This is a genomic window from Rheinheimera mangrovi, from assembly GCF_003990335.1.
Lineage (GTDB): Bacteria > Pseudomonadota > Gammaproteobacteria > Enterobacterales > Alteromonadaceae > Pararheinheimera > Pararheinheimera mangrovi.
This window is the reverse complement of sequence record NZ_CP034683.1, coordinates 1,703,301-1,760,971: the sequence shown is the minus strand read 5'-3', so window position 1 is coordinate 1,760,971 and position 57,671 is coordinate 1,703,301. Positions and strand designations below refer to the sequence as shown.

Sequence of the window (57,671 nt, the reverse complement as noted above, 5' to 3'; positions counted from 1 at the left end):
TTCTAAGCTTAAAGCAGCAGACTTAAGACTGTGCGGGGTGGCAACTGCACAGAATAAGGCTGTAACGCGCCTTTTAATTGCAGGTTAAAACCTTTGGCATCCTGCGTTATGTTTTGCAGGATCAGCGCATAGCGGCCATCAGGGCGCAGATAAGCCACATGACGAATATCCTGCATTGATGCTGACTCAATACGGACTGAGCCGGGTGGTACGATTTTAGTGGCGTGAGCGATAATGTAATAGGCCACATTGCGCTTCACCTTCTGACCATCAATAGTCAAAGCCCCCAGACACAAACTGCAGCCACCTTTGGTATGAGGTTGCAGCTTGGCGTCAGAACTTAAGTTCCATTGCAGTACATTGCGGGCCCAATGCCGCGGTGCACCAATCATTAAATGCTCGATATGCCACATCAGTGAGTCATCAAAATCTGAATTGGCACCCACCCACTGCTCGGTAAAATAAATATTTTTATCCGGGTGCGCTTGTTTGAGCTGGTCCAGTGCTGCAATAGGACCGTTGTACAAATGAAAAGCCGCACCATCAATATAAGCTCTGGCCTCCTTATCATTCAGCACCGAAATGGGGTATTCCATGTGGTCAGTATTGTGATCATAAATAATGATTTTGGTGCTCAGCCCGGCTTTTCTAAAGGCTGGCCCTAAATGGTTTTTTATAAACTCGGCCTGGTCCTCAGCGCGCATCAATAAGCTTGGGTTATTGCCAGGATGCAGCGGCTCGTTTTGTACAGTCACAGCATCCAAACGAATACCCTGCTGCTGCATCGCCTGAATATACTTGACGAAATACAGCGCATAACTGCCAAAATGCTGCTCCAGCAGCTCGCCGCCTATAGTGGAGTTATTGCTTTTCATCCAGGCTGGGGGTGACCAGGGACTGCCAAGCAATTTAATATTCGGATTAATCGCCAGTATTTGTTTTAATACAGGTAGCAGGTATTTCTCGTCCGCTTTTATTGAAAACTGCTTGAGTTCAGGGTCCTGTTGGCCTTGGGGTAAGTCGTTGTAACTAAAAGGTTCAGGGTCCAGATCCGAAGCACCGATGCTGATGCGTAAATAACTCACCGCCAGCCCATCAGCAGCAAATAACTCCTGCAATAATTGCTGGCGATTCTCTGCGCTTAAGCCCATCAAATGCATAGCACTGCCACCAGTCAGGGTGTAACCAAAGCCGTCCATCTGCTGAAATTGCTGCTCTGCATTAAGCTGCAGCAGGGGCAGTTTTTTATCAAGCGGCTGCTGCCATAAGGCGGTTTCTGTACTCAATAACTGCTTTTGATCAGCGCTGGATAAATAGCTTTTTGTTGCGGCACTGGTAGTGAAAGGCAAAATACATGCCCATACCAGAGCAATCAGCCCCAGCTGTGTTTGAAACAATCTCATAAAAAACCTCTGTTAATGCGCGGCAATTCCGGCAATAAAATCTGTATGTGTTGGCATTTTGTCCACACAAGCGGTAATCACATGGGCTGTGGACGCGGCAAAATCGCTGATTTGAGCCAGGGTTTTATTATCCACCATAGGGTCGTAATGCTGTGGCATCAGACGCTGACCTAATAACACCTGCACCCAACTATCTTCTCGAAACAGCTCGTCAGCCACTCGATGCACCCGGCCATAGGCCTGAAAAATATCCAGCTTTTGTTGCAGTGAGTCCGGCACACTCATCTGCTTTAAGTAGCGCCAGTACTCGCTGTCATCGCGCTCTGTCACCTTGTAATGCGCAATAATAAAATCGCGGATCTGAGCCATTTCCTCCGCGGCCAGTAAGTTGTAATGATCGGTATTCGCCTGAGCAAAACTGCGATCAGGAAACAAATTCACCAGACGGGTAATAGCGGTTTGCACCAGATGTAAACTGGTCGACTCCAGCGGTTCAAGGAAGCCACTGGACAAGCCAATAGCCACACAATTACCAACCCACATCTGTTTGCGTTTGCCCGTGGTAAAGCGGATAAGCCGTGGATCTGCACTTTGTTGCTGCTCCAGCGTCTGCAACAAGCGTTGTTGCGCCAGCTCATCACTGACATAAGCCGAACTGAACACCAAACCATTACCGGTTCGATGCTGCAGCGGAATACGCCACTGCCAGCCAAACTCATGAGCAGTAGACCTGGTATAAGGCGGTAATTGTGCAAGCCTTGCCGAAGGCACAGCCCATGCACTGTCATTCGGTAACCAATGGCTCCAGTCGTCATAGCCAACACCCATAGTCTGGCCAATCAATAAAGCCCGCAACCCTGAGCAGTCGATAAACAAATCACCGGCCACTTGTCTGCCATCCTCCAGCACCAAATGCCGGATATGGCCACTGACCGCATCCCGCTCCACATGCTTGATCATACCTTCATGCCGAATTACACCACGCTGCTCACTTAAGGTGCGCAGGTAACGGGCGTACAGGCTGGCGTCAAAATGATAGGCGTAGGCAATTTCACTGACGGGTGACTTCGGCTTAGTGGGGTCTGCTGGCATAAACTTATGCTGCTGCGCCATCTGACTGGCGATACAGTAGTGCTCAAAAGGCAAAGCCAAACCCTCCTGCTTTAACTTCAGCCAGTACTGATAAAAGCTTAGCCATTCCCACTGGCGACCCAAGGCGCCAAAGGCATGAAAATAGCTATCGCCTTTTTGACCCCAATTGACAAACTCAATACCTAATTTAAAGGTGGCCCCTGTAACGCGAATAAACTCCTGCTCATCAACGCCACATAAATGGTTGTATAACTTAATGGCAGGAATAGTGGCTTCTCCAACCCCTACAGTGCCAATCTGTTCAGATTCAACCAGTTCAATCCGATAACATTGCCCAGTCAGTTTCGCCAGTAAGGCCGCGCTCATCCAACCGGATGAGCCGCCTCCGACGATCACAATGGTCTGAATAGGTTCAAGCATTGTGTCGTCCTTCTGCTAGAGCTTGTAACTCACGCCCAGCAGGAACTGCCGGCCATATTCTTCATAAACTTCAGGGAAGTAACTACCACCGCCCTGCAGTGTATTCAGACGAGTGGTATAAGGTGAGTTGGTCAGGTTGTTCACCTGCATCAATAAAGTCACGCCATCAAAACGGCCTTCATCAAAGCTGTAACTCAACTGAGCATCTACTTGTTTGTCCGCCAGCACTTCGGTGTAACCCCGCGTCGCAAACAGCTGCACCACTTCACCACGGAATTCAGAGCGGTAACGTTGACTCACCCTGGCTGAAAAACCGTTTTGTTCGAAGTACAGCGTTAAATCACGCACCCGGTCTGACAAGCCCGGCAGCTTGCTTGAAGTGCCAGGGCCATCAGGCTGAATACTTGAATCCGACCAGGATTGACTACCAATAAAACCAAAACCTTCCAACGGCGCGTAGTAATTGCCAAAATCAATCGACATACTCAGCTCCAGCCCTTTGATATTACCGCCCTGGCCGTTGGCAGGCCGGCTCATATTGCCAATAGGACTGATAGGTTCAATGGTGGAATTATTCGGTGCGTTGGAAAAATCAAAGTCAAAATTCTGGGTGTAGATATAGCTGTCCAGCTTTTTATAAAAAGCACCAGCTGCAATATAAGTACTGCCATCAAAATAAGCTTCGTAGGTTAAATCCAAAGCTTTAGCACGCCATGGTTCCAGTTCAGGGTTACCACTGCTGCCGCTCCAGCGCCGTGAATCCACGCCAACACCAGCGGTAATACTGGCGCGCATTTCATCCATACGCGGTCGTGCCATGGTTTTACCCGCAGCAAAACGGACAAACTGATCGTCCAGTACTTCCAGACTCAGGTTCAGCGCCGGCAATACATCGGTATAAGAAGCGCCGGTTTCCACCTGAACCAAAGTGGCCGGATTGTCCGGATCATAATCGCTGGCAAGGAAACCGCTGGACAGCTGATCGGTTTGCACCACCTGAGTACCAAAGTTACCTTTGAGTGGCAATCCAAAGACTTCAGTATCCAGATTCATCCGCAGATAGCTGGTCAAGACTTCTTCATCCACACCCCAGGCTTTATTCCATCTGTTGGTATCCAGAATTGGCTTCACATCATAATAGCGGTCGACCGTTGGTAAAATGTCGTATGAAATCACGCCAGGTATACCGGCAAAATCCAGCGAGGTTGGGCTCACCAGCAACGAAGGGTCTATAGAGACAGGCGCTCTGTCGTTTTTCAAAAACAGGTCGTTATCGTCCACCACTTTATCTTTGGTGCGTTTAGTGAAATTCATACCAAAATCAATGGAGCTAAAATTAGTGCCAAGGCTTGTGTCAGTTAAATCATAACGGGCGCTTGCTTCGGCTTCGCGGATTTGCTCTTTGACATGAGGATAACGAATAGAACCGTCATGGCCCCAACCGCCCCAGGGTGCAGGGTCACTTAGCTGCACCTGATTGACATCAGTGTAATCTGTCGCAGGGGTGTAGGTGGGGAAGCCATGAGGCGTCAGGTCAAAACCAATGGAGTCAAAACCGCTATTGTTTAAACCAGCGTAAGTTTCAAGTACCTGCTCTTCACGCTCAGAGCCTGAATAGGATAAATCCAGCTCCAGAGTCCAGCGATCCACTGTATAAATAGTATTCCAGCCTATGGCTTTGAGTTCATCGTCGCGCGTGTTGTTGTCATTACGCAACACAGGACGCAGGTTGGTTGCTGTGCCACTTTGAACCACTTTAGTACCACCAAACTCAGTAAAAGTCGGATTTTCAAACTGCATGCCGTCGCCTGTCCACTGGTTAGTGAACCACATCACGCCACGCATAATTTCATCTTGTTCGAATTTGGAGTAGTAGGTATCAATAGTACTGTGCAGCTGATCGTTGGGCTTAAATTCAAATACAGCCATCACGCCATCACGCACCTGACTACGAGCTACAGCTGTTACTTCCTGACCGACTAAACCCAGCGCATCGTCATTGTCTGTGCCTTCCAGAGCTGTTTCGACCGTGTTCCATTCCCAGGCTTTGTAATGTTTGACCTGAGTGGGTGTATCCATATGAGCAAAACCGACAGCGACACCTATAGTATCGTCGGCAAATTGGTCGATATAAGAGACACTGCCACGCCAGCCATTAGCTGACACTTCAGGGTGCATTTGATCAAAGGAGCTTTTTTCACCCCGAAGGTTCATCATCAGGGTTTGCTCGCCATGAGCCAAAGGCCGGATGGTGCGCATATCGACAGTACCTGATAAGCCCATACCTGCTATAGCTAAATCTGAGGTTTTATAAACAACAGCACCATTAATCAGCTCGGAAGGATACTGATCGTATTCCACGGCTCTGTTATCACCGGCACTGGCTTGTTGGCGGCCATTTAACGTCGTCGTAGAGAAATCCGGAGCCAGACCACGAATAGAGATCACCTGCACCCGGCCATTCACCCGCTGTCCGGCTAAGCCAGGTAAACGGGTCAGGGATTCGGCAATACTCTGATCCGGCAATTTGCCAATGTCTTCTGCCGACACAGCTTCAACAATAGAAGCTTCATTCTTTTTAATATCAATGGTGGTTTCCATACTACGACGGATGCCCATCACCGAAATGACTTCAATTTTGTCATCTGCCTTCTGCTTTGTCTGAGCATCAGTTTCAGCTTGCTGAGCCATCGCCAGCGATGGCAACAATGTAACGCCAACAGCCAGACCTAAGATCTGTTGAATGGCACTGCCTAACTTGGTTTTTTTCATTTTGATGTCTTCCTTACCCTGTTGATGCCGGCTTTGCACCTTATTATGTTGTTATGCCAATTTGACCCTAACCCAAGGCTCCCTACTTGTCGTTTGAAACAGGTCGAACGCGTTAAAAAAATTCACTTATCGGGGTTCGAATAAAGTCGAACCTCGATTAGTACTATTAAATAATTGAAAATACTACACTTAATCTCTGGCACCTGCAGAACCCGAACCCTTAAGTTTGTAGAATAAATCAGCAAAATCCGGCTCTAAATCTTTGTGGTTGTCAGCTTCAGCGACTTCAGTGTTCAATCCAGTCAGCGGAAAAGTGGTCATTACTAAAGTATCAGTGGTTTCTTATACAAAGTCCTTGCTGATAAAGGAGGACGGAGGCATAGTAAAGATCTGCTTGCACCATCAAGTGCAAAACCGTAACGAAAACAAAGACAAACGCTGACGACACCCGCTATGGATACCATTCTGTTTAACTTCCATGACCTGCTTATGGTGGTCACGGCTTTTGAATCTCTGCTATTGGCTTTACTGCTGGCGGCCTCTTCACCACGATCGTCTTTAAGCAATTGGCTTTTAGCTGCGTTTTTGTTTTGCCACTTTTTGATCCCGCTGCATGAGCTGACGTTCTGGGGCAAATTGTTCCGTATCTGGCTGCTGGATATCTCGCCCAATATTTTTTTCCTGTTCAGCTACGCCTACTTTTTAGATGGCCCTTTGCTGTACTTTTTTGTCAGAGCTTTGTTGTATAAAGATGTACGGTTACAACGAAAACATCTGTGGCATCTGACACCTTTGCTGCTCTATACGCTGCATATGCTGTGGAATTTTTATTCGTTGGATCATGCAACACGCCTCGATCTGATTGAAAGTCAGCACATAGCCTACTCTTCTCCGCATTTGTATTTTGAAGCTATGGGACGTTTTGTCCGGGTGGGTTATGTGATTTGCTGTTTCCTGCTGGTCTGGAATTACCGTAAGCAATTGCGGCACGAACAAGCCGATCTGAAAACCTCAGATGTGGCCTGGTTAAAACTGATGTTGCTGTCTTTTCTGGTGATTTTTGGCTGGGACAGCGCTTTACACTGCATCAAACTGTATGGCCTACTCACCGACAACTTTAATTTAGAACTGCTAAATGTAGTCGGATTATCCAGTTATTATCTAAACTTTATCGCGCTGAACATTCTGATTTTCTTACGTTTTACTGCATTTTCCAGCGTAGAACCAGTCAGCGAACAGCCTCTGTATGAAGCCAAAGAAGAACAAAACCCGCTGTCTGATCCGCTGATAGTGCAAAAACTGGAGCAACTCATGCTGCAACAGAAGTTTTATGCTCATCCGGATATCACCCTGGACAAGCTGGCCGAAGCTGCAGGCTATCCAGCGAAAAAAGTGTCGCTGACTATAAAGCAAGCCTATCAGCTGAATTTCTATGAGTATGTAAACAGTCATAGGATCACCGCCGCTAAAAAACTGCTGGCCGACAAAGGCCCAGATGCCAAAACCATTACCGACATCTATTACGAAGTGGGTTTTAATAGTAAATCCGTGTTTAATACTTTTTTTAAACGGCTCGAAGGGGTTACGCCCAGTCAGTACAGAGAAAAAGTGATTTCCGGATAACAACAAGCCTTGCGGTACGTAAATGGACTGGCCTTAAAAACCGGCTGAAACCTATACGATACAAAGGAATGAAACCGACATAACAAGAGCTCGCAATGAAAAAACTCAATTTCATCTTTTTATATATGTTGTCAGGCGTTGCGCTTTGGCTTACGACACTGGTATTTCCATTTCAGTCGACAGAGGAACTGATTTTAAAACTGCGCCTGAATTATAAATCGGTCGAATTGTATTTTTTTTCCGACAAAAAACAGCATGAACAATTGCTGGCCATTTACAGAGCTGCTCTTTACGGGCAACTGAGCATTCAAACAGAGCAGCAACTGGAGCGACAATTAGATGCATATTTAGCAGTTTTGGGATTCGTGAACACTGCTGATCAGCTAGAAGTCCAACGCTATCTCAAAAAAGCTCTCTTACTAGAGCAAAGTTCATCGATTCAGCCTTTGTCAGCGCCATTAATGGTCTCACAAGCGCAACTCAGGCTATATGCTCATCAGGACGCCGAAGCTATGCGCATATTTCAGCTTGCGCTTCAACGCTTTGAACATCAGGATGCTGCACACAGCAAACGTGGTATCGCGCTGGAAGAGTTGTGTAATTTACATTGGCAAAAAGCAGAATTTACTCTAGCGATGGAGCGCTGCAAACAAAGTTTGAAATGGAGCCAGAGCTCAAAACTGGCAACAACAGCCGATAAGGCGACATCTTTACATAATCTTGCACTAGTTGAATTGCAACTTAGTAATGCCGAAACTGCAAAACAATTGTTTCTGCAGGCAATTGAGCAACGAAAGTCCTCGCCCACAGCTGTTAGTTTGGAACAAGCCAATCATTTGCAAGGGCTAGCCTCCGCTTACGCCGACCTCACAGAGTTTAAACAAGCTGAACAAGCTTTAATCCAAGCTTTGGAAATCACTGAGCAAGTGCTGCCCCCAAATGACAGCCGTTTGACTCAAATAATCCAAAATATCTCAGAAAATATGGCAGAACAGGGTCAATACAGCACAGCCTACAAATACAGCGAGTATGCGCTAAAGTTAGCATCAACTGACCCAAACTATGCCGAAGCAGACTTAGCTTCTATTTACCACCAACTAGCGTCCAGGGCTCAGGATCTTTCTCTGCTGAGTGAAGCAGAGGAGCATTACCAATCAGCTTTAACACTGCTGCGTTCAGCCCACAATGGGGATCATCAGGAGGTCGCAACATTATTAAACAATATAGGGTCTCTGTATTCAGACAAAAACGATACTGAAAAATCAAAACACTACCATCAGCAATCCTTAACTATGCGTTTAAAACTTTTTGGAGAAAGACATCCAGACGTAGCCATGTCGCAGAACAATCTGGCGTTAGTTCTGGACGACCTAGGAGATACCGCTGCTGCGCAAAAACTGTTAGAGCAAGCAGTAGAAACATTAAGACCAATCTTGGGCCCTACCCACCTGAGTGTCAGCACAATGGAGGTTAATTTAGGCCGCATGTATAAGGAGTTAGGTGATAGCCGGGCAGAACACTTGCTGAAAACAGCCTTGGTTAATCAGCAGAATACTTTAGGCTCTAAACATCCTAAACTACTGCCCACTCTGGTTGGTTTAGCTGATTATTACAAAGACCAGAATAAACTGCTGGATGCTGAACAGCTTTACCACCGGGCACTGACTATAGCTGAAACCTCACTCCCTCCAGAGCATCCTGATTTGGCAAGCTGCCTGTATAGACTGGCACGCATTTATCAGCTCAAACAAGAATACGCCAAAGCCGAACTCTTTTACCTAAAAGAGCTTCGCATACTGCGACATAATAAAAGTCCGGCCGAAGAAATTCAGGGGACGCTCAAACGGTTAGTTCAGGTACTGAAGGCATCAGGCAAAACCGCTGAGGCCAGAAAATTACAACAAGAAATTTAGCCATCTATCCGCTTATATGGTTTTTTTTGGACTTATAACCAAACAGCGCTTGACGGCCATTTGATTTCAGGGTTTTATAGAGGCGTTTTCAGAGCGACTTACTAACAGCGGGTTTATAGCCAATGCAATTTCAAACAACAACTCAAACTCACATTTGGTGGTGGCATACTCCTTAACGGGTGTGTGGAGGCGTTGTATTCGCTATAAAACCAGGCCCGTTTCGAAAGATGCGGGCTTTTTTGTTTCTGGACTGATGAAAATTTAACTACAGGAAAAACAATGATGAATTCTCAAGTAACACGTTGGCACTGGTGGCGACTTCCTGTTTAGCGGGCCGGACAACTATTGTCCGAATACAGCCAAAAAGCCCGCTTGATGCGGGCTTTATTGTTTTAGGAATTTAGGAAAACCATGAACTTACAGCAAATAACTACCACCACAGGACAAGTGGCCAGCTTCAGTCAGACCCTGAGCATTCAGCCCGATCCGCTGCAAAGCTTCAGAGCCTTAACCAGCCAGGGCCAAATGGCGTTGTTACTTGAATCGGCAGAAATAGACAGTAAGAACAGTTTAAAAAGCCTGATGTTAATTGACGCGGCTTTGCGTATTGAATGCAATGGCTTGCAGGTTCAGGTGGAAGCCTTAACCGACAACGGCAAAACCTTACTGCCTTATCTGGCGTCTTTGCTGCAAGGCAAAGCAGAACTTGATTTGTCATCCAACCAACTCAGAGTACAGTTTGCCAAAGCCGACCCACTGCTTGACGAAGAAAGCCGCTTATTGCTACCGAACTCACTGACTGTTTTGCGTTTACTGCAACAACAACTGCAGAACAACAGCGACGAGCCTTTGGCGATCTTTTTAGGCGGTGTGATTGGTTACGATTTAGTCGCCATGGTCGAAGACTTACCTCAAGTGCCGACCGCAGAAAACCAATGCCCTGACTACCTGTTTTATCTGGCTGAAACCTTATTAGTGGTGGATCATCAGGCCAACAACAGCCGCCTTATTGGTAATGTATTTTGTGGCGCGGCAGCCCAGCAGCAGTATTTTGTCATTGGCCAGCGCTTGTCTGAACTACAGCAGTTGTTGCAGCATGCAGCTGAGACCACAACTCAGGCAGCAGAACCAGCGGCAAAAGCTGAAGTTAAAGTCGATATCAGCGACGCCGACTTTGTCGCACAGGTTGAAGCCTTAAAACAGAATATTGTGGCGGGTGACGTGTTTCAGGTGGTGCCATCCCGTTGTTTCAGTCTGCCCTGCCCTGATCCGCAAGCGGCTTACGCCAAACTGAAACAGCAAAACCCCAGCCCTTATATGTTTTACCTGCAGGACAGAAATTTCAGCCTGTTTGGTGCCTCGCCTGAATCCGCTTTGAAATACGAAGCCAAAACAGCCCAAGTGGAGATTTATCCTATAGCGGGCACCCGCCGCCGTGGTTTTGCGGCCAACGGCACTATAGATCGCGATCTGGACAGCCGCATCGAACTGGAACTGCGTCAGGACGAAAAAGAAAAAGCCGAACATTTAATGTTGGTCGATTTAGCCCGTAACGACGTAGCCCGTATCAGTGTACCTGGCAGTCGTTATGTCAAAGAGCTGTTAAAGGTCGACCGTTACTCTTATGTCATGCATTTAGTCTCGCGTGTGGTTGGTACCTTAAAACCAGAGCTGGACGCTTTGCATGCCTATCAGGCCTGTATGAATATGGGCACCTTAGTCGGCGCACCTAAAGTGCGGGCTGCCGAACTGATTCGGGGTGTCGAGAAAAAACGCCGTGGCAGTTATGGTGGCGCTGTAGGTTATTTAGCTGGCAATGGCGATTTTGACAGCTGCATCGTGATTCGTTCTGCTTATGTTCAACAAGGCACAGCTTATATTCAGGCCGGTGCCGGTGTGGTGTACGACAGCGTAGCGCAAGCCGAAGCCGACGAAACCCGCAGCAAAGCTCAGGCTGTCATTAACGCTATTCAATCTGCAGGAGCTGCCGTATGAGCGTTGTGTACCTTTTAGATAATTTAGACTCCTTTAGCTACAACCTGGTGGATGAAGTCGCACAGTTAGGTTTTAGCTTAAAGCTGTACCGCAATACGGTGCCAGCTGCCTATATCTTCGAAAAAATGCAGCAGGAACAACAGCCTGTGGTACTGCTGTTATCGCCTGGCCCTGGCGCTCCGGCAGAAGCCGGCTCTATGCCTGCACTGATTTCGCTTTGTGCTGGCAAATTCCCCATGCTGGGCATTTGTTTGGGTCATCAAGCCTTGGTGGAGCATTATGGTGGTGTGGTCGGCCGGGCCGGTGAAACTGTGCACGGTAAAACTTCTATAATTTCACTTTCGGATCACCAGGTGTTTGGTACCTTACCTAAACAGTTCCCGGTAGCGCGTTATCACTCATTAATGGCCACCGAAGTGCCGGATTCCTTACAGGTCATTGCCAGCTATCAGCATATTCCTATGGCGATAGTGCACGAAGAGCACAAAGCTTTGGGTTACCAATTCCATCCGGAATCTATTCTGACTACCTTAGGTAAACCTTTGTTAAAACAGAGTCTGGACTACTTAATGCAAAGCCAGGGAGCAGCCTTATGAGCCAATCGATTTTAGCTTTGGTGCAACAAAGCTTAAAAGGCGAAACTTTGTCTTTTGAGCAAAGCCACCAGTTTTTCAGCGCTGTGGTCAAAGGTGAAGTGGAGCCTGTATTACTGACAGCCCTGCTGGTTGCACTGAAAATGCGTGGCGAAAAGGCCGAAGAAATTGCCGGAGCTGCGGCTGCCATGCGCTCTGCCGCAGCCACATTTCCCGCTACTGTGGCTGGCGCTATAGATTGTTGTGGCACAGGAGGTGACGGCTCCAACACCATTAATATCTCCAGCACAGCGGCTCTGGTTGCCGCCAGTATGGGATTGCCAGTGGCCAAACATGGCAACAGAAGCGTATCCTCTCAGTCAGGTTCAGCCGACTTGCTGGAGCAATTAGGCATCAATATCCAAATGAGCCCGGCTACCGCAGCCAATGCCTTAAGCCAATGCAACAGCAGTTTCTTATTTGCGCCTTTGTATCATGCCGGCATTAAGCATGCGATGCCGGTACGTACAGCACTGAAAAGCCGCACCATTTTTAATTTGTTAGGTCCGCTGATCAACCCGGCCAAACCTGATTATCAGTTGCTTGGCGTGTACGACCCGGCTTTAACCGGCGTGATGGCGCAGGCGCTGCAGCAACTGGGCGTTAAAGCCGCCTGGGTGGTGCATGGCAGTGGTTGTGATGAAATTGCGTTGCATGGAGCCACCAAAGTCAGCGCTGTGACTGCAACAGGCGCCATTGAACACTTTGAACTGACCCCAGCTGATTTTGGTTTAGCCACAGTCAGTTTGTCTGAACTTGCAGGTGGCAGCCCGGCCGACAACGCCAAAGCTACCTTGGCTATTTTACAAGGCCAGGGTAAAGAGGCGCATAATCAGGCAGTTGCAGCTAATGTAGCGGCCATGCTGCAGATCACAGCAAAAGGCTCAGATTTAAAACAACAGACCGCAGCTGTACTTGAACATTTAGCTTCAGGTCAGGCATTTTCGACATTGACGCAGTTAAGGGAACTTAGTCATGGCTAATGTGTTAACCACTATTATCGATCACAAAAAACTGGAAGTGGCAGCGCGCAAGCAACAGCTGCCACTGGCGCAGTTTCAGCAGCTGGTGCAACCCAGCCAGCGTAATTTCCTCAAAGCCCTGCAGCAAAAAGGCCCACGTTTTATTCTGGAATGCAAAAAAGCTTCACCTTCCAAAGGTTTAATTCGCAGCCCTTTTGATTTAGACGAAATTTGTGCCGCTTACAGTCAATACGCCGACTGTATTTCTGTGCTGACCGACGAAAAGTTTTTTCAGGGCAGCTACGACTATCTGGCGAAAGTGCGGGCCAAAGTAAACCAGCCTTTGCTGCATAAAGACTTTATTATCGACCCCTACCAGATTTACCTCGGCCGTTTGCAGGGTTCAGACGCCGTGCTGCTGATGTTATCTGTGCTGAACGATCTGGAGTATCTGGAGCTGGCCGCTGTCGCCGAAAGCTTAAATCTGACCATACTGACCGAAGTCAGTAACGAGTCAGAAACCCTAAGGGCTGTGGCTTTAGGTGCAGAGCTGATTGGCATTAATAACCGCGACTTGCGGACGCTGGATACCAACTTAGAAACCAGTTTTAAGCTGGCGCGCCTGATCCCTGAAGGTATTACTATCGTATCCGAATCAGGCATTTACAGCTCGCAGCAGGTACGGCAGTTGGCCAAAGTGGCTGATGCTTATCTGGTGGGCAGCTCGTTAATGGCACAACACGACTTAGCCAATGCCTGCCGATCACTGATCCGGGGCGAACATAAAGTCTGTGGTTTAACCCGCGCCCAAGACAGTAAAGCCGTGTATGACCATGGCGCTTATTTTGGCGGTCTGATTTTTTATCCAAAATCTCCACGTTGCGTTACAGTGGAACAAGCCAAAGCTGTGCAACAAGGCGCACCAGCTTTGCATTATGTCGGCGTTTTTGTCGATGAAGCTGTAGATACTGTGGCTGCCATAGCGCGGGATTTAAAACTGGCAGCAGTGCAGCTGCATGGGGATGAGTCCGACTTGTATCTACAAAAACTGCGGCCTTTATTGCCTAAAACCACAGAGATTTGGAAAGCCTACAGAGTGCAGCACAAGTTGCCTGAACTGACCCGTTATGCCGACCGTTATTTACTGGATGCTTATCATCCACAGCAAGCTGGTGGCACAGGTGAGCAATTTGACTGGCAATTATTAGACGAACAACTGCTGGATAAAAAAGTGATGCTGGCCGGCGGTTTAAATCCGGACAATGTCGTTGCAGCACTTAAACATCAGGTTTTGGCCGTGGATCTTAATTCAGGCCTCGAATCCGCTCCCGGCTTCAAAGATGCGGGCAAAATTCAACACGCTTTTGTGAATATCAGAGAATTCAGTCATGACTAAATTAAACTTAAACCCTTATTTTGGCGATTTTGGTGGCATGTTTGTGCCTGAATTGCTGGTCCCGGCATTAGTGCAACTGGAGCAGGCTTTTGTCGATGCGCAGCAGGATCCAGCTTTTATCGCTGAATTCCAGGCGCTGCTGAAAGACTACGCCGGTCGCCCAACACCTTTGACCTTGTGCCGCAATGTATCACCTAACCCGCTGGCAAAAATTTACTTAAAACGTGAAGACTTATTGCATGGCGGCGCGCATAAAACCAATCAGGTGCTGGGCCAGGCTTTATTGGCAAAACGTATGGGCAAAAAAGATATCATTGCCGAAACTGGTGCTGGTCAGCACGGTGTAGCCACAGCACTCGCCTGTGCTTTATTAGGCCTGAACTGCAAAATTTACATGGGCGCCAAAGACATAGAACGTCAGCAGCCGAACGTCTTCCGGATGAAGCTGATGGGCGCAACTGTTATTCCTGTGACCGCAGGTTCTGGCACCTTAAAAGATGCTGTCAACGAAGCCATGCGTGACTGGTCCGGCAGTTATGCCACCAGCCATTATTTATTAGGCACTGCGGCTGGCCCTCACCCTTTCCCGACCATAGTGCGTGAATTCCAGAAAATGATTGGCGAAGAAGCCAAACAACAAATTCTCGAAGCTGAAGGCAAATTACCAGACGCAGTGCTGGCTTGTGTCGGCGGTGGCTCCAACGCCATTGGTATGTTTGCTGACTTTATTAAAGAAGAAGGCGTACGTTTAATTGGTGTCGAACCCGGTGGTATGGGCATTGAAACCCACCAGCATGGCGCGGCATTAAGCACAGGCAGCTTTGGTATTTTGCACGGCGCTTACACCGCTATTATGCAAACCCAGGATGGTCAGATTGAAGAGTCGTATTCTGTATCCGCAGGTTTAGACTACCCGGCTGTTGGCCCACAGCATACCTATCTGCAGAGCATAGGCCGCGCTGAATATGTGGCGATAAACGACGATGAAGCCTTAGCTGCGTTCCAGCATCTGGCCAAATCTGAAGGCATTATCCCGGCTCTTGAAAGCTCTCACGCTTTGGCTCATGCGCTGAAAATGGCGGCGGCTACCACAGAACCTTTGGTGCTGTTAGTGAACTTATCAGGTCGTGGTGACAAAGACTTAAACCACGTCTACTCAATTATTGGCGAAGCCCATATCAAACCAAACAACATGGCAGAGCGCAGCTAAGGAGATTTTTATGCAACGTTATCAGCAGTTATTCAGCCGCCTGAGCGCCGCCAAACAAGGGGCTTTTGTACCTTTCGTCACTATGGGCGATCCGGGTCTTGAGCTGTCGTTCGACATTATCAAAACTTTAATAGACGCAGGTGCCGACGCACTGGAGCTGGGTATTCCGTTTTCCGACCCTATAGCGGACGGTCCTGTGATCCAAAACGCCAATATCCGCGCTTTAGCCGCTGGTGTCACACCGGCGCAGTGTTTTGAGCTGATTGGCCGTATTCGTCAGTACAACAAAGACATTCCTATTGGCTTGTTGCTGTACAGCAATCTGGTAATGGCGCGTGGTGTAGATAACTTCTATCTTCAGGCGCAGCAAGCTGGCGTGGACTCAATTCTGATTGCCGATGTGCCTCTGCATGAAAGCAAGTTATTCAGAAACGCCGCGATGACACATGAGATAGCGCCTATTTTTATCGCGCCGCCTAACATCACAGACGACAGCTTACGTGAACTTGCCTCTTATGGCCGTGGTTATACGTATCTGCTGAGTCGTGCTGGTGTCACAGGCACTGAAACTCAGGCCGCTATGCCCGCCAGTACGCTGATTAATCAGTTAAAAGAATACAATGCAGCGCCAACGCTGTTGGGTTTTGGTATCTCTAAACCTGAACATGTCAAAGCAGCTATTGATAGTGGCGCAGCAGGAGCTATCTCTGGTTCGGCGATAGTGCAAATTATTGAAAAGTATCAGGCAGAACCTGCGCAGCTCAAACAGCAGTTGTTTGACTTTGTCAGCAGTATGAAAGCGGCGACGCTCTAGTTCAGAACGAAAAACTGAAAGGGCAGAGTCAAGACTCTGCCCTTTCCCATCACTCAATCAATATTGGGTATTTCAGGTAATGCTGGTCATAGTATGGCAAACGCTGATACAGCCATTGCAGCTTGGCCTCTGGATCAGCCGCCAGTTTTTTATCCTGTTTCAGCGCTTCGTCAAATTCAGCTTTAAGCTTTTTATCCTGCTTCAGCGCAGTTTCTATCAGCGGCACTATAGCGTAAGTTTCAAAGTACTCTACCCGCTCAAACATACCGGGCATATAACCCCAGCTGAATAAAGAATCCGGCGCTGTAGGTTCCAGTAATGCAACAGCTAAAGCACCTAAAGGCTGATCGGTACTGACCCGGATTGAACCAGCAGGCAAACGGATTTTTTGCCAGTTGCGGCTAAACTCGGCTTTGACGCCAAAACGGCCTTCAAAAGGTTTGCTGGCAAACTGATGCGAAGTTGCAGTAAGTTGCTGTAACTGAATAGTTTTGGGTGACTTTAAGCTGGTAAATTGCACGCCATGCAACGCCAGCTTGGCGATCACTTCTTGTTGCTCTGGTGGGATCCAGTAGGCTTTAGGCACTTCAATTTCAGTGGCAGGCTCTTTTTCCCAATACACAGGCAATTGTTCATAGTTCAGCGGCTTACCTGTCCAGGTTTGATAAGTCACACCAGTGATCGCATCTTTTTTCTGAACGGCTTCAACCCCTTTAAACGCAATATAGTCTGGCGTTTCACTGGCTTTCCAGGCCAGTACCTGGCGCTCTGGCCGGGCATTTTCATCGGCTTTTTTCGCCAGCTTCAGCACAGTGCCCTGCTGTTGCAACAGTTTTAAACTTTGCTCCAGTAGCACATAAGTGCCTAAAACCCGCTGCTTATAAGGTTTTAAACTATGGTTTTCTACCAGCACTGTCGGAATATGCCGTACATCACCATAACCATTGGAAAAACGTGGAGATGACGTAGAACCAGCTAAACCTTTACTGAAATCCGAGCTGTCGTAAGCAAAAACCAGCGGACCAGGAATATGATCAGCTTCCGTCAGTGCCTGATCAATTTCAGCGCGGTAGCTACTGGCCAGCCAACTGGCTGCATTAGGGCTTAAGGCAGCGAAAGGTTCGTTGAAACCATAAGTGATGTCGTACTGATAGTCTTCACCGTCTGTCACATGAATATCCAGATACAGATCCGGCTGATAGCTGTTCAGTAATTTCAGCAGCGCCTGCATTTCAGGTGCTTCCGCTTTCATATAATCGCGGTTTAAATTCAGGTTTTGCGCAGTAGCACGCCAGCCCTGTAATTCAGGACCTCGCTGGTTCATCCTATTGTATTTACCGCTACGCTCATGGCCATCGACCGAAAATATAGGAATAAACAGCAGATTCACCTCTTTTAATAAATCTGCTTTATCGCCATGCACTATGTCGCGCAATAACATTAAACCAGCGTCTTTGCCGTCAATTTCACCGCTGTGAATACCGGCTTGTGCAAGTAGCACTGGTTTTTTGTCTCTTCCTATCATATCCGGATCAGTACCCGCCTTCACCAGATAAATAGCACGCCCCTGCGGACTTTGGCCTATCACTTCCAGCTTAATTAAAGGGGTGCTGGCAGCCAGTCGCTCCAGAAATTTGATGGTCGTGTCGTAGTCAGGCGTTTCCGACAAATCAGACACTTCAGCCGGAGTAACCCAAGGATGTTGTGCAGGTTTAATCAGGCTTAACGTAGAGCCTTGCCAGTCGGGTAAAGCTGGTAAGTGGTCGGCAGCAGTAACGGAAAAGACAAAGCTGCACGCCAGAGAAAGGGCGAGTTTTTTCATAGTTATAATGTCCATACCAGGGCTTTGTTCACAGCCAAGCCCACGACAATTCAGGAATTGAGTCAGGGTGTGGCGTGCGCGAAGCAACACGACATCCCTTCTGTGTTTTTATGGAGATTACCACAAGCACAGGGCGCTAAGTCCAGCATTTATCATAGAAAAATATCAACTGAACTATTGTCATGATTTCAGAGATTAAAACAGAGAGAGAAAGCCGGAAAAAGCAGCAAAAATCTGCTTCTCCGGTTTTTTGATCAAAAACAGCTGCACTAACGCTGTGACGGGATCCGATAGATAGAACAATACATTAAAGGTAAAAACAGCAAGGTAAGAATAGTGCCAAAACCCAGGCCAAACATAATGACCACAGCCATACTGGCGAAGAAGTCATCTGTGACCAAAGGCAACATCCCCAGAATGGTGGTAATAGCGCCCATAGACACTGGCCGAACCCGGCTCACTGCACTGTGATAAACCGCCTGATAAGGCGCAAGCCCCTGACTTAATTCCAGTTTAATCTGATCAAGCAGCACTATGCCGTTTTTCACCAGCATACCGGACAGGCTTAAAAACCCCAGTAAGGCTAAAAAGCCAAAGGGCACATTCACCGCTAACAAACCCAGGGTGACACCAATAAGCGCCATAGGCACACAAGCCCAAATCACCAGTGCGTCACGCATTGAACTGAACAGCAACACTGTGATCACAAACATCACCAGATAGCCCATAGGCAAAGAGCTGAATAAAGCTTTTTGCGCTTTAGTTTGTGCTTCCAGTTCACCGCCCCAACTCAGGCTATAGCCTGTAGGCAATGGTATAGCTTCGATTTGTGGCCGTACTCTTTTTAGTAAAGAGGCGGCTGTGTCGTCACTTAAAATATTATGATCGGCCATCACAGTTAAAGTACGTTTACGGTCACGGCGCATAATTTGTGGATCTTCCCATTCCAGCGCGAAGCTGCTGACGACCTGACTGATCGGAATATAGCGGTTTAGCTTAGGGCTATACACCTGCAAATCGGCCAGCGCATCGACACTTTGACGCTCCGAATCTGGCGCACGGGTAATAATAGGCAACAAATGCGTGCCGTCCCTGTAAATACCCACAGTGCGGCCATTGACATGAGTCAGCAGTACGTCATCGACATCTTGCTTACTAATGCCAACCCTGCGCGCCAGGGCTTCATTAAACTGCGGCCGGATCACTTTGACTCTGTTGCTCCAGTCATCGCGTAAATTACGGGTGCCTGGGTCCTGAAGCATAATAGCTTTGGCTTGCTCTGCCAGTTGTCGCAGTACATTAGGGTCGGCGCCGCTAAAGCGGGCTTCAAGTTTAGCTGCAGTGGAAGGCCCAACATCCAACCGCTTTAATTTGTGGCGAAGTCCAGGGTGCTGCTCGTTGATATAAGAGCTGACGTCTGCCATACGTCCAGCTAACAGCGATTTGTCCTCGACCCGCACAATCAGCTGGCTATAAGCTGCATAAAAACGCTCTGGCTGATAGGTCAGCATAAAACGGTCAGCGCCACGGCCAGATGTTAAAGTGACAGCTTCCACTCCTTCCAGAGTTTTTAGATACTGCACCACTTCCAAAGCTTCAGCGTCGGATTGCCGCACATCAGTGCCAGCAGGTTGCCATAGATCCACTAAAAAAATGGGAGTATTAGACGCTGGAAAAAACACCTGTTTTACCTTGGCAAAGCCCATCACCGACAAGATCAGTAACAGGATCATCAGGCCATAACTTAAAAACCTGTACCTTAGTACGCCGGTTAAGGCGACTCTGTACCAGTCAAAAATAAAACCACGGTAGAGCTCAGGCTCGCCCTGGGCTTCATCCACTTTGGCTTTTAATTCTTCTTTAAAAAACAAACTGGCGAAAAACGGCGTAAGCGTAATAGCAGTCACCCAGCTCAGCAGCAAACTAACCAATAAAACCCAAAACAAACTACCGGCAAATTCCCCCGTTGCATCACTGGATAAACCAATAGGTGCAAAAGCGGTAATAGCAATAATGGTTGCGCCCAATAAAGGCCACTTGGTTTGTTTAACTATAGCCGAAGCCGACTCGCTGATGCTCAGGCGCCTTTGCATGCCAATTAAAATACCTTCGGTAATGACTATGGCATTGTCCACCAGCATACCTAAGGCAATAATCAGCGCGCCCAGTGACACCCGCTGCAGTTCAATTTGCATTTGCTGCATAAAAATAAAGGTGCCAAGCACGGTCAGCAGCAAGATAAGGCCTATTAAAAAGCCACTGCGCAGCCCCATAAACACCAACAGCACCACAATAACAATAGCGACAGATTCCAGCAGGTTCAGCACAAAACCACCGACTGAAGCCTCTACTTCGGCAGGCTGATTGTAGATAGTATTAATATCCATACCGACAGGTCGGGCGTAGTCCAGTTCAGCCATGCGGGCAGTCACCAAAGCCCCAACATCGACTACGTTCACGCCCTGACTAAAAGACACACCCAAGGTCAGGGTATTTTTGCCATCAAACTTTAAAATCTGACTCGGCACTTCCTGCACATCTTTGTAGACTTTGGCCACATCACCTAAATAAATCAGCTCTTTGGCAGCAGGATTGCTGATAATCAGCTGCTCCAGCTCCTGCACTGACTGAAACTCACCCGTAGGATGAATACGGATCCGGTCTGGTCCAAGGCGCAAAGCACCGGCATTACTCACCACATTCTGAGTTTGCAATAAACTGGCAATTTGGGTCGGAGGAATACCTAAAGCAGCCAGACGGGAGCGGGATATTTCGACCACCACTTGTTCCTGTTGCCTGCCACTGACTGAGACTTTGCCAACCCCATCTACCAGCACCAGCTCACGGCGTAAAAAGTCGACATAATCCCGAATTTCTTCGTCTGAATAGCCATCACCAGTGATGGCATACAACATACCGTACACATCACCGAAGTCGTCATTCACAACAGGGCTTTGCACACCAGGTGGTAATTGTGGCGTGAGATCATTGACCTTACGACGTAGTTCATCCCAGATTTGTTTTAGCTCTTTGGCCCGATAAATGCCTTTCATCTCCACCATGATTTGTGAGTTACCATTGGTAGAAATAGAGGTCACATGGTCGACATAAGGCAGTTGCTGAATGGCATTTTCAATCGGATAACTGACTTCTTCCTCCACCTGCAAAGGTGAGGCTCCGGGGTAAGAGGTAATTATCAGCGCTTGTTTCAGCGTAAACTGAGGATCTTCAAGCCGCCCCAAACCAAAATAGGCCATAGTACCGCCTATTAATAAAATAGCGGTGACAAGCCAGGACGAGGTTTTATTTTTTATAAAATACTGAGCAACATCCATAGCTTACAGACCCCGCTCACGTTGCCAAGGCCGCACTTGCTGGTTTTCTGTCAGTTGATTTACACCAGCTGTCACCACCTGATCACCTGCAGCTAAACCAGACAAAATTTCAATGCCCTGTGCAGTTAAGCGCCCAACAGTCACAGCACGTCTGTTCACTACACCTTCGCTATAAATCCAGACAAAGCGCTCTGTCGCATCCACAGGCTGATCATTAGCAGCAAATACTGCAGTGGCAGGCACCACCACAACTGAAGCCTGAGCGCGCATCAACTGGCTCATATCAGCCACTACATTAGCTGTCATGCCTGAGAGCACATTAAATTCTTCAGGTGCAGCCATACTGAACACCACTTTAAAGCTGTTGGTCGCGCTGTCTGCTCTGGTATCCCACTCTTTGATACTGGCTTTGTAACTTAAGCTTGGGTAGGAATCAAAAATCACATCCGGCTGATAATTGACGTCTTTTTTCACCAGTGCTATCACATCCTCCGGCACCTGGATCACCACATCCACCATGCCCTTGAGCTGTAACTCCAGAATGGCTTGCTGAGCGGCAACGTTTTCATGATTCTCAACTAAGGAACGCGATACGGTACCGCTAAAAGGCGCCACCATCTCTGTATAGGAAAGATTAGTTTGGGCTGTTTTTAAATCAGCGTCTGCCACTTGCAGCTGAGCTTTGGCTTCATCGTACATGGCCTGAGACACAAGTTTTTGCCCAATCAGGCTGGCTGCCCTATCAAACTGTGCTTTTGACAACTGATACCGGGCCTGTGCCTGCTCAACTTTCAATTTAAAATCGGTAGGATCTAAACGGGCCAATACATCGCCTTTTTTCACTTCCTGACCAGGCCGGATAGAAAACTGAGTGAGTTTACCGCTGACGCGAAAGGTTAAACGGGCATTTTCTGTAGGCTCTACTATAGCCGGAAACTGGCGGATTAACTTTTGTTGGCCATCCTGCATCAGATGCAATTTCACCGGTCTGTTCAGGCCTTGAGCTGCCGTTTCAACTGGCTTGGAACAGCCTGTAACCGATACCACACATAAGAGCGCACTTATCATCATCTGTCTTGACATTTAAACCTTTCCCTTTTTTGCTCTGGCCACACTGCTTTTTGTAGTTGCACTATACAAAAGCAAAATTAATATTAAAATTTATATTTATTTCAGTTCTGCATAAGAATAATTGATGAACTTAACTCAGCTTTATATTCTCGACGCCGTCGCCAGCAGTGAAAGCCTGCTGCAGGCCGCGATTAAATTGCATAAAACCCAACCTGCTTTGAGTATGGCGCTGAAAAAGCTGGAGCTGGAATGCGGTTTTACTATAGTGGATCGCAGTCAATATCGCCTGCAATTTACCGAAGCTGGTAAGCGTTTTTATCAGCAAGCTCAACAACTTCTGCATCAAAGTGCTCAATTAAAATCTTTGGCTCAACACTTAAGTCGTGGTGCCGAAGCCAGTTTACGTATGGCCTTTGATGAGGCTGTTGATCTTCAGCCTTACATGGGGGCTATCCGGCAAGCTCAGCAACAGTTTCCCCATACCGAATTGCTGTTGAGTTGTGATTACCGGCTGCAAGCGCTGGAAAAACTAAAAAATCAGCAGGCCGATTTAGCAATCAGCCCCTGGTACCCGGTTTTTATCAGTCTGGGTGATTTTGAAGCCGTGGCCATTGGCAGTTTTGATCTTTTATGTGTTGCCAGCCCGGAGTTTTTAAAACAACTGGGCGGCCCTTTAACTCATCAGGCGCAATTAGCAGAACTGCCCCAACTGGTGGCGAATTCAGAGGCACTGAATTTTGATAGTGGAAAACTACTGCCCTTGCAGTCAGCACGACGGGTCAAGGTCAACAACAGTTTATGTATGAAACAGGCCTTGTTAGCGCATTTAGGCTGGGGCATGGTGGCAGGACATCAGGTGGCTGACGAACTGGCAAGTGGTGCTTTGGTACAGCTGAAACCAGTGGAGTTTCCAAAGTTTATTCAGGGAGAAGTGCATCTGGTGCGGCATAAAGATCAACTGCTGGGGCCTGTAGCAAAAGCCATCTGGCAGCAATTGACTGCGGGTTAATGCCTTCGAAAAGGCTGTAGGGGCGGGCCTTATGCCCGCCCGTCTAAACGAAACCGCGGTGCCCATTGACGGGCCGGGACAAGCCACGGCCCCTACAAACTGCATACTTACACGATTTCACAGCGCCAAATACGAAGGGCAATAAATTAGAAGCGGTAGCTTGCGCCTACTTGATACAAATCATCACCCGTTTCCAGCGCGTCAAAAGCCACGCTCGCAGATAACGACAAGTTAGGTAAAGCGAACCACTTAGTACGTAAGCTCAGGCTGTCTTCACTTTCACTTAATACACCGTCAGAGATCCACTGATAACCTACGCCGGCAGAGAAGTTCTTGCCGAAGTAATAATCCGCGCCCACACCATAACGGGTGGCTGAATCATTGCGGTAATCCAGAATATTGGCTTCCAGGTTGATCATATCGCCTGTGCCTAAATCCCATAACTTTTTGGTCATCACACCATAATTGGTGCTGCTGCCACCTTGATCAGGACGGCTGTGCTCAAAAATAGCGCCCACTAACCAGTCATTGCTGATGAAGTAACCCAGCGTACCATCCACTTCCTGATAGTCAGTGCCGCTGTAATGCAGCCATTCCAGCTTACCGTAGAAGTTATGGCTTTGGTCCATATATTCACCGCCCACGGACCAGCCATTCTGATCTTCGTCGCCTACAGACAGACGGGACAGGGTGCCGAATACGCTGGCGTTTTTATTGATAAATGCAGCTTCAGCCCGTGGTGTTTTGCCTGAGGTATCTACCGCATTAAAGAAATATTGGTGCTTCAGTTGCCAGCCATCGACATCAACCCCGTTGATCTCACTGTTGCCATAATCCACTGAAGTTTCATTTTGATAGCTGTTCGCTGCTGCACCGGTGGACACTACAGCGATAAGTAAAGCGAGCATAGAACGTTTCATAAGTACTACCTTTTGGTTGAGGAAACGCAGGCAGTCTAAACTTCTGAAAGTTAATGTTCTCTGAACAGCCTTGTTATAATCTGTATAAATATCAACCAGATAAGTAACGAATTATATTTTATGAAACATTTAGCAGACGAGGGAGCAGGCTTTAGCCCCCTGAATATTGCACCAATAGCCAAGGCCTGTTCCAGGATTTTGCGGTCAGATTTCCAGCAAAGCTTCGCGTAGCTGATGAATTTGATCCCGAAGTTGCGCGGCTAATTCAAACTCCAGATCTTTGGCATGCTGCAGCATCTTCTGCTCCAGTTGCTTGATTTCAGCTTGCAACTGATAAGGGGTCTTGCCTTTGGCCAGTTTGATTTTCTCCGCCACTTTCGGCAGATCTGCATCCTGACCTAAGTCCATCACATCCGACACTTTTTTCTTAATAGCTGTAGGTGTGATGCCATGCAGTTCATTGTAAGCAATTTGTTTAGCTCGGCGCCTTTCGGTTTCGTCGATAGCGCGCTGCATAGAACCAGTGATGCGGTCGGCATAAAGTACGGCTTTACCTGCCAGATTTCGCGCAGCCCGGCCCATGGTCTGGATCAAGGATCGCTCTGAACGTAAAAAACCTTCTTTGTCGGCGTCCAGAATGGCCACTAATGACACTTCCGGAATATCCAGTCCTTCCCGCAGCAGGTTAATACCAACCAGCACGTCAAACACTCCTAAACGTAAATCGCGGATAATTTCCATCCGCTCTACTGTATCTATGTCAGAGTGTAAATAACGCACCTTCACGCCATGGCCCGCCAGATAATCTGTTAAGTCCTCGGCCATTTTTTTAGTCAGTACTGTCACTAGAACCCGCTCGCCCAATTTGGCACAGCGCATCGCTTCCGACATTAAATCGTCCACCTGAGTCGCGACAGGACGAATTTCAATCACAGGATCCACTAAGCCTGTTGGCCTTACCACTTGCTCCACCACTTCACCCGCCGATTGTTTCAGCTCGTAATCTGCGGGGGTAGCCGAGACATAAATACGCTGCGGCGCTATGGATTCAAATTCGTCAAACTTCAGCGGTCTGTTATCCAAAGCGGACGGCAGACGAAAGCCATAGTTGACCAGGTTTTCTTTGCGCGAGCGGTCGCCTTTGTACATGGCGCCAATTTGTGAAATGGTGACATGCGATTCGTCAATAAACATCAAGCCATCGGCCGGGAAATAATCCAGTAATGTTGGAGGTGGTTCGCCTTCCGCCCTGCCCGATAAATAGCGCGAATAGTTTTCTATGCCGGAGCAATAGCCCAGCTCCACCATCATTTCCAAATCGAACAAGGTGCGCTGACCTATGCGCTGCTCTTCAATCAGTCGGTTTTCAGCGAGTAATTGGGCGCGGCGATCTTTAAGCTCCACCTTAATACGTTCTGTCGCTTCGAGGATTTTCTCTCGTGGCGTCACATAGTGAGTTTTTGGATAAATAGTGTAGCGGCTGACCACTTTCTCCACTGCACCTGTCAGAGGATCAAACAAACTAATGCGCTCAATTTCTTCATCAAAGAGTTCAATACGCACAGCGATTTCATCGGATTCGGCCGGAAACACATCGATCACATCGCCCCGTACACGATAGGTTGCGCGTTCAAAAGCGGCGTCGTTGCGGTTGTATTGCAATTCGGCCAAACGGCGCAGCACAGAGCGCTGATCCACTATATCGCCCACTTTCAGATGCAACAGCATCTTCATATAGGATTCCGGATCACCCAAGCCGTAAATGGCCGACACAGAGGCAATAATGACAACGTCGCGCCTTTCCATCAGCGCTTTGGTCGCCGATAAACGCATCTGCTCTATATGTTCATTAATAGAGGCGTCTTTTTCGATAAAGGTATCGCTCGAGGGTACATAAGCTTCAGGCTGGTAGTAGTCGTAATAAGACACAAAGTATTCCACCGAGTTATTCGGGAAAAACTCCTTCATCTCACCATAGAGCTGCGCTGCCAGAGTTTTGTTATGCGCCATAATCAAGGTTGGCCTGTTCACCTGGGCTATCACATTAGCCATAGTGAAGGTTTTGCCTGAACCGGTAACCCCTAATAAGGTTTGATGCGCTAAGCCAGACTCCAGCCCTTCTACCAATTTAGCTATGGCTGTCGGCTGATCACCGGCAGGCTGATAATGGGAGACCAATTCGAAATCGCGGCTCATCAGGATTCTCCACTCAAAGTTAAAGCAGCCAGTTTACGTTTAAACCAGCTATAGGCCAGACCAGAGGTAAAAGCATTGGCTATTAAACCACCAACAAAAACACCAATCACTCCACCTAACAGGCCACCTATATAGGCAAAAGGCACATAAAACACAAAAAGCCGGATCACACTGAGTTGCAACGCATTAAGTGGTAAATGCAAAGCGTTAAAAGACGAATTGGTTAGAATAATAATGCCTTGCAGGCCATAACCTAAAGGCAAGATCCAGATAAAATAGCGGATATATTGTGCCACCAAAGGATCTTTGGTAAACAGGTCGGCCACCAACCAGGCGCATGCAGCTAAAACAAGATACACCACAAACTGCCAGGCCAGAATAAATTTAATGCAGCTTCTGTAAGCATCATGAATACGTTGATAAGCACAGGCGCCATAGTTCTGGCTGACAAAAGGTGGCAAAGTCATCGAAAGCGCCAATACAACCAAAGACGCGATACTTTCAATACGGGCCCCCACCCCAAAAGCCGCCACAGCTTCAGCACCATAACTTGCCATCAGCGCAGTTAAAATCGCCATAGCCAGAGGTGTCAGCATATTGGCACCAGCAGCAGGTAAACCTATATGCAAAATTTTACGACAGATTTTAATAAATTCACTAAAAGGCTGATGCCCTACATCTACCAGTTTACGGCGTACCATCAGTAAATACAGGATCAGGCCAAACCCCAACAACCAGGACAACACACTGGCTAACGACGCTCCGGCAACCCCCATAGCAGGCACTGGTCCCCAACCAAAAATCAAAATTGGATCTAAAACAGCATTCAGCAGCCCGGCGCAGGCCATTAAAATACTCGGCGTTTTCGTATCCCCTGCAGCTCTTAATACAGCATTGCCAATCATTGGCGTAATAAGAAAAACAGCGCCTAAAAACCAGATATCCATGTATTCATGAATAAAAGGCAAGGTGTCGGCTTTTGCTCCCAACAAACGGAACAATGGATCAATAGTCAAATAACCAAGGATGGACAAAGCGATAACCAGATAAGCCGACAACCACAAAGCCGCTAAACCGTCACTACGTGCGCTTTGTTCATCGCCACTGCCCAAAGCACGGGCAATAACAGCAGAGGTACCAATACTCAGACCAATAGCCAGGCTAATGACGGTAAAGGTAACAGGAAAGGTAAAACTAACGGCTGCCAGTTCAGCTGTACCCAGCATACTAATAAAGAACGTATCAACCAGATTAAAAGACATTAACGTGATCATGCCAAACAGCACAGGCACCGTCATTTGTTTCATAGTGGCCTGAATATTACCTTTGAGCAGATCAGGACGTTTCGAAGTGGATTGAGTCATAACAGTCAGCTTAAGCGCAGGTGGCGCTATTGTAGAGAAAAGTCAGAGGTCGCACTACCTGCAATGCGATCAAATTGGCCTAAAACTGAGCAAGAATGAGAAAAAATGTTCACAATCTGCTTTTGCATAGAAATTTTGTTTCTTCAACAGTGTTTTGCATAAAGTTTCAGTTCTTTCATATTCATAAATCATTGTTTTATAAAGAATAAAAAATTAGTCGCAAACCTATTGATCTGGCGCTAAGCCTTATCTGTTAAGGCTTAGCCTAGCCATCAGGTCAACAATTCACAGACTTATCCACAGATTCTGTGGGTAACTTACGCCAGCCCTTTATTGGCCTGACTTTGTCAAATTTCAATCCCATTACAAAAGTACGAATAGCTTTTGCATATGCAAAATTTGGTTTTGCACAGCTTTTCTACTGGCTTTGGCTAAACAAGCAGCAAGTAAACTTCTTTTATGAAAAAGCACTGGGCAAAGTGTTGACAGTGTTTAAGACGGGCATTAGTATTGCGCCCCGTTGCAGAACACAGTTCCTCAGTAGCTCAGCCGGTTAGAGCGGCGGACTGTTAATCCGTAGGTCGTTGGTTCGAGTCCAACCTGGGGAGCCACTGTAGTCTCAACATATTATTTCAGTTCCTCAGTAGCTCAGCCGGTTAGAGCGGCGGACTGTTAATCCGTAGGTCGTTGGTTCGAGTCCAACCTGGGGAGCCAACTGAAATAATCACAATTTGATAACCGTATAGAATTCCTCAGTAGCTCAGCCGGTTAGAGCGGCGGACTGTTAATCCGTAGGTCGTTGGTTCGAGTCCAACCTGGGGAGCCACCTAAAGCACATCACTATTCCATTCTTAATTATCTCTTTTCTTTAGTGTTTTTCTTTGAAATACCTTAAGCTTATTTTTTATGTTCAAGCTCGGACAAAAAAATTCAGTATGGGTTGCCTGCTATGAAGTCTCCATCCTTGATCGCTTTAAGTCACTGGACTGCCGCTTTGGTATCGGCTTTGCTTGCGCTTTGGCTGTTCTGGTTTGCTGCAGCTCAACAAATTCAAAGTTTGTATCAGCTGCACTACAGTGCTATTCAACAAATGCTAGCCAGTGATCTGACAGGCGATACCAAAATTCTGACCCGCCAACTGAGCAGCAGTTTTGATTTACCTTACTTAAAAGTCAGCCAGCTTGACGGAGTAGTGCTGCACGAACAAAGTAATCCGATGCCTTCTTATACGTTTTCTGCCTGGATGCTGACTCAGTTCGATCGTCCCATTGCCCCTGCTTCAGTCAAAGATAAAGCGCATAATTTACAGGTAGAATTTTTACCCCAACTATCAGAGCAATTAGGTACTCTTGAGCTTTTTAGCTTATTTCTCTTTTTTGGTCCTCTGCTGTTGGGTGTACTGCCTTATTACCTGCAACCTGACCGGCCAAAAAAACTCAAAGCTCTGCCGCCTCATCCTATCGAAGCCGCTGTGCAACAAGCTCCGACCGTAGTACAGCCATTACAACCTCAGACAACAACCTCTGGCACAGACTACTTACTAGAGCTGGCACTTTATGATCAACTGACCTCGTTACCGAACCGTCAGCAATTTGTTCGTTATTATGAACAGCAACTCAAAGCCGCCAATGCAGTGCATCAGTCTGTATTTGTACTGGTACGTTGTCACAGTCTGGCTCAGATCAACCATAAACAAGGTTATCTGGCCGGGGATTTGTATATTAAAGAGATGGCGGACTTATTAAAGCAATTGCCGCAACTGTCGGATGAAAGCCCACTGTTCCGTTTGAATAACACCGACTTCTGTGTGTTGTTTCCACAAATGACGACCGAACAAATGGAAGAACTGGTATTGCAGCTGCAACAAAACTTCGATAGTTATCAGCAGCAAAAGCAGCTGGATTCGGTGGCATTAACAGGTTTAGTGCAGGTCGCTCAGGGCAAACCTTTAGGCGAATTATTGGCGATGGCCGATACAGCTTTAGGCCTGGCAAAAACCAAACAAAGCAAAGTCACCAAACAAACAAATCTATGGTACTTATTTACTGACGCTCAGGAACAAACAGCAGAATCGTCGTTCAGCACTAAAAACTGGCGTACTTTGATTGATGATGTACTACAAGGTCAGCGTTTAAGCTTATTGGCTCAGCCTATTCAGCCATTGAATAAAACCAGTAAAACCTACTCCGAGTTATTGGTGCGCTTTCGCAGCAATGAAGATCAGCTCCTACCCACAGCATTGTTTTTAGACATGGCACAAAAACTCGACAAGTTGATCGAGATAGAACAGATGATCGTAGAACAAGCGCTGGCTTTGGTTGCTAATCACCCGGGACAGAGTTTTGGCCTGAATCTGTCCGCTCATTCAGTGCAGGATGAAGCCTTTATCAGCTATCTGGAACGACGTTTGCTTAAAGAGAGTGACCTGACACCGCGGCTGGTATTTGAAATCAGCGAATGGGGTTTGCAGCAAAACCTGAAATTAAGCAAACGTCTGATTGATATGCTGCATCAATGTGGTTCTCGGGTCACTGTGGAGAAATTTGGTGCTGGTATTACATCCTTTAAATTTTTCCGTGATTTAAAACCCGACTTTGTCAAAATGGATGGCAGTTACACCCGACAAATCGAAGAAGACAAAAACAATCAGTATTTTGTCAGACTGATGGTTGATTTAGCACACCGTATAGGTGTGGCTGTGTTTGCTGAAAACGTAGAAACTGCAGCAGAGAAGCAAATGCTGGAATCCCTTTTAATAGATGGGATACAAGGCTACTTCTTAAGTAAGCCTGCACCACTGGAATAAAGCTTTTTACAAACATCCACCTGAACCGCGGTATCAATAGACGGGCGGGTGTAGGGGCCGCGGCTTGTCCCGGCCCATCAATGGGCACCGCGGTTTCGTTTGGACGGGCGGGCGTAGGGGCCGCGGCTTGCCCCGGCCCGTCAATGGGCACCGCGGTATCAATAGACGGGCGGGCGTAGGGGCCGCGGCTTGCCCCGGCCCATCAATGGGCACCGCGGTTTCGTGTAGACGGGCGGGTACAACACCCGCCCCCACAGTTTTATCCGGCGCCATAGGCTCAGATAAGAGCCATTCGCGTTCAGTACTGTTGTTTCGATAACAACAAAGCTTCATAATAGCGCGACTTTTTTCTGGGGTTCTTTTATGTCGGAATTTTTGCTGTTGCTGGTCAGCACAGTGCTGGTAAATAACTTCGTACTGGTGAAGTTTCTCGGTCTATGCCCCGTGATGGGCGTCTCCAAAAAACTAGAAACTGCAATCGGCATGTCGATGGCCACCACTTTTGTTCTGACCTTAGCTTCACTTTGCAGTTATCTGGTGGATTTTTACTTATTACAGCCACTGGACTTACTCTATCTGCGCACCTTAGCCTTTATTCTGGTGATTGCTGTGGTTGTGCAATTTACCGAAATGGTGGTGCATAAAACCAGCCCTACTTTGTATCGTTTATTAGGCATCTTTTTACCTTTGATCACCACCAACTGTGCGGTGTTAGGTGTGGCGCTGTTAAACGTCAACGCCCGTCATGATTTTTTCTCTTCTGTGGTCTATGGCTTTGGTGCAGCTGTTGGTTTTTCTTTAGTACTGATTTTATTTGCTGCGATGCGCGAGCGTCTGGCCGCAGCCGATGTGCCGGTGTCCTTTAAAGGTGCCGCTATCGGCATGATTACCGCGGGTTTAATGTCACTGGCCTTTATGGGCTTTACTGGTTTGGTGAAAGTGTAAATGTCTATTATCACAGCCCTTTGGGCTTTGGGAATTCTGGCGCTGATTTTTGGTGCTGTGCTGGGCTATGCTGCTATACGATTTAAAGTGGATGCAGACCCTCTGGTCGAACAAATTGACGAGATTTTACCGCAAACCCAATGTGGTCAATGTGGTTATCCGGGCTGCAGGCCTTATGCTGAAGCCATAGCCAATGGCGATGACATCAATAAATGTCCACCAGGTGGCGATGCTACGATCAAAAAGCTGGCTGATTTAATGGGCGTTGAAGCTAAGCCGCTGGACGCGGCTCAAACTCCAGCAGTGAAACGTGTGGCCTTTATCCGCGAAGATGAATGTATTGGCTGTACTAAATGTATTCAGGCCTGCCCTGTGGACGCTATTGTTGGTGCATCCAAGCAGATGCACACTGTGATTGTCGACGAGTGTACCGGCTGTGATTTATGTGTAGAACCTTGTCCTGTGGATTGCATTGATATGGTGCCATTAGCCAGCAGTATTGAACGCTGGAAATGGGATTTAAAATCTATCCCGGTAAAAGTGCTGGAGTCGTAACTTGCCTACTTTATTTCAACAAATTCAGGCAGGAAAAGTCTGGGACTTTCACGGTGGCATTCACCCGCCAAGCCGTAAAGAGCGCACCAATCAAAAGCCTGTAGCGCTTTTGGATATTCCTGACCGTTTATATATTCCGCTGCGCCAGCATATTGGCGTGGCTGGCAAAGTGCTGGTTAAAGTCGGCGATCGAGTGCTGAAGGGCCAGGCTTTAACTCAGGCGGATAATGCGATGGCCGTGCCTGTGCATGCGCCAACGTCCGGCACTGTGCTGGCAATTGAACTTCATACCAGTACCCATCCTTCCAGCTTAGCCGAACCAACCTTAATACTGGCGCCTGATGGCATGGACGAATGGCGGCCACGTCAGCCGCTGGATCCAGAGCAAGTGGACGCCTATACCTTGCTGGAACGTATTCAGGAATCTGGTATTTCCGGTATGGGCGGAGCAGGTTTCCCTACTCATATTAAGGTGAATGTTAAACAGCCGGTTGATTATCTGATTATCAACGCTGTGGAATGCGAGCCTTATATCACAGCAGATGACATGCTGATGCAGGAGCGCGCCAGCGACATTATTGCCGGTATCGAGATACTGGTAAAACTGCTGAGTCCAAAAGCTGTATTGATTGGTATTGAAGACGATAAACCGATAGCTGCGGCCTCGTTAAAAGCCGCTATAGGCCAAAAAGACAACTATTTCGTGCGGGAAGTGCCAACTAAATACCCATCTGGTGGCGAAAAACAACTCATCCAATTGCTGACCAATAAAGAAGTACCAGCAGGTCGCAGACCACTGGATATTGGCATAGTGATGCAAAACGTAGGTACAGCTTTTGCGATAGCTCAGGCCGTGCTGGATGATATTCCGCTGATCCACCGTGTAGTGACTGTGGCCGGTGAAACCTTAGCCCAGCAGCAAAACGTATTGGCGCTAATTGGCACACCTATTTCTGACTTATTAAATGCCTGTGGTTTTCAGGCTGAACCGCAGCAGCGTATTATTATCGGCGGCCCTATGATGGGCTTTGCGATAGCAGACTGGTCTGTGCCAGTAGTCAAAACCACCAACTGCATTTTAGCTCCTACTGAAAACGAGCTAGGCGCAGCCGTTGACGAAATGGATTGTATCCGCTGCGGCGCTTGTGCCGACGCCTGCCCTGCCAGCTTATTACCGCAGCAACTCTTGTGGTACAGCAAAGCCAAAGATCAGGACAAACTGGCGGAATACAATTTATCCGACTGCATTGAATGCGGTGCCTGTGCTTATGTCTGCCCCAGCGAAATTCCATTGGTGCATTATTACCGTGTCGCCAAAGCCGATATTCGTGAAACACAACGTGAAGCCTTAAAGGCCGAACAAGCCAAAGCCCGTTTTGATGCCCGCACTGAACGTTTAGAGCGGGAGAAACAGGAACGTTTAGAGCGCAATCAGCAACTGGCTGCTCAACGTATCGCACAGCAACAAGCCAGCGGTCAGGTCACTCAAAGCGCAGCAGCTGTGCAACAAGCTTTGGAGCGCACACAACACCAGGCTGCTCCACAGCTGGATAAAGAACAAATTATTGCAGAACGTGAACGGAAAAAAGCCGAGGCTTTGGCCTACCAGCAACAGAAACAACAAGCTGCAGCTTCTGTTCCAGTTGTGGACGACGCAGCAACTCAGGCCGAAGATCCACGTAAAGCCGCTATAGCCGCAGCTTTGGCCCGAGCTAAAGCGAAAAAACAGGCGGAAGCTTCGCCTGAAGTAGCTTCAGAACCAGCTCCGGCTGAAACACCAGCTTCTGATGCGGATGCTAAAAAAGCCGCAGTAGCGGCAGCTATAGCCCGAGCTAAAGCGAAAAAGCTGGCACAACAAGAGCCTGAAGCTCAACCAGAAGTAGCTGCAGAACCAGCTCCGGCTGAAACTCCAACTGCTGATGCGGATGCTAAAAAAGCCGCAGTAGCGGCAGCTATAGCCCGAGCTAAAGCGAAAAAGCTGGCACAACAAGAGCCTGAAGCTCAACCAGAAGTAGCTGCAGAACCAGCTAAGGCTGAAATTCCAACTGCTGATGCGGATGCTAAAAAAGCCGCAGTAGCAGCGGCTATAGCCCGAGCTAAAGCGAAAAAGCTGGCAGAACAAGTCCAAGTGCAGCAAACAGAACCTGCACCTGCACCAGCAGCAGAGGTTACTGCGCCAATTGAAGCCGCAGCAGAATCAGCGCCAGAACAAGATGCGAAAAAAGCCGCTATTGCAGCAGCAATTGCCCGTGCCAAAGCTAAAAAACAACAAAACAGTGAGCCGTTATGAGTTTTAAAATCGCCAGCTCTCCGCACCAGCACAGTCAAAAAAATACCGCTCAGTTGATGAAATTGGTGGCGCTTGCTGCGGTACCAGGCATAGCTGTGCAGGCTTACTTTTTTGGTTATGGTGTGCTTATTCAACTGGTGCTCGCGATTATCACAGCGTTGAGCTGCGAAGCCGCTGTATTGGCTATTCGTAGTAAAAAAATCAAGGTCAAACTGCTGGATCACAGCGCCTTAGTCACAGCCTTGTTACTTGCTGTCGCTATCCCCTCTTATGCGCCCTGGTGGTTAGTGGTAATAGGCACGGCCTTTGCCATAGTAGTGGTGAAACAACTGTACGGTGGTTTAGGCAATAACTTATTTAACCCGGCCATGGCGGCTTATGTGTTGCTGTTGGTCTCATTTCCGCTACCTATGACAAGCTGGTTGCCGGCAGCTCCGGTGCAACATTTATCTGTAGGGCCATTGGATGCTGTCTGCGCTATTTTTACCGACTTTAGCTGCAGCGGTTACAGCGTCAGTCAACTGCGCCAGGATGCGGATGGCATCAGTATGGCGACGCCATTAGATACCTTAAAAACCGATCTGTCCCAAGGTTACACCACAGCAGAGAGTATGAAAAAACCTGTGTTTGGCTGGTTATCCGGTGAAGGCTGGTTTTGGGTCAATTTGGCTTATTTGCTTGGTGGTTTGTTTTTACTGCAGCAAAAAGTCATACAGTGGCGCATTCCAGTCGCTGTATTAGGTTCGTTATTTGGCTGTAGTTTACTGGCATGGCTGATCTCGCCAGATACCAATGCCAGTCCGCTGTTTCAACTATTTTCGGGTGCCACTATGCTGGCTGCATTTTTTATCGCCACAGACCCTGTATCCGCTTCAACCACTGAAAAAGGCCGGTTGATTTTTGGCGCTTTAATAGGGGTTCTGGTGTTTTTGATCCGCAGTTATGGCGGTTATCCGGACGCTTTTGCTTTTGCTGTAATGTTAGCCAATATGACAGTGCCTTTAATTGACTACTACACCCAGCCACGCACTTATGGCCATAAAAACAAAGGAGCGCGCTGATGCTTAGTTCTGTTGGTAAAAATGCGCTATTGCTTGGAACAGCTGCTGTGCTTTGTGTATTTGCAGTAGCGGCAGTTAATGAAATCACTAAAGCTGAAATCGAACAGCAGCAACTAGCCAGTAAATTGAGCACCTTGGTTGAAGTAGTGCCGGAACTTGCGGGGAACACAGAAGTACTGAAGGATTGTGTAGCAGTTCTTGATACCCAACTGCTGGGCAAAGACGCCAAACAAAAAATCTACCGTTATCGCTCTGAAGGCAAGCTAAAAGCTTATTTGATGGAGACCACGGCACCTGATGGTTACAGTGGAGCCATCGAAGTACTGGCGGCTATTGGTCCGGACAGCGAAGTCATTGGTGTGCGGGTACTCAGCCATAAAGAAACACCTGGCCTTGGCGATAAAATTGAACTACGCAAAACTCCTTGGGTATTAAGCTTTAATGGCCAGACTGTGGGCTCGAGCGATGATCGCAGCTTTGCGGTCAAAAAAGACGGTGGCCAGTTTGATCAGTTTGCCGGTGCTACTATTACACCCCGTGCTGTCGTCAAAGCCGTAAAAAATGCCGCGGTGTATATTCAGCAACATCCTGAACTGGCCAGCTTGCCAGCCGATTGTGGAGCCTGAAGCAATGAATCAATATCAGGAAATAGTCCGTCAGGGCCTGTGGAAAAATAATCCAGGCTTAGTGCAGTTATTAGGGCTTTGTCCTTTATTGGCAGTGACCTCCAGCCTGACCAGCGCTTTAGGTTTAGGCTTGGCCACTATGCTGGTGTTACTAAGCACCAATACTGTGGTATCGCTTATTCGTAACTATGTGCCGAATGAAATCCGTATCCCGGTTTTTGTGATGGTGATCGCTTCTGTAGTGACTGTGATAGAGCTATTGATGCATGCTTTTATGTACAACCTGTATCAGGCTTTAGGTATTTTTATTCCGCTTATGGTCACTAACTGTATCGTCATAGGCCGCGCTGAAGCCTACGCCTCGAAAAATGCAGTATTACCAGCAGCATTTGACGGTCTGATGATGGGCGCCGGTTTTGCCTTAGTGCTTTGTACCTTAGGTGCTGTGCGAGAAGTAATAGGTGCAGGCACTTTGTTTGCGGGCGCCGATTTACTCTTGGGTGACTGGGCCAAAGTACTGACTATTCATCTGTATCAGGCCGACCATCAGTTTTTATTGGCGATATTGCCGCCAGGTGCATTTTTAGTGATGGGCTTTTTGATTGCAGGGAAAAACGCAGTGGATGCCAGAGCGGCAGCCAAAGCTAAACCTGTAGAGCAAAAAATCAGTCGTGCACGTGTTACTCATGTCAGTAGTTAAGGCAAAACCGTTCAATGAATAAAGAAAAACGTATTCAGATTTTACAACGGCTGCGTGAGAATAATCCTAAGCCAACGACAGAGCTGGAGTTTAACTCGCCTTTTGAATTACTGGTGGCCGTGTTGTTATCGGCTCAAGCTACCGACGTCAGCGTCAATAAAGCCACCCGCCTGCTCTACCCTGTTGCCAATACGCCGCAGGCTATTTTTGATTTAGGTGTCGATGGCGTAAAGCAGTACATCAAGACTATTGGGCTTTTTAACTCAAAAGCAGAGAACCTAATCAAAACCTGCCGTATCCTGATAGACCAGCACAACAGCATAGTGCCGGAAAATCGTGAAGCTTTAGAAGCTTTGCCTGGTGTAGGCCGTAAAACGGCGAATGTGGTGCTCAACACAGCCTTCGGCTGGCCTACTATTGCTGTCGACACTCATATTTTCCGCGTCAGCAACAGAACCAAATTTGCGCCAGGCAAAAATGTCGATGAAGTGGAACAGAAGTTACTGAAAGTGGTGCCAGCCGAATTTAAGCTGGATGTGCATCACTGGCTTATTTTGCATGGTCGTTATACCTGCATAGCCCGTAAACCTAAATGTGGCAGCTGCCTGATTGAAGATCTGTGCGAGTTTGCCGACAAAGTCGATTAAGGAAATTTTATGCGCATTTTACATACCATGCTCCGTGTCACCAACTTAGAACGCTCTTTGGCTTTCTACACAGAAGTACTCGGCATGAAACTGTTACGTACATCAGAAAACCCTGAGTATAAATACACCCTGGCTTTTGTTGGTTTTAGCGATGAAAGCGAAGGTGCTGTGCTGGAACTGACCTACAACTGGGGTGTTGACAGTTACGAGCCAGGCACTGCTTATGGCCATATAGCCTTAGAAGTAGATGATATTTATGCTGCTTGTGAATTGATCCGTGCTAAAGGTGGTGTGATCAGCCGCGAACCCGGCCCGGTGAAAGGTGGCACGACTGAAATCGCTTTTGTACGCGACCCGGACAACTACGCTATTGAGCTTATCCAGAAAAAAGCCAGCTACGTTCAGCTTTAATCTGCGAATAGCAAAAAGGAGCCGATTGGCTCCTTTTTTAATTGCTCGCTGGCTTATTCCAGCTCAATCCAGATTTTGTCGTTCAACGACATCGCCAGATTGTTGTCGTAATAGGCAGCTTCATTGATAAAGGTTGGATACACCACTTTATCTCCGTCGTAAGGCACTTCAGTGCCATCAAATAAAGTGAAAATCGGATCGCCAGGGTGGATAGGATGATAATCCTTATCCTGCACATTTTTGTGCACCATGCCCAAACGTTCGCCTTTTTCATTCATCGGCAATTTAATGCTGTGAAGATACAGATAAGCTTCAGTGCGTTTTGGCAGCTCTGGCAGGCTCTGGGTGTTGTAAAGTTCCACAAAGTCCAGAATATGTGCCGTCATCTGATGCATTTGCTCAAGCACGTCCTGACGCAGCACAGACTGAGATTGCGGCCCTACTTCCACTATCACCCCATAACGACCCAGCGTACACATCAGCGCGTGATCGGAAGCCTCTAAATGGTCTTCATCGCGGGAGATAATAGCTTCTGGCATTTTCATCTTTACGTAAGCAGCCATCAGATTATAAAAAGCACCAGCTTGCGTCATGATCAAACAGGCGCCCATATTGCTGGTGGTGTTGTGTAAATCGATCACCAGATCGGTTTTGGCGTTGCCTTTTGGCCCCAAAATTTCATTGATCACTTTGGCGCGGCTCTGTTCGTAATTGGTGAGCTCTGGATTGGCCAAATCGACATTTTTAAACTGACGGTTTAAGTCGCTGTGTAAATAACGCTTATTGGCTTTGTGCGCTTCAGGATTAGCAAACAACGTGCTGGTTTCAAAGCTTGGGCGCTGGATCAAAGCTGGATTGGCCTGGTACTGACGAATGGCATAAATACCGGAGAATTCGTTGCCGTGGGTGCCCCCCACTATCGCAACCTTAGCAATTTTAGTCATAAGGTTTACCTCAGGAAAAGATGCCAACATTATGCCTAGCCGCAGCGATAAATGCAGCCCATTTAACTTTAAATGCTAATTTAATGAATAAAAATGAAGAATAGTGCTTAGAGGTTCAGGAATTAATTAGGCAGCAGGACGAGTGTTATTGACCATTAACACCGGGATAGGTTGTTGTGACGCATATTTAGATAAAGCAGCGTCAAGAATATCGCTGGCCTGACAGACACATTTGCCACATTGAGTGCCGACACCCAAAGTTTGTTTCAGCTCACGCATAGAACAAGCTCCCGCTTCGACCTGTTGGCGAATGGCTTTATCTGTGACTGCTTTACAAAGACAAACGTACATAAATGCACCTGCGTGTTGAACTGCGGGCATCATAATCTAATCAAGAATTGTTATCAATATCTTCAAGGAGAAAAAATAAGGGCCAGACAATCTGACCCTTATTTCTTTTTAAGACTGTTATTCGTTGTCTTGTGTCGCTTCAATCAGAGTTTCAGAGAACTCTTCAGGGCCAATCACCACACCAGGTTCAGCTGCGTGTGGGAACACAGCGATAGCTAACTCGTCGCCGTCTAAACCAGCAGTCCATTTATCTAACCAAGTGGCGATGTCCACAGCCTGAGCCTGACACTGAGCCCAATCACCATTGATCCACAGCTCTGCTAATTCAGCATGCGGCCATACTGGGATGCAACGCTCTTCGTCAGCATCAACCAGGACAAAACCTTCTTCATCAACCAGGATCCAGATCTTTTCCAGATCGGCCACGGCCTGAATGAAGTAGTCGTAACGCTGTTCAGCGTCCAATAAACTGAGTTTGTTTAAATCATCAGCTGTTAATTCGTAGTTCATTGCTATCCCCTCGGAGCGCCACAGAAAAGGCGCACATAATGACTGAAAAGACTGCCATCGACCAGTAAATTTTGTGTTTTACAGGCTTTATACAGCTTTTACTACACGCACCGGCACCTGCGGATAACAAACATCCATATTGCCGTTGCCTTTGTGCTGATAAAACACATGAGTACGGGAGCGACGCTCAGCCAGAGACTGCGAAAACTCAGAACTGGTGGTGCTAAGCCACTCTAACTGCAACTGCCGGTCTGGCGCTAAATCTGTGCCTAAACGAGCTTGCTTAATCACAGTACGGGCCGCTGCAGAACCTATGACACCACCATCTGCAGTGTCACCGCGGCGAATACGATTGATGGCATATTGCCCCCAGATCACTTTACCAAAGGCTGACATATTTTTATCCAGATGACGTGTTGCCTGCCCCATCATAATAGCTATGTCTGCCACACCTGTATCAGGTTCATTGGCACGAGCCATATTGACCACACCAGGGCAATGCACCAGCCATTCCTGATTTTGCTCACGCGCTACCGCAAAGCCCTGATTAAAGCCTGTTTCTTCAGCTAATAAATCCGGACGCTGCACTAAAAGATAAGGGTCGCTACTGCGCACAGGCCAGCTGAACTCAGCTTTCATCGGAGTTAGTTTGGCTCTGGTGCCCCACTCGTGTTCCGGTACACCAAACTGAGCGACAAAACCTTCAATCACCCGATAAAAAGTGACACCATCATAAAAACCAGCTTTCACCAGTTGCTTGACCCGTTTGACGTGTTCAGGTGCAAACTGTGGGGCTAATAAAATCACAATACGGCCCTGATCGGTTTCCAGATAGAGCAAATTATCCTGTGGTAGCAGTTGCCAGGAAGAATCTACCGCAGCAGCGGGAGCAGCAGTTGAGGCTGCAGGTGTTGGTGTAGCAGGACTTTGCTGCGCTAAGGCAACCCCAAAGCCTAAAGACACAACCAAAGCACAAAGAGATAAAGCCTTCATCAGATCTCCAAAATTCCGTTCAAACCGCAGGCATCAAACCAATAACAACACCATAACGCAACCCTTTGCCTAAGCCTACCAGCAACACAAACCAAAACAAAGGAACCTTCAGCACACCAGCCACCAAAGTCAGCGGATCGCCAATAACGGGCAACCAGGCCAATAATAACGAAGGTAAACCCCAGCGCTGAAACTGCCCACTGGCTTGTTCTATTTGGTGTGGCTTAAACATAAACCAGCTTTTGTGTTGAAATAAAAGCAGCTGTCGTCCCAGATACCAGTTCAACACCGAACCTAAAGTATTAAATACAGTAGCTATGCCCCACAACACCAGTGCCGGATAGCCTTGAGTTAATAAGCCAACCAGCACCAGCTCTGAGCCAAAAGGCAGCAAGGTAGCAGAGACAAAAGCACTGAAGGCCAGACTCAGATAAGGCCAAAGGAACTCCGTCATCAGGCGAGCAAATACGCCATGCTTAACCGCAACCAGAACAGCAGCAACATCAAGGCACCAAATACATAAACCGCAAAACGCAGACGCACATGGTTAGCGCCCACATGCACATAGGCATGTGCCAGACGGCTGATAACAAACAGCCAGCCCAAAATAACCAGGCTCAAATCAACCACAGCAAACTGCATTGCAAAAGCCACAGCAAATAAATACAACACCGGCAATTGGAACTGGTTATCAAAATTACGGCTGGCGGTGATCACCTGCTCGTTCGCACCAGTTAAATCCATTAGTCTGAATGCTTTAAAAGGTAACTCACGATTTTTCGCCGCTTTAAAACGACGTTTGCCCATCAATACCATCATCACAAGGGTTAACACCACCTGCACTAACACAGTTCCAAACAACAACTTATCCATTGTTTCCCCTTCTGGGGTCAGAGCCTTGACACTGACCCCATCATCAAAAAAATGTAAAGATATCAGAGATTAACCTAAGTTCTGAGGCAGCCGCAATATAAAAGGTCCGAGCCTAAGCTCTGCCCCTTTGAGTGTAGGTTAATTGTCTTCTTACTGTCATCTTCCGACGTTAGGCTACGCCAGACTAATGCTTTTGGTTATACTGCGCCGGACTTCAATTTACGAGACCACGCAGATGGCGCAATTGTATTTTTATTATTCGGCAATGAACGCAGGCAAATCGACCTCTTTACTGCAAAGTGCTTATAACTATCAGGAAAGAGGTATGACAGTGGCGCTGTTTACCGCTGCCATTGATGACAGATTTGGGGTTGGCAAAATTAGCTCACGCATTGGCTTGTCGATGGACGCGCAGATTTTTGACGCCAACTTTGACTTTATCGACGCCTGTAAAACCTTGAAACAACAAGGTGCTTTGGACTGTGTGCTGATCGATGAAGCACAGTTTTTATCCAAAGCTCAGGTGAAGCAACTCACTTATGTGGTTGACGATCTGAACGTGCCTGTATTGGCCTTCGGCCTTCGAACAGACTTTTTAGGTGAAACCTTTGCTGGCAGTCAGGCCTTGCTGGCGTGGGCAGATAAATTAGTGGAATTAAAAACGGTTTGTCACTGTGGCCGTAAAGCCAATTTTGTGGTGCGGCTGGACGAAAACGGCCAGGCTGCGACTACAGGCAGCCAGGTGCAAATAGGCGGGAATAATCAATATATCTCCATGTGCCGCGTCCACTTTAAAGCGCTGGTCTGGAGGGACTGACAGGAGTGATTCGATGCGGGTTTTGTATGGTGTGCAGGCAACAGGCAATGGACATATCAGCAGAGCCCGCGCTATGGGCAAGTACCTTATCGCTGAGGGCATAGCTGTTGATTTTTTATTTTCAGGCCGTCCGGCCAATCAACTTTTTGATATGCAACAGTTTGGCGACTATCAAGTCAAAACCGGGCTGACCTTTGTCACAGAACAAGGTCACATCAATTACCTGAAAACAGCCCAACAAGCCAAACCTTTAGAACTCTGGCGTGATATCCGTGAACTCGACTGTACTCCTTATGATTTAGTACTGACGGACTTTGAACCCATCACGGCCTGGGCTGCGCGGCAACAGAAAAAGCGCTCCGTCGCTTTTGGCCATCAATATGCGTTTTTACATCAGATCCCACAAACTCATGACACGCCACTCAGCCGCGGTATTTTTAAATGGTTTGCCCCCGCCCAGCAGCAAATTGGCCTGCACTGGCATCATTTTAATCAGCCTGTTTTGCCGCCTATTGTAGATTTAGAACCGGCTGCCAATACGGCAGATGCAAACAAAGTACTGGTGTACCTGCCGTTTGAAGATCAACAACAGGTGATCCAGTGGCTGCAACCTCTGACCCAATATCAGTTTTATCTGTATGGCCCTGGCCTGAGTAAAAATCAGCTGGGACATATTCAGTGTTCAGGCCCTTGTGTTGATGAGTTTAAAAGCGATTTAAAACAATCCAGTGCCGTGATCAGCAACGCCGGCTTTGAGCTGGTTAGCGAAGCGCTACAACTGCAAAAGCGTATTCTGGTAAAAGCTCTGCAAGGTCAAATGGAACAAGAGTCGAATGCACTGGCGCTCACACAGCTGCAATTGGGGCAAAGCAGCAGCAGGCTAAATACAGAAGTGATTGCTGACTGGTTAGCTTCACCAGTACGGGCAAATAAGGTGCACTACGCGAACGTTGCTTTAGCTTTAGCTACATGGATCCGCGCAGGAGCCTGCCCTACTGAATTACAACAACTTAATTTATGGCAAAACCACAAACTCTGAGCGGCTAACCTGCACGCCGTATAATAAGTCACTTATACCCAAAGTCGGTTTATGTTGTGGTAGGCTAACGGCTGTTGGCGTAAGAGTTGAACGTTGAGTGTTTCATTAAGTGGTATCTAAGCGAGCATTTTACCGGTCTAAAAAAGTTCTGGTCATTGAAGATTACGAACAAGTGATAGCGTACATGAAAAGCATGTTGGCGCTGATTGGTTTCGACCATGTAGTTGTAGCCCGCAATGCTGAAACTGCAATGTCTGCCTGCAGAAAAACCGACTTCGATTTTATTTTATGTGACTATAACTTAGGGGTTGGCCGCGACGGTTATCAGTTGTTTGAAGCCCTAAAAGCAGAGCACTGCCTGAAGCACGACTGCTGTTTTATTGTGGTCAGTGGCGAACGCCATCGCCAGTCTGTGTATGGCATGATTGAGTTCCTACCCGATGATTACCTGTTAAAACCCTTCAGCTACGCCGAACTGGAACGTCGCATAGGCCGTGCCTTTGAGGTGAAACGTGCCTTAAAGTACGCTTATCAAATGATCGCGGAAGAAAACTACCCTGACGCAATTCAGGCCTGTGATGTTGCTTTAGAACAATATCCTATACACCGCACCTATACCCAAAGACTCAAAGGCGAGTTGCTTGTTAAAGTTGGTCGCTATAAAGAAGCGGAAGCTTTGTACAACGAAGTATTGGCTTTCAGAGAACTGCCATGGGCTAAGCTCGGCATAGCTGTAGCTAAAGGCTATCAGGAGCAGGATACAGAAGCTGAAGGTATGTTGATTGAGCTTGTTGATCAGGCTGAAACAAAAATTGAAGCATTGGATTGGCTTACTCGTTTGTATTTGAGCCAAAATAGAACTGATGAGGCCTTTAATACAGTACGTATTGTTGCCGAAGCATCCCCCAAGAACTACTTGCGCCAGCACGTATTGGCTAACTTAGCTGTGATCAACAATCAACCAGATCTGGCAGTACGGATTCACAGCAAATTACTCGAAGCCGCCAAGTATTCCATCTACGACACGGCCGATAATATGCTGAATTATGCCCGAGCCATGATTCAGAATGCACAGGATCTATCCATACGAGACAAACGCAATGTACTTGGCAAAGTTGATTATTTTCTCAAAGACGTAAAAAAACGTTTTAATCCGGCGACATACGAGCACGACAAGCTGGTGATTGAAGCCCGTGCCGCTGTGCTGGAAGGCAAAACCGAAAAAGCGAAACACTTACTGCAACAAAGCGAAGAGTTAAGTTTAGGCAAAACCTTGTCCCCTTCCGCTTTACTGGATAGAGGCAGAGCTTATTTTGAAAGCGGCAATTTGGCGATGAGCGACCACTATATGGGCAGTTTAAACACCCTGTCGCAAAGTGCCGACTTATACAACAAAGTACTGAATATGATGTTTTTATCCGAGCAGGACAAATACAGCAGCAAAAGATCCAGCATGATGGCAACGCACAACGCTGGTATGGAAGCTTACAGCCTGGGCCATTACTCCGAAGCTATTAGTTACTTTATCGAAGCACAAAAAACCATGCCAGCCAACGCCAGCATCGCCATGAACTTACTGCAAGCCATTAGCCAGCGAGGTCGTTTAAACGAGGATCTAATCTACCTGGCCCACAAATGCATGAACGTAATAGACGAAGCAGAACTCCCCAAAGATCAACGTAAAAGATACAGCTTCATCAAAGAGCAAATTCAGCAGATGTTGTGAAATTTAGTTGTAGCCGTTGGGATTGTTTTTTTGCCAGTTCCAGCTGTCGCGAACTATATCATCCAGTGTTTTTTCTGTTTGCCAGTTCAGCACCGCTTTTGCTTTAGATGGATCGGCAAAATAACGAGCCACGTCGCCAGGACGTCGTTCGACAAACTGGTAAGGTACTTCTAACTGATTCACTGCCGCAAAGCGCGTCACTATGTCCAGCACAGATAGCCCCAACCCACTGCCTAAATTAAAAACATCAAAGCCCTCGCCTTTGGATAGATGCTGTAAAGCAGCAACATGGCCTGCGGCTAAATCTGTGACATGAATATAATCACGAACACCTGTACCATCTGCAGTGGGATAATCACTGCCAAAAATTTGCAACTCTGATCTTTTACCTACCGCAACTTGCGTAATAAAAGGCATCAGATTATTGGGAATGCCATTTGGGTCTTCGCCAATACAACCACTTGCATCAGCACCCACAGGATTAAAATAACGCAATACAGCTATATTCCAACTGCTGTCTGAACGCTGTAAATCCTGCAACACCCATTCTGTCATTAGTTTAGATTGGCCGTAAGGATTCATAGCGACAGTTGGAGTAGTTTCCGGTAGCGGGCTATTTTGCGCATTACCGTACACAGTGGCCGATGAACTGAATACCAGATTCTTCACACCAAATTCCGCCATAACCTGACAAAGCTTAATAGTGCCGCCTACGTTGGTTTCGTAGTACCACAAAGGCTTTTGTGTAGATTCCCCTACAGCTTTTAAACCGGCAAAATGCACTACAGCTTTGACAGGATATTGTTTAAAAACTGCAGCCAAAGCATCTGCATCCAACACATCACCTTTAATCTGAACCATTGATTTTCCGGCTAACTGCTCGACACGTCTTAACGATTCCGGGCTGGAATTGCTGTAATTATCAAAACTAATCACCTGCTCACCTGCGCGAAGCAAGGCCAAAGCCGTGTGACTGCCGATATAACCAGAGCCGCCAGTTAACAAAACATAACTCATCACAAATCCTATTGATTTAACTGTAAAAACAAAAGTAAGTTTGAAGCTTAAGGTATCTAACGGCTGGAAAGTTTCAGCCAAAGCCTCACTGCGTAAATAAAGAAAGCCTCCGAGGAGGCTTTCATTTATTTAATCAGAACTACCTTGTAAAAGGTGCACGAGATTCCGTTAGTGCATTTAAGTTAACTGGCTTATTTAACATCTGACCACCATCTCTGGCAATAGGTATCCATGGAATACGACCGCGGCCAGTAGCAGACTTCAATGAAAATACATCAAATGGAATTGACACATAAAAACCTTTAGTAAAACTACCTTCTCCATATTCTTCTGATGACATATCAGTAATAGCGGCATAAGCACCAACTACAATGCCACTATCAAAACGTTTAGCAAAATCTACTGTGACACCTTTATCTTTGGCCAGATACTGGCCAAAACTTGCTGTAATCATGGTGTCTTTTAACCATTGAGGAGTCCAATAGAAACTTAAATGACCTGTTACGGTTTTATAGTCAAAAAATGCAACATCACTGTCATAGTCCCGTTGCCGTACGTAGTTAAGATCTAAACCAATGGCAAGCGTTGTATCTATTGGCTTATACAAGACTTCGCCACCTACGCCACCATACATGGTTTCTAAATAACCCGCATAAGCTTGGCCATACCAGTTATCTGCTATTTCATCTTTCCAAAGACCGTATAAGTTCTCCATAGTGACATCGCTACGGCTGACATATTCGCGAACATAAGTACGAACACGAGGCACACCTGTATTCTGGGCATCTACTTTAAAGTTAAATTGATCGAAGTTAGATAACAAATTCAGTTTAACTGTAGTTTGCAAACTAAAGTTAGTATTGAACTGATAACCACCGCCCAATAATAAGCCGCCTTGATACATATAGAAGCTTTCAGGGTTACCAAAAGTCTGGATCCAGAAAATATCGGCGCTATATCCAAAACCACTTTCTATGCGCTCCACAGCCCACTGCTCGTCTTTAGCTAACAATGGTTGTGTTCTGTGGTACGTTGTTTTTACATCAGCTTCTGGCGTTTCATAACGCGCAGCTTTTACAAACTGCTCCGCATTGATTACGGTCTCTACCATAGGTAAATCCATCACCTGGATCACTATCCGGTAGGTTTTAATACGCTCAGGTAAATGTGTTGCCAACACTCGCCCTATACGGTTCATTGCAACATCTTCATCACGGTAGGCAATCTGTGAACCCTTTAAGATAATTTCATCGTCTTTTAAAACATAATTATTGACCACAAAACCAGCGTTTAAGTACAAATCCTGGCGAAGTTGCGCTTTATCTAATTCGTCTATAGACACCACCCTTATATCAGGAACTTCCTTAGGGGGAGGGTCTAATTTGATCTGTTTTAGTTTATTAAAATCAAGTTTGTAATTCACACCAAAACCAAAGGTGTTACCGCGCTGGTAGTTTAAATTTAAATCAAAAGATTCATTTAACGCATAGACAGCACCAATATTAAAATCAGAATCTTGTACTAAAGCCCCAGCTTTGTCTTGCTGGTAGTTATTGCCATCGTATTCCAGTTTTAGCCTTAATGGTTGCCATGGCGTTTGATACTCTATACCACCATACAAAGAGGCTGGGCCTTTAAAAAAACGTTGATAATCAACTTTCCCGCCTGAACCGCTAAAGCCACCAGGCCTTTCACAATAACTGTCTCTGATTTCACAAAATGGATTAGTAATATTCCCTTTACGGCCCAAATACCCCCAACCTATACCTAAATGCAGGTCAAAAGGGCCTAATCTTTTACTGGCTGCAATAAATTCACTTTCAAATAAACCTGTACCACCAAAATCACGAAAACCTACAGAGAGATCCGGCAAAAATTCACTTTCACGCCATAACTTAAACTTAACGTCTATGCCTTTGTCTTTATAGGTCTGGTCTCCGCTAAAACCAGGATCGTCACTATACAGTTGCGTACGCACATCAGAATAACGCACTGTGGTTTCCATCCAGGGAAATAGCATCAGAGACGCGGACCAAAATCTGTACTCTTCGCTGTCCTGGTAATTCAGACTAAAAGCTCCAGCCTCATTCATTCGAGCTGTTGGCATTTGAATTAAACCAATACCGCCATGATTGCCTTGCGAGTAATTATTTTGCGCCGGAGAAAAATACTCTTGTGCTAAAACTGTGGGACACAACAAAGCAGAAATAATAGTAGCTATACAGGACATCTTCATTGGGCAACAACCTTGTGCAGCAAAAGTTCTACAATTTGTTCATTAATATCACTAAAAGCCTCAGGCAAAAAACGTTGTTCAAAGGGAACAAACAAGAGGCTTCCAGGCGATACTTCCTGATAGGTATTATTCCATAAACCTGTTTTGGCTATTAAAACCTTGCCTGCAGCAGTAATAATATAAAGATAAGAACTGCTGCCCCCATCAAGCACTGAAACTGAATCAAGATAATGCACAACAGAAACAGCATCGGCTAGCGCAATGTTTTTCTCGGCCACTAAACCTTCCAATTGCACTACCGTAGGCCTGACATTCACTAACAACTTGTATTGCCCAGCAGAAAGCAAAGGATTAAGCGACTTTTTCGCTCTTACTATGTCTGGGTCGAGCGACAATTGCATATGACCTGCTAATTCCCAGGCAGCTATATCCTGTTCTAACTTTTCAACACTTGCAGCTAACTGAGGTTCTGCATCCTGTTGAAACTCAAGTTTAAGTGCTGCTAACCGACTTAGAAGTTGCTTGCGTTGTTGTTCAAGCTTTAACTTAGTATCAAGATCCACCTTAAAAAGTCTGGCTGCAGGCCAGTATAAAGAGGCTGAGGCATTAAACTGAGTGACAACCAACCCCAATCTGGGCTTTTCAAAATAGCCCTGATACTTGCCCTGATGCTCAACCAACACCACTGGTGTTGCAGCTTTTACAACATTCAATCCTGCAATAGCCAAAGCAAGTAATAAACAACTCAAGCGATTCATCTTAAACTCCCTTTTTTAATCACGCCTAACAAACGTCCAGCGCTGCTGACATGAATCAGCTCAACTTCCGGCCAAAATGGAGCAATGTTTTGACGGCTTTTTAATAACCAACCACTTTTTAAATCAAACCAAAACTGATTAATTGCAGTCTGTCCGTTTGGAAATGTAACGAGTTCAGTAACCAGTTTGGTTTGAAAGCTATAGTCCAATAGCTCGATAGAAGATATTTCTGTTTCAATGATTTCATAACGTAGCAAATGCCCTGTTTCTGCTTTTCCAGACCAGTCAGTTTTGGCTTGCCAGCTCTGTCCAACCTGAATTTTTGTCATGGGTTGTTTCAGTGGATCCAACTCTTTGTTAGAGATATACAGCAGGTTATTTTCAAATCCCGTTGTCTTCACTAAGCGGCCTTTTTCAAGCACCAACAAGGCTTCATCAGCCGACACCCATTTGTACTGACCATGTTCCAGATAAGCTAAAACAAGAACTGCATTAGGTAGCGTTCCTACTTTGGCATATAAAACGTCACTTTCCCGGCTAGCAAGCTCGGCTTTAGTTAAACTGGCGCCATCACCTTGATTAAAAGCCAGCTCTAAGGTCTGGGTATAAGTGTGAAAAGTGCTGGAACAGCCAAAAAGGGTTGCCAAAGCAAAAAAAATAAAAGGCAGGGCTAAGTTGCGCATAAGATCCATTTCAAGCAAAAGTTGCAGATAACAAAAAGCCGCCATCAGGCGGCTTTTTAACAAGTTACACTGATTTACTGTACTGAAGGAGCGTAGGTAAAAGTTACAGGAACTGTGATAGTGCCTGTAGAAGTACCTGTACCAGTTACAGTTACTGTAGAGGTAGTACCAACACAAACACCACCAACCAGAGGGTCAGCACCATTACAAGTTGGCTCTGGTTCTGGATTTGGAGTACAAGTACCATTTACCAAAGTTTGGCCTGTAGGGCAATCCACTGGAGAATCACTACGGTTGTTAGAAACAACAGCAGCCAATACACCAGCAGCGATAGCACCAGCTACAATAGTACCAGTAGCAATACCACCGATAGCACCTAAACCAGCACCTGCAGCTGAAGCACCTGAACCGGCACCTGCAGCTGAAGCACCTGAACCGGCACCTGCAGCACCAGTCTCTTCACCCTGAGCCATTACTGCACCAGAAGTTATTAATAAAGCAGCCATTAACACGCTTAATTTTTTCATCACATCATCCCTATTAAAAACAATACCTCTAGAATAGAGGTTTTTCGTACAACCGACAAGCGTTTTTTTGTTGTCGGTTTACAACATTCCAACTTATACCAAGCTGGAAAACTTTGTTGTATCTGCTATTAACCTAATGCACCAGCTCCTTCTTTACTACGTCACTGGCGTGGCTGCCGACAAAGAGTAAATCACAAATTTCACTGTTGGGCGCGAAGCCTGTTGGTGCATCAAGTAATATTTGCCTGAGCATTTGTTGGTCAAAGCTCTGGCAGGCCACATCCAGGCTGTTAAGCACTAACATTGTAGCTGGCCAGGATAAAAACTGTTCTTTTGCCGCTCGAATTCGGACATGCTCAGTCGGGCTTTCATTATCACCAATTAACAATTCTTCGTATAATTTTTCACCAGGCCTTAGCCCTGTAATCTGAATTTCAATATCGCCACTCGGATTCGTTTTGTCTTTCAGTTTCAAACCAGCCAAATGGATCATACGTTTCGCCAAATCATAAATTCGAACAGGCTCGCCCATATCCAATACAAAAACTTCGCCACCTTTTGCCATAGCGCCAGCCTGTATGACTAACTGAGATGCTTCTGGAATGGTCATAAAAAAACGGGTGATTTCTTTATGCGTTAAAGTAACTGGGCCGCCCGACTTTATTTGCTGCGCAAAAAGCGGCACCACAGATCCGGACGAACCCAATACATTACCAAAGCGTACCATAGACATACGGGTAACTGTCTGTCGGCTCGCCAACCCTTGCAATACCAATTCGGCCATACGTTTGCTGGCTCCCATCACATTGGTAGGGCGAACAGCTTTATCTGTGGATATCAGCACAAAACTCTCCACTTTGGCCGCAATCGCCGCCTCAGCACATGCCCAGGTACCAAAGACGTTATTTCTAACACCTTCCACCATATTGTATTCAACTAAAGGTACGTGCTTGTATGCCGCTGCGTGATAAACCGTCTGGACCTGAAACCCTAACATCACCTGTTCAAGTAACTTTTGCTGCTGCACTGAGCCAATCACAGGTTTTAGACTACACTGATAACCGTAACGACGTTTTAACGCATTTAGCTCACGCTCAATTGAATACAACGCAAACTCTGACACATCGAACAACACCAAAACAGTGGGCTTACAGCGAATAATTTGACGACATAACTCAGCGCCAATAGATCCACCAGCTCCCGTAACCATCACTACTTTATGCCTGATATTTGCCTGTAATAAATGCTGTTCAGGCTCTATAACTTCTCGTCCCAGTAAATCTTCAATACGAATATCCTGCAAATCATCAATTTTCATATGACCTGCCACTAAATCCACCATTCCAGGGATACTCTGAACTGGTACAGGCAACTTAGATAAGCCTTCAAGCAATTCGCGCTTGCGGCCACGCCCAGCCGAAGGCATAGCTAATAAAACCCGGTCTACTCGATAACGTTCAATGGCTTTTGCAAGCAGTTCAGAAGGTAAAACACTTAATCCACAGACTGTTGTTTTTTGAAGTTCAATGTTGTCGTCAACAAAAACCACAGGCCTGTAGTCATCACCGCTTTGCAGCGCATAAAGTAGCTGGCGACCAGAACAGCCTGCCCCATATATCAATACTCGGCTTTTAGCTTTGTGCCTGTGCATTTGCAGTGCACTTCGAAACAACCAACGGCTTCCGCCTACAAAAATCAAAGCCAAAATAGCGAAGCAGAGCACTAAGCGAAAAGTATCAGCTGCAGGTAAGAACCAACATAAGGCAATAACTCCGGCTGAACTGGCAAAAACACCATAACCTACAGTAGCGACGGCCTGAGGAGCCATATAACGCAAAATGGCCCTGTACAAACCTAAAGAAGAAAAAACTGCCAGACTAAAACCAAGCCATACTAACAGCCCAAAACTATAAGATAGGATAAAAGCAAGAGGGTCTAAAATGCCGCTAAGCCAAAAGGCTGCGCATAATGCACTTATCAGAAACACTGCATCTGCACTAAGAGAAATCCCGCGCTTTATATTCCGGGGTAGCGACATAATCCACGTCACGCTTTCACTCCCTCTTCATTCATAGCACAACCCATTTTTGTCTGTAATATGACTGGTTTACCGACCAACAGCTTAGGCTAGCGTCTTACTATCTACCAGTTTTAACCTAACAAAAATGAACTTTATATGAATAAAAATGTCCTTAGGAATCAATATTTACAGAAAGACTACATATTTCTCTAACTTGGTACAACAAAAGAATAGTAACTAAGCGTTAATACCAGATGAATGGACAGCATCAAATTCTTTGATTAACTTGCCACCATAAATCGCAAATTCCGTCGGTTGGGTTAAAGCCTGTGGGGGCACTGAGCATTAAAGCCCTGATTTTTTCTAAATCATAATTAATAGAGGCTTCACTTAGCTCACTTAGCAAGGCCTGCATGTCGGTCCAACTCAAGTAAACCTCATTTGCAGCTTTAATCCGTGGATGGCGAGTCGGTTTTTCATCATCACCAATCAACAGCTCTTCATATAACTTCTCACCTGGCCTCAAGCCGGTAATCTTGATTTCTATATCACCATTAGGGTTTTGTTTATTTTTCAGCTCCAACCCCATCAAGTGCACCATCTTTCTGGCTAAATCATAAATTCTAACAGGTTCGCCCATATCCAGAACAAAAACATCACCGCCCTCTCCCATAGAACCGGCCTGAATAACCAACTGCGCCGCTTCAGGAATAGTCATAAAGTAGCGGGTAATGTCTTCATGAGTCAGTGTGATAGGCCCCCCCTTTTTAATCTGCTTTCGAAATAAAGGTACAACTGAACCAGATGAACCTAGAACATTACCAAACCTGACCATGCAAAAACGGGTGCTTTGCTGCCTTTTTGCTAAAGCCTGTAATGTAAGTTCTGCCAAACGTTTGGTCGTTCCCATCACATTGGTTGGGCGCACCGCTTTATCGGTTGAGATCAGCACAAAGGTTTCAACCCCAGCAGCTATTGCTGCTTCAGCCGTATGCCAGGTGCCAAACAAATTATTTCGCAAACCTTCTATCACATTAAATTCAACCAAAGGCACATGTTTATAGGCTGCGGCATGATAAACCGTTTGCACTTTATAACTTTCCATCATGCGCTGTAGACGCTGCTGATCAACTACAGAACCCAGAACCGGAAGCAACTGAACATCCAATTGCATCGCAGCAATTGTGCCATTTAGTTCTTTATCTATTTCATACAACGCGAACTCGGAAGCTTCAAATAACACCAGCTTAGCTGGCGCCTGCATAATAATTTGCCGGCATAACTCAGAGCCTATGGAGCCACCAGCACCTGTTACCATAACTACTTTGCCAGTAATATTGGCTGTTAATAAAGATTGAACGGGCGTAACCGCGTCCCTGCCAAGCAGGTCCTCAATTTTAACGTCCTGCAGCTCATCAATTTTCATTTTGCCGTCGACCAAATCCGTCATACCAGGAATAGTCAACACAGGTAGGCCCAGCGGTTCAAGGCGTTCTATAAGTTTTGCTCTTGTGCCGCGACTTGCCGAAGGCACAGCAAGTAGAATGCGACTGATACCGTACTTTTTAATCACATCTTCGATGCAATCCGGTGCGTGCACCTTCACATCCCGAATCATTACGCCATGAAAAGAAGGGTCATCATCAATAAAAGCGACTGCACGAAATTCAACACTATTGGCCAACGCCAGCAACAATTGTCTGCCGCTGGCACCAGCGCCATAAATTAATACTTTGTGATGCGCGTCGCGGCTGCCAGCTAATACAATCTCCCTTAGCAAAATTCGGATACCTGCAATGCCCGAAAATGAAAAAAATACGTAATTTAAAATAACCGATGCACTGTAGAGCACTGCATTTGCTTGAATAGCCAAATGAAGGAAAAAGGCAGATATAGCAGTACCAAATGCTATAGATAACATGGTTCGCAACCCCATGTAACGCACCACTGCCCTGTACAAACCAAGGCCGTTAAGAACGATCAGAGTAATAATTAATACCACTCCAAAGCTAAGCACAAAATTATTGTCTTCAAATAGTGAGAAATGGTCATAACGAAGATAATATGCACCTCCCCACGCAATAAACAAAACAAGACTATCTACAATTAAAGAAACAAAATGCTTGAGTGGTCGAGATAGAGTCATCAGCGGAGTTAAGCACCGAAACAAAAACTTAGAAGAAAATTTACCCAAAACACGCTCCAGAATTAGCGAATAAACTACATAATATAGGCACAACTTTACACGGTCTAAAGAATAAGCGGCCGAGTAGGACTTTGGCTCGAAGCGATAAAGTTTAAACCTTTTAATTTATAGTTGCTACGTATTGCCTTATGAAATGGAGTTGAAACACCGCAAAGATCAACTTAAACCCCATATTATCTTTTAACTCTGTCTCCTGAACCATTGCCTGCAACTGTCATAAAGATGTACTTAAAATAATCTTTCAATGACAAGTTAGATAACATTTTCTGATCAGTTTCAGCCAATAACACAGGCGTGGACATATCAATTTCATTGACCTGCGCTAAACCGGTGATGCCAGGGCGGAAATTAAAAACACCACGTTGCTCACGTTCCGCAATTAACTCGTCCTGATTAAACAAACAAGGCCGCGGCCCGACCAAACTCATTTCCCCTTTTAACACATTCCATAACTGTGGCAATTCATCCAGCTTGGTTTTCCGTAAAAAGCCACCAAAAGGTGTTATGGCGACAGCACTGGCTAAATGGCTGGCGACAGAAGCAGTATCAGGCCTCATAGTACGGAACTTCACCAGTGTAAAAGGCTTTTTATGGCGCCCCACCCGCTCCTGTCGGAAGATCGGTGAACCCGTATCAAACAAGCCAATAACAGTTAACAACAGCAGAATGGGAAAACCAAACAGCAAGCCTAAAAAAGAAAAACAGATATCAAAAACACGAATGAGCATTTTTCCTCGCCAGATGGTAATTCCATCAATTAGTTTTTTTTCGCTTTCAAAACGGACAGATGCAGGCAAGCTTTCAAAGCTTGGTCCACGTTAAGTATAGGCTTCCAGCTCAGCGTATCTTTGGTGTGCTGAATATCAACCTGCAGCGTTCCAAATAAACGATCTGTTATCGCCTTTCTTTTAAGAATTACTGCAACCCCTATCATCAAAGAAACAGGAAAAGGCAACAGCCAAGGCTTTTTTCCAGCGGCACGAGTCATTTTTTCGAGCAATTCGGTAGTGGACAGATCTTCGTCATCGCTCACAAGAAACGTCTGATTAGCCGCCTTAGGGTGTGAAACACAGGTCAGTATTAAATCAACCAGATTATCTAAAGCCACCAAACTACGCTTATTATGAATTGAGCCAAAAGGAAGAGGAAGGTTCTTTTGTGCCAATTTCATCATAGCGGCAAAATTTGCTTTTACTCCCGGACCATAAACTAAAGGAGGTCTGATAATCACCAACTCCATCTGAGTTCCATTGCAAATTTCCCAAAGCTCTTCTTCTGCCTCTTTTTTCGACAAACCATAAGCGTCTTCCGGTGCAGGGATGTCGTCATAGCGAAACGGCTTTTTGTTTGTCGTGCTTTCGCCATTTACTTTCACGGAGCTGACAAAAATAAATCGTTTCACTCCTGACGCCGCAGCTTGTCTCGCAAGATTAGCTGTGCCCGCTGTATTCACTTCCCTAAAAGCACTTAAAGGATCACTGCTGCTTTCATCCATCACATGAACGCGAGCCGCGGTATGAATAACAACATCAACATTGTGCAGGTAAGCTGAATAATCTGCAGAGCTGTCTATCTCTGCCTGGCAAAATATACCTTGAGTCTGCTGTGGATCTTTGCGGCTCAACAAACGAAGCTCTTTGGTGTGCAGAGCTGACACCAGAGCCTTGCCTACAAAGCCAGTAGCCCCAGTAAGGAGTATTGTTTTATTAATCATCATGCCTCACCAAACTCACTATGTCCTTAGCCATTTCAGCCATAATTTGCCGGCGGGAGAACTTGGTAATAAATTCTGTTCTTGGACTTACCCCTAATTCCAAAGTATCAAAAGAGCGATAGGCTTCTTCGTCATTCCCAGGATAAAAGACAGAGGAGTTACTTACTTCTTCTTTCAGAAAGTCAGCAGCATAACCAGAAACGCCAGCCCACACAGGCTTACCTAAAGCAGCATACTCAAAAATCTTTGATGGCAACACTTTACGAAAAGCAGGATAGTCATTTAAATGTAAAAATAAAATATCAGCGATTTGATATTCACGAATCAATTCATTACGACTGACAGGGGGCAATAATTCAACGTTAGGAATATCCTTCAGATGCTGCTGGAGAACTGCCTTGCGCCCACCATCTCCAATGACTCTGAACCTGGCTTTTCCTTCCAGACGTTTTGCTAATGCAGGCAGTATAGTGTGTAACCCCTGCCCTTCGCCCATATTACCAGCATAAAGCACAGTCACCGGACCTGAAACTTCAGAAACCACCGAAGATTGTGGAGCAACAGCCAGAAATTCATTATCAATACCATTGGTAAACCAGCGGTATTCAGCCTTAGGATAACGACTGGAAAAATAGTCGGCAAAACCTTTGGAAACTAAATTAATACGTTTAGCACGGCCAAAAGCGTAAGACTCAATCCAGGAAAATATCGGTTTTGCCAGCCAAGTAATTTTAGCCGGTAATACGTCTTTAATGGTATCAACAAAGATATCTCTGATATCCAGATACAAAGGCAACTTCTTAGCAGAGGCTATGCGTGCGCCAAGAAATGCGGTAAATAATCTGGATGAAGTTGCAAATACCAAATCATACTTTTTATCTTTGGAAATCTTTAAAGCTTGCCTGTAAAAAGCAGTAAAAGCTTTGATCTGATCCAGCATGCCACTTTTATGCGAAGGTAAAGCAATACGATGTATTTCAACTCCGTCTGTTACTTCATGTCCTGGTGCCTGAGCAGAAAAAGATGCGTAACGATTTGGCAACGTGGTAATCACTTCCAGTTCCACATCTTTTTGCTGCTTCAATTGTTCAACTAATGCAGTGCAACGGAATGAACCCGCACATAAATCAGGCTGATAATAAAACGACAACACAAGAATTTTCAAAAGCTTATACCTTCACTAATGTTACAGAGGTAGCCAACTCATTCTCTTTAAACTGAACTTCAATTTTTAAAGAAGGCACGGACTGACCAAAACGAGGATGCC

At 46.4% G+C, this 57,671-nt stretch carries 48 protein-coding genes and 3 tRNA genes (1 of these 51 only partly in view); 24 read left to right on the top strand and 27 right to left on the bottom strand.

Annotated features, from left to right (window positions below; translation table 11 throughout):
* Positions 1-8: 8 nt before the first annotated feature.
* From EK374_RS07950 to EK374_RS21010, 4 genes are all read right to left on the bottom strand, one after another.
* Entirely contained in the window at positions 9-1,403 is a 1,395-nt protein-coding gene (locus tag EK374_RS07950; RefSeq protein ID WP_127021761.1) for a glycoside hydrolase family 30 protein, read from the bottom strand.
* A 12-nt stretch (positions 1,404-1,415) separates the two neighbouring features.
* Positions 1,416-2,915 (bottom strand): tryptophan halogenase family protein, encoded by a 1,500-nt coding sequence (locus tag EK374_RS07945; protein WP_127021759.1) that lies wholly within the window; start codon positions 2,913-2,915, stop codon positions 1,416-1,418.
* A 15-nt stretch (positions 2,916-2,930) separates the two neighbouring features.
* The gene (locus EK374_RS07940) at positions 2,931-5,687 is read right to left on the bottom strand and encodes a TonB-dependent receptor (protein WP_127021757.1); all 2,757 of its coding nucleotides are present in this window, start codon (positions 5,685-5,687) and stop codon (positions 2,931-2,933) included.
* A gap of 189 nt (positions 5,688-5,876) precedes the next feature.
* Positions 5,877-6,008, bottom strand: a complete 132-nt coding sequence (locus tag EK374_RS21010) for a hypothetical protein (RefSeq protein ID WP_267898329.1) — start codon at positions 6,006-6,008, stop codon at positions 5,877-5,879.
* A 132-nt stretch (positions 6,009-6,140) separates the two neighbouring features.
* On the opposite strand from EK374_RS21010, the gene EK374_RS07935 reads away from it, so the two are divergent.
* The 8 genes from EK374_RS07935 to trpA all read left to right on the top strand — a co-directional run bounded on the left by EK374_RS07935 (position 6,141) and on the right by trpA (position 16,232).
* Positions 6,141-7,310, top strand: coding sequence for an AraC family transcriptional regulator (locus tag EK374_RS07935; protein ID WP_127021755.1), 1,170 nt, complete (start codon positions 6,141-6,143; stop codon positions 7,308-7,310).
* 95 nt (positions 7,311-7,405) lie between these two features.
* Positions 7,406-9,223 (top strand): tetratricopeptide repeat protein, encoded by a 1,818-nt coding sequence (locus EK374_RS07930; RefSeq protein ID WP_127021753.1) that lies wholly within the window; start codon positions 7,406-7,408, stop codon positions 9,221-9,223.
* Positions 9,224-9,634: 411 nt separating this feature from the next.
* Positions 9,635-11,218, top strand: coding sequence for an anthranilate synthase component 1 (locus tag EK374_RS07925; RefSeq protein ID WP_127021751.1), 1,584 nt, complete (start codon positions 9,635-9,637; stop codon positions 11,216-11,218).
* A complete protein-coding gene (locus tag EK374_RS07920) occupies positions 11,215-11,814 on the top strand; it encodes an aminodeoxychorismate/anthranilate synthase component II (protein WP_127021749.1) in 600 nt (199 codons plus the stop codon). The genes EK374_RS07925 and EK374_RS07920 overlap by 4 nt, the downstream gene beginning before the upstream one ends.
* Positions 11,811-12,833 carry an anthranilate phosphoribosyltransferase gene (gene trpD, locus EK374_RS07915; RefSeq protein WP_127021747.1) on the top strand — a complete coding sequence of 341 codons (1,023 nt, stop codon included), beginning with the start codon at positions 11,811-11,813 and terminating at the stop codon, positions 12,831-12,833. Before EK374_RS07920 ends, trpD begins: the two co-directional genes overlap by 4 nt.
* Positions 12,826-14,208 (top strand): bifunctional indole-3-glycerol-phosphate synthase TrpC/phosphoribosylanthranilate isomerase TrpF, encoded by a 1,383-nt coding sequence (gene trpCF, locus EK374_RS07910; RefSeq protein WP_127021745.1) that lies wholly within the window; start codon positions 12,826-12,828, stop codon positions 14,206-14,208. Before trpD ends, trpCF begins: the two co-directional genes overlap by 8 nt.
* A complete protein-coding gene (gene trpB / locus EK374_RS07905; protein WP_127021743.1) occupies positions 14,201-15,418 on the top strand; it encodes a tryptophan synthase subunit beta in 1,218 nt (405 codons plus the stop codon). The genes trpCF and trpB overlap by 8 nt, the downstream gene beginning before the upstream one ends.
* A 10-nt stretch (positions 15,419-15,428) precedes the next feature.
* A complete protein-coding gene (gene trpA, locus EK374_RS07900; protein ID WP_127021741.1) occupies positions 15,429-16,232 on the top strand; it encodes a tryptophan synthase subunit alpha in 804 nt (267 codons plus the stop codon).
* Between the two features lie 49 nt (positions 16,233-16,281).
* Here the strand turns inward: trpA and EK374_RS07895 are convergent, their stop codons facing one another.
* The 3 genes from EK374_RS07895 to EK374_RS07885 form a co-directional block, all read right to left on the bottom strand.
* Positions 16,282-18,054 (bottom strand): M14 family metallopeptidase, encoded by a 1,773-nt coding sequence (locus EK374_RS07895; protein WP_127021739.1) that lies wholly within the window; start codon positions 18,052-18,054, stop codon positions 16,282-16,284.
* A gap of 269 nt (positions 18,055-18,323) precedes the next feature.
* Positions 18,324-21,389 carry an efflux RND transporter permease subunit gene (locus EK374_RS07890; protein WP_127021737.1) on the bottom strand — a complete coding sequence of 1,022 codons (3,066 nt, stop codon included), beginning with the start codon at positions 21,387-21,389 and terminating at the stop codon, positions 18,324-18,326.
* A gap of 3 nt (positions 21,390-21,392) precedes the next feature.
* Positions 21,393-22,472 carry an efflux RND transporter periplasmic adaptor subunit gene (locus EK374_RS07885; RefSeq protein WP_127021735.1) on the bottom strand — a complete coding sequence of 360 codons (1,080 nt, stop codon included), beginning with the start codon at positions 22,470-22,472 and terminating at the stop codon, positions 21,393-21,395.
* Between the two features lie 112 nt (positions 22,473-22,584).
* Here EK374_RS07885 and EK374_RS07880 point away from each other — a divergent pair, with 112 nt between their 5' ends.
* Positions 22,585-23,469: a LysR family transcriptional regulator gene (locus EK374_RS07880; RefSeq protein ID WP_127021733.1), complete on the top strand. Its 885-nt coding sequence runs from the start codon at positions 22,585-22,587 to the stop codon at positions 23,467-23,469.
* 146 nt (positions 23,470-23,615) lie between these two features.
* On the opposite strand, the gene EK374_RS07875 is transcribed toward EK374_RS07880, so the two are convergent.
* From EK374_RS07875 to EK374_RS07865, 3 genes are all read right to left on the bottom strand, one after another.
* The gene (locus tag EK374_RS07875; protein ID WP_127021731.1) at positions 23,616-24,389 is read right to left on the bottom strand and encodes a putative porin; all 774 of its coding nucleotides are present in this window, start codon (positions 24,387-24,389) and stop codon (positions 23,616-23,618) included.
* A 204-nt stretch (positions 24,390-24,593) separates the two neighbouring features.
* Positions 24,594-26,585: an excinuclease ABC subunit UvrB gene (gene uvrB / locus EK374_RS07870; RefSeq protein ID WP_127021729.1), complete on the bottom strand. Its 1,992-nt coding sequence runs from the start codon at positions 26,583-26,585 to the stop codon at positions 24,594-24,596.
* A complete protein-coding gene (locus EK374_RS07865; protein ID WP_127021727.1) occupies positions 26,585-27,949 on the bottom strand; it encodes an MATE family efflux transporter in 1,365 nt (454 codons plus the stop codon). The genes uvrB and EK374_RS07865 overlap by 1 nt, the downstream gene beginning before the upstream one ends.
* Positions 27,950-28,483: 534 nt before the next feature.
* On the opposite strand from EK374_RS07865, the gene EK374_RS07860 reads away from it, so the two are divergent.
* The 12 genes from EK374_RS07860 (at position 28,484) to gloA (ending at position 37,990) form a co-directional block, all read left to right on the top strand.
* Positions 28,484-28,560, top strand: a tRNA-Asn gene (locus tag EK374_RS07860).
* A 26-nt stretch (positions 28,561-28,586) separates the two neighbouring features.
* Positions 28,587-28,663, top strand: a tRNA-Asn gene (locus tag EK374_RS07855).
* Between the two features lie 35 nt (positions 28,664-28,698).
* A tRNA-Asn gene (locus tag EK374_RS07850) sits at positions 28,699-28,775 on the top strand.
* Positions 28,776-28,898: 123 nt separating this feature from the next.
* Positions 28,899-30,755 (top strand): EAL domain-containing protein, encoded by a 1,857-nt coding sequence (locus EK374_RS07845; RefSeq protein WP_127021725.1) that lies wholly within the window; start codon positions 28,899-28,901, stop codon positions 30,753-30,755.
* A 363-nt stretch (positions 30,756-31,118) separates the two neighbouring features.
* Positions 31,119-31,700 (top strand): electron transport complex subunit RsxA, encoded by a 582-nt coding sequence (rsxA, locus tag EK374_RS07840; RefSeq protein WP_127021723.1) that lies wholly within the window; start codon positions 31,119-31,121, stop codon positions 31,698-31,700.
* The gene (gene rsxB, locus EK374_RS07835; RefSeq protein ID WP_127021721.1) at positions 31,701-32,255 is read left to right on the top strand and encodes an electron transport complex subunit RsxB; all 555 of its coding nucleotides are present in this window, start codon (positions 31,701-31,703) and stop codon (positions 32,253-32,255) included.
* 1 nt (position 32,256) lies between these two features.
* Positions 32,257-34,545 carry an electron transport complex subunit RsxC gene (gene rsxC, locus EK374_RS07830; protein ID WP_127021719.1) on the top strand — a complete coding sequence of 763 codons (2,289 nt, stop codon included), beginning with the start codon at positions 32,257-32,259 and terminating at the stop codon, positions 34,543-34,545.
* Entirely contained in the window at positions 34,542-35,606 is a 1,065-nt protein-coding gene (gene rsxD / locus EK374_RS07825; protein ID WP_127021717.1) for an electron transport complex subunit RsxD, read from the top strand. The genes rsxC and rsxD overlap by 4 nt, the downstream gene beginning before the upstream one ends.
* Positions 35,606-36,232 carry an electron transport complex subunit RsxG gene (rsxG, locus tag EK374_RS07820; protein WP_127021715.1) on the top strand — a complete coding sequence of 209 codons (627 nt, stop codon included), beginning with the start codon at positions 35,606-35,608 and terminating at the stop codon, positions 36,230-36,232. The genes rsxD and rsxG overlap by 1 nt, the downstream gene beginning before the upstream one ends.
* A gap of 4 nt (positions 36,233-36,236) precedes the next feature.
* On the top strand, positions 36,237-36,932 hold the full coding sequence (locus EK374_RS07815) for an electron transport complex subunit E (protein ID WP_127021713.1): 696 nt from the start codon (positions 36,237-36,239) through the stop codon (positions 36,930-36,932).
* Positions 36,933-36,946: 14 nt separating this feature from the next.
* Entirely contained in the window at positions 36,947-37,579 is a 633-nt protein-coding gene (gene nth, locus EK374_RS07810; RefSeq protein ID WP_127021711.1) for an endonuclease III, read from the top strand.
* Between the two features lie 9 nt (positions 37,580-37,588).
* On the top strand, positions 37,589-37,990 hold the full coding sequence (gene gloA, locus EK374_RS07805; RefSeq protein ID WP_127021709.1) for a lactoylglutathione lyase: 402 nt from the start codon (positions 37,589-37,591) through the stop codon (positions 37,988-37,990).
* Between the two features lie 53 nt (positions 37,991-38,043).
* Here the strand turns inward: gloA and EK374_RS07800 are convergent, their stop codons facing one another.
* From EK374_RS07800 to EK374_RS07775, 6 genes are all read right to left on the bottom strand, one after another.
* Positions 38,044-38,934 (bottom strand): aspartoacylase, encoded by an 891-nt coding sequence (locus EK374_RS07800; RefSeq protein WP_127021707.1) that lies wholly within the window; start codon positions 38,932-38,934, stop codon positions 38,044-38,046.
* Between the two features lie 126 nt (positions 38,935-39,060).
* On the bottom strand, positions 39,061-39,285 hold the full coding sequence (locus EK374_RS07795) for a bacterioferritin-associated ferredoxin (RefSeq protein ID WP_127021705.1): 225 nt from the start codon (positions 39,283-39,285) through the stop codon (positions 39,061-39,063).
* A 117-nt stretch (positions 39,286-39,402) separates the two neighbouring features.
* Positions 39,403-39,795, bottom strand: a complete 393-nt coding sequence (locus EK374_RS07790) for a DUF2750 domain-containing protein (RefSeq protein ID WP_127021702.1) — start codon at positions 39,793-39,795, stop codon at positions 39,403-39,405.
* 87 nt (positions 39,796-39,882) lie between these two features.
* A complete protein-coding gene (locus tag EK374_RS07785) occupies positions 39,883-40,788 on the bottom strand; it encodes a peptidylprolyl isomerase (protein WP_127021700.1) in 906 nt (301 codons plus the stop codon).
* 19 nt (positions 40,789-40,807) lie between these two features.
* Positions 40,808-41,242: a YqaA family protein gene (locus EK374_RS07780; protein WP_127021698.1), complete on the bottom strand. Its 435-nt coding sequence runs from the start codon at positions 41,240-41,242 to the stop codon at positions 40,808-40,810.
* A complete protein-coding gene (locus tag EK374_RS07775; protein WP_127021696.1) occupies positions 41,242-41,661 on the bottom strand; it encodes an MAPEG family protein in 420 nt (139 codons plus the stop codon). Before EK374_RS07775 ends, EK374_RS07780 begins: the two co-directional genes overlap by 1 nt.
* Positions 41,662-41,896: 235 nt before the next feature.
* Between EK374_RS07775 and EK374_RS07770 the strand changes: the two genes are divergently transcribed.
* From EK374_RS07770 to EK374_RS07760, 3 genes are all read left to right on the top strand, one after another.
* Positions 41,897-42,478, top strand: a complete 582-nt coding sequence (locus EK374_RS07770) for a thymidine kinase (RefSeq protein WP_127021694.1) — start codon at positions 41,897-41,899, stop codon at positions 42,476-42,478.
* A gap of 13 nt (positions 42,479-42,491) precedes the next feature.
* Positions 42,492-43,517, top strand: a complete 1,026-nt coding sequence (locus EK374_RS07765; protein WP_127021692.1) for an MJ1255/VC2487 family glycosyltransferase — start codon at positions 42,492-42,494, stop codon at positions 43,515-43,517.
* Positions 43,518-43,626: 109 nt separating this feature from the next.
* A complete protein-coding gene (locus EK374_RS07760) occupies positions 43,627-45,243 on the top strand; it encodes a response regulator (RefSeq protein WP_267898328.1) in 1,617 nt (538 codons plus the stop codon).
* Between the two features lie 3 nt (positions 45,244-45,246).
* Here EK374_RS07760 and galE read toward each other — a convergent pair whose 3' ends face one another.
* The 11 genes from galE to EK374_RS07705 all read right to left on the bottom strand — a co-directional run.
* Positions 45,247-46,260, bottom strand: coding sequence for a UDP-glucose 4-epimerase GalE (galE, locus tag EK374_RS07755; protein WP_206099306.1), 1,014 nt, complete (start codon positions 46,258-46,260; stop codon positions 45,247-45,249).
* A 139-nt stretch (positions 46,261-46,399) separates the two neighbouring features.
* Positions 46,400-48,496, bottom strand: a complete 2,097-nt coding sequence (locus EK374_RS07750; RefSeq protein WP_127021686.1) for a YjbH domain-containing protein — start codon at positions 48,494-48,496, stop codon at positions 46,400-46,402.
* Entirely contained in the window at positions 48,493-49,254 is a 762-nt protein-coding gene (locus EK374_RS07745; protein ID WP_127021684.1) for a capsule biosynthesis GfcC D2 domain-containing protein, read from the bottom strand. Before EK374_RS07745 ends, EK374_RS07750 begins: the two co-directional genes overlap by 4 nt.
* Positions 49,251-49,937, bottom strand: coding sequence for a YjbF family lipoprotein (locus EK374_RS07740; RefSeq protein ID WP_164731841.1), 687 nt, complete (start codon positions 49,935-49,937; stop codon positions 49,251-49,253). The genes EK374_RS07745 and EK374_RS07740 overlap by 4 nt, the downstream gene beginning before the upstream one ends.
* Before the next feature lie 74 nt (positions 49,938-50,011).
* A complete protein-coding gene (locus tag EK374_RS07735; RefSeq protein WP_127021680.1) occupies positions 50,012-50,464 on the bottom strand; it encodes a hypothetical protein in 453 nt (150 codons plus the stop codon).
* A 133-nt stretch (positions 50,465-50,597) separates the two neighbouring features.
* On the bottom strand, positions 50,598-52,502 hold the full coding sequence (locus EK374_RS07730) for a polysaccharide biosynthesis protein (protein WP_164731939.1): 1,905 nt from the start codon (positions 52,500-52,502) through the stop codon (positions 50,598-50,600).
* 250 nt (positions 52,503-52,752) lie between these two features.
* On the bottom strand, positions 52,753-54,678 hold the full coding sequence (locus EK374_RS07725; RefSeq protein ID WP_233280370.1) for a polysaccharide biosynthesis protein: 1,926 nt from the start codon (positions 54,676-54,678) through the stop codon (positions 52,753-52,755).
* Between the two features lie 185 nt (positions 54,679-54,863).
* Positions 54,864-55,418, bottom strand: a complete 555-nt coding sequence (locus tag EK374_RS07720; RefSeq protein WP_127021676.1) for a sugar transferase — start codon at positions 55,416-55,418, stop codon at positions 54,864-54,866.
* A gap of 29 nt (positions 55,419-55,447) precedes the next feature.
* Positions 55,448-56,407, bottom strand: coding sequence for a UDP-glucose 4-epimerase family protein (locus tag EK374_RS07715; RefSeq protein WP_233280369.1), 960 nt, complete (start codon positions 56,405-56,407; stop codon positions 55,448-55,450).
* Positions 56,397-57,569 (bottom strand): glycosyltransferase family 4 protein, encoded by a 1,173-nt coding sequence (locus EK374_RS07710; RefSeq protein ID WP_127021674.1) that lies wholly within the window; start codon positions 57,567-57,569, stop codon positions 56,397-56,399. Before EK374_RS07710 ends, EK374_RS07715 begins: the two co-directional genes overlap by 11 nt.
* A gap of 4 nt (positions 57,570-57,573) precedes the next feature.
* Positions 57,574-57,671, bottom strand: the final stretch of a protein-coding gene (locus EK374_RS07705; RefSeq protein ID WP_233280368.1) for an alginate lyase family protein. The gene runs 1,129 nt beyond the window's last position; 98 of the gene's 1,227 nt are visible here — the last part of the coding sequence; its start codon lies beyond the right edge, outside the window; its stop codon occupies positions 57,574-57,576.

Coding starts and splice junctions, on each gene's coding strand:
- EK374_RS07890 (WP_127021737.1), bottom strand. CDS start 21,389: ATGGATGTTGCTCAGTATTTTATAAAAAATAAAACCTCGTCCTGGCTT.
- rsxA (WP_127021723.1), top strand. CDS start 31,119: ATGTCGGAATTTTTGCTGTTGCTGGTCAGCACAGTGCTGGTAAATAAC.
- EK374_RS07795 (WP_127021705.1), bottom strand. CDS start 39,285: ATGTACGTTTGTCTTTGTAAAGCAGTCACAGATAAAGCCATTCGCCAA.
- EK374_RS07740 (WP_164731841.1), bottom strand. CDS start 49,937: ATGCGCAACTTAGCCCTGCCTTTTATTTTTTTTGCTTTGGCAACCCTT.
- trpA (WP_127021741.1), top strand. CDS start 15,429: ATGCAACGTTATCAGCAGTTATTCAGCCGCCTGAGCGCCGCCAAACAA.
- EK374_RS07930 (WP_127021753.1), top strand. CDS start 7,406: ATGAAAAAACTCAATTTCATCTTTTTATATATGTTGTCAGGCGTTGCG.
- EK374_RS07885 (WP_127021735.1), bottom strand. CDS start 22,472: ATGTCAAGACAGATGATGATAAGTGCGCTCTTATGTGTGGTATCGGTT.
- trpB (WP_127021743.1), top strand. CDS start 14,201: ATGACTAAATTAAACTTAAACCCTTATTTTGGCGATTTTGGTGGCATG.
- EK374_RS07765 (WP_127021692.1), top strand. CDS start 42,492: ATGCGGGTTTTGTATGGTGTGCAGGCAACAGGCAATGGACATATCAGC.
- EK374_RS07770 (WP_127021694.1), top strand. CDS start 41,897: ATGGCGCAATTGTATTTTTATTATTCGGCAATGAACGCAGGCAAATCG.
- EK374_RS07730 (WP_164731939.1), bottom strand. CDS start 52,502: ATGTCGCTACCCCGGAATATAAAGCGCGGGATTTCTCTTAGTGCAGAT.
- EK374_RS07750 (WP_127021686.1), bottom strand. CDS start 48,496: ATGAAGATGTCCTGTATAGCTACTATTATTTCTGCTTTGTTGTGTCCC.
- EK374_RS07895 (WP_127021739.1), bottom strand. CDS start 18,054: ATGAAAAAACTCGCCCTTTCTCTGGCGTGCAGCTTTGTCTTTTCCGTT.
- nth (WP_127021711.1), top strand. CDS start 36,947: ATGAATAAAGAAAAACGTATTCAGATTTTACAACGGCTGCGTGAGAAT.
- EK374_RS21010 (WP_267898329.1), bottom strand. CDS start 6,008: ATGACCACTTTTCCGCTGACTGGATTGAACACTGAAGTCGCTGAAGCT.
- EK374_RS07785 (WP_127021700.1), bottom strand. CDS start 40,788: ATGAAGGCTTTATCTCTTTGTGCTTTGGTTGTGTCTTTAGGCTTTGGG.
- uvrB (WP_127021729.1), bottom strand. CDS start 26,585: ATGAGCCGCGATTTCGAATTGGTCTCCCATTATCAGCCTGCCGGTGAT.
- trpD (WP_127021747.1), top strand. CDS start 11,811: ATGAGCCAATCGATTTTAGCTTTGGTGCAACAAAGCTTAAAAGGCGAA.
- trpCF (WP_127021745.1), top strand. CDS start 12,826: ATGGCTAATGTGTTAACCACTATTATCGATCACAAAAAACTGGAAGTG.
- EK374_RS07780 (WP_127021698.1), bottom strand. CDS start 41,242: ATGACGGAGTTCCTTTGGCCTTATCTGAGTCTGGCCTTCAGTGCTTTT.
- EK374_RS07940 (WP_127021757.1), bottom strand. CDS start 5,687: ATGAAAAAAACCAAGTTAGGCAGTGCCATTCAACAGATCTTAGGTCTG.
- EK374_RS07790 (WP_127021702.1), bottom strand. CDS start 39,795: ATGAACTACGAATTAACAGCTGATGATTTAAACAAACTCAGTTTATTG.
- EK374_RS07775 (WP_127021696.1), bottom strand. CDS start 41,661: ATGGATAAGTTGTTGTTTGGAACTGTGTTAGTGCAGGTGGTGTTAACC.
- EK374_RS07715 (WP_233280369.1), bottom strand. CDS start 56,407: ATGATGATTAATAAAACAATACTCCTTACTGGGGCTACTGGCTTTGTA.
- EK374_RS07925 (WP_127021751.1), top strand. CDS start 9,635: ATGAACTTACAGCAAATAACTACCACCACAGGACAAGTGGCCAGCTTC.
- EK374_RS07845 (WP_127021725.1), top strand. CDS start 28,899: ATGAAGTCTCCATCCTTGATCGCTTTAAGTCACTGGACTGCCGCTTTG.
- EK374_RS07950 (WP_127021761.1), bottom strand. CDS start 1,403: ATGAGATTGTTTCAAACACAGCTGGGGCTGATTGCTCTGGTATGGGCA.
- EK374_RS07920 (WP_127021749.1), top strand. CDS start 11,215: ATGAGCGTTGTGTACCTTTTAGATAATTTAGACTCCTTTAGCTACAAC.
- gloA (WP_127021709.1), top strand. CDS start 37,589: ATGCGCATTTTACATACCATGCTCCGTGTCACCAACTTAGAACGCTCT.
- EK374_RS07720 (WP_127021676.1), bottom strand. CDS start 55,418: ATGCTCATTCGTGTTTTTGATATCTGTTTTTCTTTTTTAGGCTTGCTG.
- EK374_RS07865 (WP_127021727.1), bottom strand. CDS start 27,949: ATGACTCAATCCACTTCGAAACGTCCTGATCTGCTCAAAGGTAATATT.
- EK374_RS07880 (WP_127021733.1), top strand. CDS start 22,585: ATGAACTTAACTCAGCTTTATATTCTCGACGCCGTCGCCAGCAGTGAA.
- rsxB (WP_127021721.1), top strand. CDS start 31,701: ATGTCTATTATCACAGCCCTTTGGGCTTTGGGAATTCTGGCGCTGATT.
- EK374_RS07945 (WP_127021759.1), bottom strand. CDS start 2,915: ATGCTTGAACCTATTCAGACCATTGTGATCGTCGGAGGCGGCTCATCC.
- rsxG (WP_127021715.1), top strand. CDS start 35,606: ATGCTTAGTTCTGTTGGTAAAAATGCGCTATTGCTTGGAACAGCTGCT.
- EK374_RS07800 (WP_127021707.1), bottom strand. CDS start 38,934: ATGACTAAAATTGCTAAGGTTGCGATAGTGGGGGGCACCCACGGCAAC.
- rsxD (WP_127021717.1), top strand. CDS start 34,542: ATGAGTTTTAAAATCGCCAGCTCTCCGCACCAGCACAGTCAAAAAAAT.
- EK374_RS07745 (WP_127021684.1), bottom strand. CDS start 49,254: ATGAATCGCTTGAGTTGTTTATTACTTGCTTTGGCTATTGCAGGATTG.
- EK374_RS07875 (WP_127021731.1), bottom strand. CDS start 24,389: ATGAAACGTTCTATGCTCGCTTTACTTATCGCTGTAGTGTCCACCGGT.
- EK374_RS07935 (WP_127021755.1), top strand. CDS start 6,141: ATGGATACCATTCTGTTTAACTTCCATGACCTGCTTATGGTGGTCACG.
- EK374_RS07735 (WP_127021680.1), bottom strand. CDS start 50,464: ATGAAAAAATTAAGCGTGTTAATGGCTGCTTTATTAATAACTTCTGGT.
- galE (WP_206099306.1), bottom strand. CDS start 46,260: ATGAGTTATGTTTTGTTAACTGGCGGCTCTGGTTATATCGGCAGTCAC.
- EK374_RS07815 (WP_127021713.1), top strand. CDS start 36,237: ATGAATCAATATCAGGAAATAGTCCGTCAGGGCCTGTGGAAAAATAAT.